Raw genomic sequence first — 56,890 nt, forward strand, 5'->3', positions numbered from 1 at the left:
TTGCTGTCAGCGATGATCGTTGCCAGCCAGATTCCCAGCAGCACCACAATGAGGATGGACCCCAGCAGGACCAGCATTCGTGTGGTCCGGCTCGCCCCCTTGCTCTGGGCAGCCTCCTCCGCCTCACGGGTACGGCGGGCGCGCCGCGAATCGGCGGGAACGGGGCTGGAACCGGACGGGTTCACCGTGTGAATCAGCCCGCTGTCTTCGGCGTCCTTTTTGGTCATGCTCAGGGAAGCAAAGGAGTCAGTAACAGGGCCTGCGACGTCGGTTTCGTCCTGCTTCAGTACGGAGGTCTGGATTTTGGGTCCAGCGGCCTGTCCGGCCTTGGCATCGGTTTTGCTGGCCGTTGGCTTTTCTTTGCCGGTACCTTCTGCGCCGACGGAACCTGGTGTGGCCTTGTCCTCAGCAGGGGCATCCGGCTTTTTGTCGATGGGCTTTCCGGAAACGGGTTCGCCGTCCTTTCCGGGGGCGGCTTCGCCGGTCTCTGTGTCGTCCGCAGCGGCATCGCCTGCAGCGGCTTCATCGCTCCCGTCACCGTCCGGTGCGCTGTCATCCGTTGGTTCATCGTGGGCTGCGTCATGCGTGGCTGCGCCGTCCGCGGCTGCTTCTGCCGCCGCCTCACCGCCGGCCAGCTCGGAATCTGCGTCTGAAACTTCAGCTGCCGCGTCATCCGTGGCTGCGCCGTCCTCCGCCGGATGCTCAACGGCTGTTCCATCGCCGTTGTTTCCGGTGTCCTCTTCGGCGTCGGCAGCCGGTTCCATGTCCGTGAGTTCGGAAGAGGGTTCCACAGCAACTTCGGTGCCTTCGGGGGCAGGCTCGGAGATGCCTGCCTGCTTGCCTGCTTCAGCGGCTTCCTCGGAAACGGCACGGACTTCAGCGGCGGTCTCAGGCAGGGAGGCTGCCTCAGCTGCCTCGGAGCTGATGGCTGGAGTCTCCAGGGACGGCTCAGCCAGATGCACGTCCTCGGCCGGAATTACTTCCGGTTCCACCACTGCTGCTTCCGAGGTGTCCTCTGCTTCGAAGGCTCCGTCCCAGATTTCCTCGTCACGGCTGCCTGTGGGGGAGAGCCAGGCGGGGGTCTCCGTGTGTGCGGCGAGATCGGGCAGCGGCGCAGGCTTTGCCGCCGCCGTGTCCTTGGAATCGGAGGGTTCAGCCTTTGAAGCGGGCTCCTGGGGCTGAGGCTTGGGCTCGTCTGCCGGTCCGGATGACTTTTTGGCGCCGGGTCCCAGACGGACGGCTGGGCGCTTGGACCCGCCCTTGGAGCCCAGAAGACCCTTGGCGACCAGTCCCTTCCCGCCGGTTGCGGGACGCTTCGCGCCGGCCACCTTGCGGGCGGCCTTGCCGGGCTTAGCCGGTTTGGCTGAACCAGGCGCTTCGGAGGACGCGCCGGCTCCGGGATGCCCGTTTGAGGCTGGCTGCTGTGGTTTGACGACGGGGATGCTCCTTGTGGCGGGATTACTGCGGACCGGGGGTGCAGCTTTGGGCAGGGGCGGCTTGGCGCCGGAACCCTTGCGGGCAGCGCTGCTTCCATTAGGGGCGGCAGGGCGCGGGGACTTGCCGGGCAGGGCTGGTCCCTGCCGGGGTGTCCTCTTTTTATCGCTCATGGTGAACGCCTGTCCTCCCTGTCCAAGGCCGCAAAAGTGTCCCGCGGCATCTGTTCCCCCCTGACTTTAGCGAATATGCAGGTGGCGGCGCAGTACGCACCGTTAGGGCGGAGCGGCTAAAATGGGAAGTTGAGTGCGCCTGCGGGTCCTGAGGGGCACAACCATGCGGGAAAACATGTAACCTGTAGTTACGACAAATTGACCAAATATTCCGGGGCCTCGCTCTCCTGCCCGAGCGACCACCTCCGGATCGACGCAAAAAGGGGGTCACGCCATGGGGCGCGGCCGTCAAAAGGCAAAAGCAACCAAGCAGGCACGCGAGATGAAGTACTTCACTCCTGCCACGGATTACTCAGCCCTGCAGCGCGAGCTGTCAGGACCCTCGAGCCGTCCGTCGAGTCGATATCCCGAGGAACCGGCCGAGCCGGATTACTCGGCGTACGAGGATAAGTACGCAGATCAATTTGGCGATGAAGACGACGACGATGAGGATTCCCGCCGCATCGGCTAGATGCGGGCAGACCCTCACTCTTCGGCAAGCTAATTGCCCTCCTTCAGCGGATCACCTTCCAGGTGGATCCGCTGAAAGGCGTTAAAGGGGAAAATCTTCCGGTTTCCGTCGTGGTGCCAGTCCGTAACCGTCAACGGCTGCGTATCGCATCCCCTGAAATGACAAGAACTGCCCGTATCAATGTTGATACAGGCAGTTCTTGGTATCGAGCTTAGGGAGGAGCCGCTAGGCGTAGCTTCCCACCAGGCGGACGGCACCGCCGTCGACTCCCTTGGCACCCTGGACGTAGTCGGGGTTTCCGGTCTCCGGATCGCCGGCTGCACCAACCGTTCCCATGGTCCAGGCGGGAACTCCGCGTTCGGCCAGGCGGGTCAGGGCAGCGTCTGCACCGGCGGCGTCAACGATTGCCACCATGCCTACGCCCAGGTTCAAGGTGCGCTCCAGATCCGGCAGCGGAACATTGCCCAGCTCGCTGATCAGCTTGAACACCGGCGGCAGTGCCCACGTGGAACGGTCCACGGTGGCTTCCATGCCCTTGGGGAGCACCCGTGCAAGGTTGGCGGCCAGGCCGCCGCCCGTCACGTGGCTAAACCCGTGGACGCCCGCAGGGGCGTAACGGGCCAGGTCCAGGCAGTCCGCCGCGTAGACGCGGGTAGGCTCGAGGAGCTCTTCGCCCAGCGTACGAGACAGCTCCGGGATCTGGCGCTCCAGCTGCCAGCCGGCGTGGTTGATCACGCGCCGCACCAGGGAGTACCCGTTGGAGTGGATGCCGGAGGAAGCCATGGCAATAACGACGTCGCCCTCGCGCACCCGCTCAGGGCCCAGCAGATCCGCGGCTTCCACTACGCCCGTCGCTGCGCCGGCGACGTCGTACTCATCGACGCCCAGCAGACCCGGATGTTCGGCGGTTTCTCCGCCGACGAGGGCAGTGCCGGCAACTTCGCAGGCAGCGGCAATGCCGCGGACAATGTCCGCGATGCGCTCCGGGACTACCTTGCCGCAGGCAATGTAGTCCGTCATGAACAGAGGCTCAGCGCCGACGACCACGATGTCGTCCACCACCATGCCCACCAGATCGAATCCGATGGTGTGGTGGATGTCCAGGGCCTGGGCGATGGCGACCTTCGTGCCAACGCCGTCGGTGGACGTGGCCAGCAGCGGCTTCTTGTAGGTCAGCAGGCGGGAGACATCGTAGAGCCCTGCGAATCCGCCGACGCCGCCAATCACGGAATTGTTGTGGGTGGCCTTGACGGCCGCCTTCATTAGTTCGACGGCCTTGTCACCGGCTTCGACGTCCACCCCTGCGGAGGCATAGGTGATGGCGTTTTCGCTCGCGCTCATACTGCTTCTTTCTTGTCTGTGGGGGTCAGGAGAGTCTCAAAGTCACTGTCCGGTCCCGGGTCGCAGCCGTTGGAGCCGTCGGTGGAGGACTCCAGCAGGTTCTTTCCGAGCCGGTCGGCTGCGGGCAGTTCGATGGGGTACTTGCCGGTGAAGCACGCTGTGCAGAGTTTCTCGCGGGGCTGCTGGGTGGCTCCGATCATCCCGTCCTCGGAGATGTATGCGAGGGAGTCAGCGCCGATTGAGGCGCAGATTTCTTCAACTTTGGCTCCGTTGGCAATCAGCTCGGCACGGGAGGCGAAGTCGATGCCGTAGAAGCAGGGCCACTGCACGGGCGGCGAGGAGATCTTGACGTGGACTTCCTTGGCTCCGACTTCCCGGAGCATCCGCACAATGGCGCGCTGGGTGTTGCCGCGGACAATCGAGTCATCCACAACCACCACGCGCTTGCCCCTGATCACCGACTCAAGGGCATTGAGCTTCAGCTTGATACCAAGCTGGCGCAGCGTCTGGCTGGGCTGGATGAAGGTGCGTCCCACGTAGGAGTTCTTGACGAAACCGTGGGCGAACGGAATTCCGGACTGCTCGGCGTAGCCCACTGCTGCAGGGGTGCCGGATTCCGGAACCGGAATGACGATGTCCGCTTCGACGCCGTTTTCGCGCGCAAGCTGGCGGCCCATCTCGACGCGGGATTCATAGACCGATCGGCCGTTGATGGAGGCATCCGGACGCGCCAGGTAGACGTACTCGAAAACGCAGCCGGCAGGCGTGGGCTCTCCGAACATCTGGGAACGGATGCCGTTTTCGTCGATGGCGATGAATTCACCGGGCTTGATTTCGCGGATGAAGCTTGCGCCGACGGTGGCCAGGGCGGAACCTTCGGACGCCACTACCCAGCCGCGGTTCAGCCGGCCGAGCACCAGGGGACGCACTCCGTAGGTGTCCCGTGCCGCGTACAGGGTGCCTTCATCCATAAATACGAAGGAGAAGGCGCCGCGGAGCTTGGGCAGCAGTTCAAGAGCGGTTTCTTCGAGCGAGCGGCCGTCCGTGCCATTGAGCAGGGCAGTGACCAAAGCGGTGTCCGAGGTGTTGCCCTGGGCGATTTCGCCTGCGCGGGGACGGCCCTGGCGGGCCAGGATCATTTCGTAAAGTTCAGCGGAGTTTGTCAGGTTGCCGTTGTGGGCCAGGGCCACCGTTCCGGCTGCCGTTGCGCCAAGGGTGGGCTGGGCGTTCGCCCAGTGCGAGGCGCCCGTGGTGGAGTACCGGCAGTGCCCGATCGCGATGTGGCCCAGAAGGGTGTTCAGAGTTGTCTCGTCAAAAACCTGGGAGACCAGTCCCATGTCCTTGTAGACACTGATCCGGTTGCCGTCGCTGGTTGCAATGCCTGCGGATTCCTGTCCGCGGTGCTGCAGCGCATACAGACCGTAATAGGTAAGCTTCGCTACCTCTTCGCCGGGGGCCCAAACGCCAAAGACTCCGCAGGCATCCTGCGGTCCTTTTTCGCCGGGCATGAGATCGTGGGAAAGCATTCCGTCACCGCGTGCCATGGAAGTCATTCTCTCACGCCCGCGGGTTTCAAACGGCTCCGGGACAGAGCGTTACGCGGTGGGGGAAGTGCCTGTGCTATTGGGCTCGTCGTCGGCTGCCTCAACCACTGCGTGCTCGGAACGGCGGATGCTGAGGCGGTCCAGGACCAGGGCGGCAATGGAGCCCAGTGCAACACCCGGAAGGGCGAACATAACGGTAAAGAACCCCAGCACCGCTTCGCGGGTGTACTGCGGGTTCTCCTCTCCGGTGTACGCCATGATCAGCGCAACGACGAAGGCAGCGACAACACCCAGCGCCATAAACGGGACGAAGCGGGGAGCACGGCGGATGGTGATCTCGCGGCGCTCAGGGCTGTGCTGCTCGGAAGTCATGTTCAAATTCTACCGTCAGTAGAGATTACGGCTTCCCACGGGCAGCAAACCGGGCGAACAGGGGCAGGCACCCGGACAGGTCGGCACGCAGCCCGGACGCGGAAACCTTCCCGGCAGACACAGCGTCTGCCCAGCTCAGGTCCCCGGTGACCAGAGCGAGCCAGGTGGCGGCGTCGGTCTCGACTACATTCGGGGGAGTGCCGCGGGTGTGCCGGGGGCCCGGGATGCACTGCGTGACGCCAAAGGGCGGCACGCGGACCTCCACGGAGTTCCCCGGGACACGTTCTGCCAGTTCCTCCAGGGTGTACCGAACTGCCGTTGCCGTCGTGTTCCGGTCTGCGCCGCCGGCGGCGGCCGCAGCAAGGGCAGACACACCGTCAGCAGAAGAAATCCTGCGCCGTGCCATGACTAGTCCAGCAGAGCCGTGACCGGTGCAGCGAGCCGCAGGCTGCCCACGGGCTCCCCGCCGCCAAGCACCGGGGGAACAACTTTGGCCAGGACCTTGAAGACGGCGTCGGGATCAACCGCGCCGCTGGCTGCCAGGAGGGTGAGTCCCACCAGGGTGGCTGCGCGGCCGTTGCCGTCGAGCATCTTCAGGGCAACGGACACCCCGGTATCAGTTCCCAGAACGAGGACGCCTTCGGCTCCGCTCTTGGCGAGAATGCCGAGGTCCTCCATCACCACGGTGTTCTCCTTGCCGGCACCGTGCACTGCCCACGGGTAGTCCAGCATGGCGGTGGCCACCGTGGCTGCGCGTGCATCCCCGTGCTTGTCCGACGGCGCTTTGGCCAGTTTGCCGATGCCGCGCGCCAAGCCCGTGAGCGAGACCGCGGCCAGGGGAGCCCCGCAGCCGTCTATGGCCCAGTGGGTGGGTTTCTCTTCGCAGAAATCCTCAAAGACTCCGGCAATGCGCTGCTGCAGCGGATGGGCCGGATCCAGGTAGGTGGCGGTGTCCCAGCCGTTTTCAGTGCATGCCCAGAGAAACGCGGCGTGCTTGCCCGAGCAGTTGAACGCGATGCGCTGCTTGCCCTTGCCGGAACGGATCAGCTCAGTCCGCGCTGCCTCGTCCTGGGGCCAGTCCGCCGGGCACTGCAGGTGGTCTTCAGTGACGCCGGCGGCCTCAAGCATTCCGCGTACGACCTCGGTATGTTCCTTTGCACCGATGTGGCTTGCAGCGGCGAGGGCAACCTGCGGCCCGCGCAGGGGGACACCCGACTGCATGGCGGCCACGGCCTGGAACGGTTTCAGGGAGGAACGGGGGAAGACCGGGGTGGTGATGTCCCCCAGCGCGGTCACCACAGATCCGTCCCCGGAGAGTACGACGGCGGATCCCACATGGCGGGATTCAACGAAGCCGTTGCGTTCCAGGACAGCGAGTTCGACGGCGTCGGCAGCAGTAAAAGTGGCAGGCATACTGCCAGTCTACGGAAGTCCGGCCGAGGGCCCGGCACGCGGGAAAACGCAGACGGAAGTGTCCGTTGCCCAGGCGGTATCCCAGGGGGTAGGTTTTGCGTTTGGACACACCGTCCAAGCGCCGAGCTGCGAGGGGAAGCTGTGACGGAGCAACGGTCTGCCCCTCCTGAACCGTGGGACGGAACATGGGACTCCCTTCCGCCCAAGCGCCGGCGTTTCTTCTTCTGGGCGCTCTTGTGGAACGTCATCGTGGATACGGTCTTCCGGGGTCTTCTGGAACTCGCTGGGGTCCCCGGCCCGGCAGCATCAGCCCTGACCATAGCGGCGGGCTTGGCTGTGCTCGTCCCCCTTGGCTACGCCGCATGGAAAGAAATGCTCCTGCGCCGCAGCAGGGGAGAGGAATTGCCGCCGAGACCCATGACAGCACGCAGACTCGCTGGATGGACGGTACTCGCAGCGGTGTCCTGGATAGCTTTCACCGCCCTGCTGTTCTGGCAAATGCGTCCCTTGTTCCCCACCCTGCCGCTCATACTCACCTGGGCCGCGGTGTTTGGATTCCGCAGGCGGCGCCATGAGCTGAGGTCTGCCGTGGCAGAACGGGAAGCGGACGGCACGGGCAGCGAAGCAGGGGAGCGATGACCGCCCCAGCACCGCCATCGAGGCAGCCTGCCTCACCGCCCGAACCGGCGGGCCGAAGCACCGCCGTCTTTCACTATCCGGCGGCCGAACCCTCAGGGCAACGGGCCCGGGGAAAATCCACGGGGGAAGGCCGCGTCACGGAGTGGCGGCAGCTTTCAGGGCGTGCATCACAGCCAGTAGTCTGAATCCTTGTGAAGGTTCTCGTTGTTGGCCCCGGCGGCCGCGAACATGCCATTGTCCGGGCCCTGCTGGCCGACCCCTACGTTACGGAAGTCCACGCGGCTCCCGGTAACGCAGGAATCGCGCAGGTAGTGCCAGTCCATTCCGTTAATGCCAATGATCCTGATGCCGTGACTGCGCTTGCACGTCAGCTGGGATCCGACCTCGTCGTCGTCGGCCCGGAGGCTCCGCTGGCCGCCGGCGTCTCGGACGCCCTGGCCGAAGCCGGTATTCCGGTCTTTGGGCCGTCCCGCGCGGCGGCGCAGCTGGAGGCCTCCAAAGCTTTCGCCAAGGAAGTAATGGCAGAAGCCAACGTGCCAACTGCCATGGCGCGCGTTGCCGCCACTGCCGGGGAAGCAGCCGACGCGCTGGACACCTTCGGCGCACCCTATGTGGTCAAGGACGACGGACTGGCCGCAGGCAAGGGCGTAGTGGTCACCTCCGATCGGGACGAGGCGCTCGCCCACGCGCAGGCCTGTTTCGACGCCGGTGGAACCGTGGTGATCGAGGAGTACCTGGACGGCCCCGAAGTTTCACTCTTTGTCCTCTCAGACGGCCGCCACGTTGTCCCGCTGGCGCCGGCCCAGGACTTCAAGCGCATCTTCGACAACGATGAGGGCCCCAACACCGGTGGCATGGGGGCCTACTCCCCGCTGGAGTGGGCACCTGCGAACCTGGTGGATGACGTCATTGCCCGGGTGGCCCAGCCCACCGTGGATGAAATGGCTTCCCGCGGCACCCCGTTTGTTGGCGTGCTCTACTGCGGGCTGGCGCTTACCTCCCGCGGCCTGCGGGTCATCGAGTTCAACGCGCGCTTCGGAGATCCGGAGACCCAGGCAGTGCTCGCCCGGCTGAAGACCCCGCTGGGCGGCCTGCTGCTGGCGGCCGCCAAGGGCGAACTTGATGTCATGGAACAGCTGAAGTGGGATCCGCGCACCGCCGTCGCCGTCGTCGTCGCCTCCGAAAACTATCCCGACACTCCGCGCACCGGCGACCCGATCCTGGGCCTGGTCGATGTCGAAGCGATCGAGGGCGTGCACGTCCTCCACGCCGGAACCGCCATCGAAGCCAGCGAAATCGTCAGCGCCGGCGGACGGGTCCTGGCTGTTGTAGCACTGGGCAGCGACCTGACCCAGGCACGGGACCTCGCCTACGCCGGGGTGCAGGTGATCGAACTCGAAGGCTCGCAGCACCGCACGGACATTGCCCTGAAGGCCTCGCGCGGGGAAATCGTCGTTCCGCCGGGAAGCGCCGGTATTGACAACGAACAGGACCTCGCATGAGCACCGCACCGCAGCTGCAGGGCTGGAAGCACATCTACTCCGGCAAGGTCCGCGACCTTTACGTCCCGGAAGGGCCGGACGCCGCACATGACCGGGTGCTGGTGGTCGCCAGCGACCGGATCAGTGCCTACGACCACGTGCTCTCCAGCACCATTCCGGACAAGGGCCGGATCCTCACCCAGCTCAGTTTGTGGTGGTTCGACCAGCTGGGTAACGTCCCGAACCATGTCATTTCCGCTGATGACGGCGTACCGGCTGAGGTTTCCGGGCGGGCGATGATCTGCAAAAAGCTGGACATGTACCCCGTTGAAGCCATTGCCCGCGGCTACCTCACCGGCTCTGGACTGGCGGAGTACAAGCAGTCCCGGACCGTGTGCGATGTCCCGCTGCCTGACGGGCTGGTGGACGGCTCCCGGATCGAACCGGCGATCTTCACGCCCTCTGCCAAGGCGGAGGTGGGGGAACATGACGAGAACATCAATTACGACGCCGTTGTGGCCGCCGTCGGTGCCGAGACCGCAGCGAAGATCCGGGACGTGACCCTGGAGATCTACACCACGGCCGAGGCTATCGCACGGGACCGCGGCATCATCCTGGCGGACACGAAAGTGGAGTTCGGCCTGGATCCGGCCACCGGCCTGGTGACGCTGGGTGATGAGGTTCTGACTCCGGATTCCTCGCGGTTCTGGGACGCATCCCTGTACGAGCCCGGAAAGGCACAGCCGTCCTTTGACAAGCAGTACGTCCGTGACTGGCTGACCTCGGCAGAGTCCGGATGGGACAGGGCCTCCGATACGCCGCCGCCCGCGCTTCCCGCCGACGTCGTCGAGCGCACCCGCGCCCGGTACGTGGAGGCCTACGAGCGCCTGACCGGCAAGAGCTTCGTCTAGCATCTGTCTACGCCGCTGGCCCCGGGAGTATTCCCGGGGCCAGCGGCGTCTCTGTCCGGCTTTTGGTTTCAGCGCGAAAAGGTCAGGTGCATAACGCCGTTTTCCGCGGCCTCGGCAGAAGCCCCGTAGCCCTCCTCCAAACCGCGCAGGCCCTCCCAGAGATTGGTTCCCCGGCCAAGCAGGATCGGAGTAACGCCAACGTGGATGCGGTCAACGAGGCCAGCCTCGAGGAACTCCCGGACTACGGTTGGCCCGCCGCCAATCCGCACGTCCTGGCCGCCGGCGGCGTCGGCCGCGCGTTCCAGCGCGTCCTGCGGTGACGCGGACAGGAATTCAAACCGCGTTCCATCCGGCATGTCGATGGACGGGCGCGGGGTATGCGTGAGGACGAAAACGGGGTAGTGGAACGGTGTTTCGTCACCCCACCAGCCTTTCCAATCCGGGTCGTCCGGGAAATTATGCAGCCCGAACATGCCCGCTCCCATGATTTCCGCCCCGATGCCCTCGAAGTAGGCCGCGGCATATTTGTCATCCACCCCCGTGGTGCCGGTGCCGCTCTGGTGCATAACCCGTTCCTGGAAGGTGCGGGTGGCGACGTAAGGTTCCACCAGTCTCGCCCAGTCTTCCCCGAACGGGTTTTCCGGAGTCTGGTCAGTAGTGGTGGCATAGCCGTCAAGGGAGATGTTTAGGTCAACGCGGACAGCCATCAGTGCCTCCTGCCCTAGCTGGCTTCGATGTCGGAGAACAGGGCGATAAAAGGCGTATCGGTGGCACCCAGCTGCTCGAAAAGTTCCCGGGCGACCGGGGCGGTGACGGCTTCTGACGCGTCCTCGTAAGAATCGAAGTACAGGTCCAGGGTCCGGTAGGCCGGTGTGGGGCTCCCGTTTTCCTTGGGCCAGACTTTCGCGGCTTCATAACGCACCAGATGCGGAAACCGCCGGGCGTTGCTGGCGATCGCCTCGTAAGAGCTTTCAAATGCGGAGGGATCAGCGGGGTTGTAGATGACAAAGGTGATCTTCGTTGGCATTACGTCTCCAGTCCGGTTGGCAGGCCTGAGCGGCGTTGCGCGTGCCTGGCGTTGTGCAGGGGATTTGCTGGTGGACGAGAGTGTAACCGCCGGGAACGGGATTGGTACCCGCAAAGCGACCAGGGCAAGCGCGGCGGCTTCCGGCAAACCGTGGACGGACAGCAAAAAGGACCCATCGAAAACCGATGGGTCCTTCTCTGCTTTGGTCGGGGTGACAGGATTTGAACCTGCGACCTCGTCGTCCCGAACGACGCGCGCTACCAAGCTGCGCCACACCCCGTAACCACTGCCTACCGGAAGGTTTCCCTCCCCGCGAAGCAACTTTACAAGTGTACTCGACAACCCGCGGGAGCGCGAAATTCAGCTTCCCGGACAGGCAGCAGCGTTACACCAGCGAGTCCTGCCACGCAGCGTTCAGCGCCGCGAAGCGCCCGGTCCCGCTGGTGAGTTCGGCAGGTGAACCGTCCTCCACCACCTCACCGTCTGCCATCACCAGCACGCGGTCTGCAATCTCTACGGTTGAAAGCCGGTGCGCAATGATCAGCGCGGTGCGGTTCCCCAGCAGTGTCTTCAGCCCCTGCTGCACCAGCCGCTCACTGGGAATGTCCAGTGACGAGGTCGCTTCGTCCAGGATCAGGACGGCCGGATCGGCCAGGAAGGCCCGGGCGAAGCTAATCAGCTGGCGCTGGCCGGCAGAAACGCGGCCGCCGCGTTTGTTGACGTCGGTCTCGTACCCTTCCGGGAGCGACTCAATGAATTCGTGCGCGCCCACTGCCCTGGCTGCCGCTTCGATCTCCTTCCGGGACGCTGACGGCCTGCCCAGCCCAATGTTCTCCGCTACCGATCCGCTGAACAGGAACGCCTCCTGCGTCACCATCACGACGGCGCGCCGCAGGTCCCGCTGGGTGAGGTCCCGGAGGTCCACACCGTCCAGCAGGACCGTTCCGGCAGAGGGATCGTAGAAGCGGGCGATCAGTTTGGCCAGTGTCGACTTTCCGGCGCCGGTCTGCCCAACAAGGGCCACGGTCTGTCCGGCGGGGATATGCAGGTCAAGGCGGGGCAGCACCAGCGGACCGTTCCCGTAGCGGAACTCAACGCCGTCGAACAATACGTCCCCGGACGCCTCGGGAAGGGGCACCGGGTTCTTGGGCGGACGAACGGTGGGAACTTCCTCGAGCAGTCCGGAGACCTTTTCCAATGCAGCCGATGCCGACTGGAAGGAGTTGTAGAACATGGCCATCTGGTCCACGGGCTGGAAGAAGCGCTTGGCGTAGAGCAGCAGCGCCAGCAGCGCACCCACCTCAAGGCCGCCGTCGAGCACACGGTATCCGCCCACCAGAAGCACCACTGCAACGGTGGTGTTGCCAATAAGGATGAGCCCGGGCTGGAAGACGCCGTTGAGGTTGATGGAACGAAGCGTGGCCCTCCGGTAGTCCTCTGCGAGCTCATCGTTCTTTTCCGCGTTGACGGTTTCGCTGCGGAAGGCCTTCACCGCGCGGATGCCGGTCATGGTCTCCACGAAGTGCACAATGAGCCGAGCTGAGGTGACGCGTGAAGCGCGGTAGGCAACCTGTGACCGTTTTTGATACCAGCGGGTCAGCAGGAACATTGGAATGAAGGCAATACACAGCAGCACACCGGTGCGCCAGTCCAGCGCGAAGATGCTGATGGCCACGAACACCATGTACATCGCCCCTGAAGCCAGCGAGCTGATGCCCGAATCCAGAAGCTCCCGCAGGGCTTCCAGATCCGAGGTTTGCCGGGAGATGATCCGGCCGGATGTGTACCGCTCGTGGAATTCCAGGCTGAGCCGCTGGGTGTGCCGGAAGACCCGCAGCCGCAGGTCAAGCAGCATGGCCTGGCTCAGCTGGGCGGTGGACCGCACATAGCCGGCGGTCAGTCCTGCGGCCAGGATGGCAGCAAGCAGGTAGGTTCCTCCAGCTGCCAGCAGCGGGAGGGAACTGCCGTCCTGCAGGGCGGGCAGGGCATGGTCAATTCCGAACGCGATGATTGCCGGCCCGGCTACCCGCGCGGCCTGGGAGAAGACCACCAGGGCGATGGTGAAGATGAACCGGCCCCGGTTGGGGCGGACCAGGGACGTGAGCAGGGACAGCGAACGACGCCGAACGGCCCGGTTCTGTTCCCGGTCCAGGTTCAGGTTGTCTTCACCTGCGGTGCCCACTCCCGCGGGCGGGTTCCCCGGCTCGTTTCCGGCACCCGGAACGGGCGCGCCTCCGCGGCTGACACTGAAGCGGCTCACCGGAGCACCTCGCCCTCGTTCTCATTTTCGCTGTCCAGGTCCCGCGGTTCTGCCGGGAGGCTGGCGATCACATAGCGGTAGTGCTCATTGCCGGCCAGGAGCTCGGCATGGGTTCCGACGGCGGAGATCCTTCCATCCTCCATCAGCGCCACGCGGTCAGCGAGGGAAACCGTTGAAGGCCGGTGTGCCACCACCAGTGTTGTGGTGTCGGCGAGGACCTCGCGCAGCCGGTGTTCAACCAGTTCCTCCGTGCGGACGTCAAGGGCCGAAAGCGGATCATCCATGACCAGCACCGACGGCCGTGCAGCGATCGCCCTGGCAAGGGCGATGCGCTGGCGCTGCCCGCCGGAGAGGCTCAGGCCCTCCTCGCCGATCAGGGTGTCCACGCCGTCCGGCAGCGAATACACGAACTGGGCCTGGGCCACGTCCAGGGCTTCACTGAGCACATGCTCCGCCTCGGCCCCGCCGGTTGTTCCTGCTCCGAGCAGGACGTTGTCCCGGACCGAACTGGAGAAGAGGGTGGTGTCCTCGAAGGCCACGGCGACGATGCTGCGCAGCTCGGCCAGGGAGTAGTCCCGCACGTCGATTCCGTCGATCCGGAGGCTGCCGGCCGTGACGTCGTAGAGCCGGGGAACCAGCTGCAGGAGCGTGGATTTGCCGCTGCCCGTGATGCCGACCAGCGCCATGGTTTCACCGGCACGCAGATCCAGGGTCACGCCGTCGAGCACGTCTTTCCGTTCCGGGGCGGCGTCAGGGTAGGAAAAGTGCACATCCCGGAAGGACAGCTGGCCGTGCACTTCAGCAGGCCGGTCGGGCCGTGCGGGATCGGTAATGGTGCGCTTGGCGTCCATGACCTCAAAGTGCCGGTCGATCGCGGTTGCCGCGGTCAACGTCATGGACAGCAGCGGGCCCATGGACTCCACCGGCCCGGCAACCACCGCGGCGGTGGCGAAGAACGCTACCAGCGCACCAATGCTCACCTGGCCGTCATTAACGAGCAGTACTCCCAGGACCAGGGACACGGCCAGTGCTGCTTCGGGCAGCAGGGTTACCACCAGGGAGAACTTGGCCAGCGAGTTGGCCTTGTAGACCTCCGTCTGGCGCAGCTCCTCGGCCTGCTCCTGGAACGCGTCCAGCGCCTCCGGGCTGCGGCCAAAAGCCTTCAGCACCCGGATGCCATGCACTGATTCCTCCACCGTGGTGGCCAGATCGCCGGCCTGGTCCTGGCTTTGCCGGGACACGCGGCCGTAGAAGCGGCGGAACCTGAAGCCGTAAATGATGATCGGCATGGCGGCGAGCAGGAACACAATCGCCAGCTGCCAGGCGGTGAAGAACATGATGGTGACGCCAATGAGAACCGTGAGTGCCGTGACGATCAGCATCAGGGCACCGAATGCCATCCAGCGCCGGATCAGGTTCAGGTCGCTCATTGCCCGGGAGAGCAGCTGCCCGGAGCCCCAGCGGTCGTGGAATGCCACGGACAGATCCTGCAGGTGCCGGTAGAAGGAAGTGCGCAGGCTGGTTTCAACGATTGTGGACGGCGCGACGGCGAACTGCCGCCGCAGGGCCATGAACACCGCTTCCAGAGTCCCCAGCACCAGAACGATTCCCGTGGCCCACCACAGCGCCGTTACTGCACCGCCGGGGGAGAGGTAGGAGTTCACCAGCACCCGAAGCACCTGGGGGATCGCCAGGGCTACAACACTGGCACCGATCGCGCAGAGAAAGCCAAGAAACAGGCGGGGGAGGATCGGCTTGACGTGCGGGTACAGGCGCCCCAGGGATTGCCACAATGATGTCTGCGGGGGCATGAATCCTCTTCGTACTCGAGAGGTCCGCGCCTAGGGGGTGCGGGCCGGATACCGCTCAATCCTAGGCCACCCCGGGCACCGTTACGACGCGGCGCCCACGAATCGGACTTCCGCACCGAGATAACAGAAACTGCACGAAAGAGGGCGTCTAACGTGCAGTTTCTGTTATATCGTTACGCCGCGGGAGTGAGCGTGAGCAGGACCGCCTCGGGACGGCAGGCGAAGCGCACCGGAGCAAACCTCGAGGTGCCGATGCCCGCGGAAACGTTCAGCGGAACGGTCCGGCCGTTGTGTTCCCAGTCCGTCAGGCCCTTGGCACGCCAGGTCGGCAGGTCGCAGTTGCTCACCAGTGCACCGTAGCCGGGGATGCATACCTGCCCGCCGTGGGTGTGGCCGGCAAGGATCAGCTGCGCGCCGCCGTCAGTGAAGTAATCCAGCACCCGCTGGTACGGCGCATGCGCGACTCCGATGCGCAGGTGACGGGCCGAGTCCGACGTCGAGCTCCCGGACGGGAAACCGGCGTACCGGTCGCGCTTGAGGTGGGGATCATCAACACCCGAGAAGTCCAGGCGCAGTCCGTTCAGAACCGTCGACTGGTTCCGGTTCGTCAGGTCAATCCAGCCGGCGTTGCCGAACGAAAAGAACATGTCAGCCCACGGCAGCTTGGCAGGGTTCTTGCGCAGTTTCGAGGGCGACGTGAAGTACGTGAACGGATTCTTCAGCACCGGCGCGTAGTAGTCATTGGACCCCGGCACAAAAACACCCGGAAAACGCATGAGCGGCTTGAGGGCTTCCAGCAGCGGAGGCACTGCCTCCTGGTGGCTCAGGTTGTCTCCGGTGTTCACCACCAAATCCGGTTCCAGGTCAGCCAGGGACTGCAGCCAGCGGGTTTTGCGCTCCTGGCCCGGAACATAGTGGATGTCCGAAAGGTGCAGGACACGGATCGGCCTGCTGCCCGGGGGCAGCACAGCCACGGTCTCGGTGCGGATACCGAAAAGGTTCCGTTCAATGAGTGAGCCGTAGGCAAAGGCCGCGGCGCCGGCAGCAGCGAAGCTGCCGGCAGTCCACGCGGCGGATCGAAGGACCGGGGCCACCGGATTGTTAGTCGCCAAGATCAGTCGTCGTTATTCCGGTTGTTGCCGCTGTTGCCGTTATCCCTGTTGTTGTCCCGGGCGGGTGCGCTGGGCGCCGGCCGCGGCGCAGGAGCCTGGCCCACGATGTTGGCAGGCGGGTTGGCGAAGGGATTGGCTTCGTATTGGCCGGGTACGCGCTGGATGAAGTTCTTCCAGGACGGGCCGGCAATCAGCGAGCCGTCGATTTCCGGGTAGTACCGGCCGCCGATCAGCTTGTCGGACATCGAGGTGTTGTTGGCCTTCCAGTTTCCGATCCAGGATGCGGTGGACATGCCGGTGCTGTAGCCCATGAACCACGTCTGGGACCGGTAGTCGTTGGTGCCGGTCTTGCCGGCGATGGGCACGCCTACCTGCAGGTTGATGCCGGAACCGTTGGTCATCACGCGCTGGGTGGCCATGTTCACGCCCTGGGCAACCTCCTTGCGCATGACCTGCTCGCAGTCCTGTTCGGGAACCGGGTACTCGGTACCGTCGCTGCCCTTTACGGACTCCAGCGCACGGGGCTCGCACATTAGGCCTTCAGCGGCGAAAGTCGCAAAGCCCGTCGCCATGGCCAGCGGCGAGGCGTCGCCGCCGCCGCCGAAGGTCGACGGCGGATTCACGGCCAGCATTTCGCGTTCACCTGATGCGCTCTTGCCGTTGTGCACGCCCGCAGCGAAGGCCATCTGCTGGAATTTGCACAGATCCAGCTCGTTGGCCGAAGCCAGCGTGATGGTGTTCAGGGACTGGGCCAGGCCTTCGAGCACGGTTGTGTTGCGGTAGTTCGTGTCCCCGTAGTTAATCGGGGTCCACGGATCCAGGATGGCGTACCGGCCGCCGGGCAGGCAGCTGGCGTTCCAGGTGTGGCCGGCAGGGTAGGTCCGCTTGTTGCCGTTCAGCTGGGCGTTCAGCGTCTTGCCGGAATCCAGCCAGGCTGCAACTGTGAACGGTTTGTAAGTAGAGCCGGGCTGGAATCCGCCCAGGCCGTTCAGGAGCTTGTTGGGATCACCGTCCTGGTATGCGTCCACGTTGAAGTTCTGCACGGAGTTTCCGGCTGCCAGCTCCGGGGTATACCGGGTGTTCTGGGCCATCACCAGGATCTTTCCGGTGCCCGGCTCCACGCTGACCATCGAGTGGCCGATCTCCGCATCCGTTGTGTCCGGGTTGGCGGTCTCGTTGATCGCTGCCTGGGCAGCGTTCTGCAGCGTGGGGTTCAGTGTGGTGGTGATGCTGAGTCCGCCGCGGTACAGCAGTTTGGTGCGGTCCTCGTAGGTGGCTCCGTAGCGCTCGTCGTTGAGCACCAGCTGCTTGACGTAGTCGCAGAAGTAGGGTGCCTGTTCGGCGCCGACACACCCGTTGAGGACCGGAGTCAGGTTCAGTTCCAGGTCGGTGGCAACCGCGGCGTCGTGCTCTTCCTGGGTGATCCTGCCCTTTTCCAGCATGGCGTCAAGCACCAGGTTGCGCCGTGCGATCGAGCGCTCCGGGTTCAGCTCGGGGCTGTAATAGGTGGGTCCATTGACGACGCCGGCAAGCAGCGCGGCCTGGGCGATGCTCAGGTCCTTGGCGTCAACGTCAAAGAAGTACCGGGATGCAGCCTGGACACCGAAGGTGGTGCCGCTGAAGGGCACAATGTTGAAGTACCCCTCCAGGATCTCGTCCTTGCTGAGTTCCTTCTCCACGGCAATGGCAAGCTTGACTTCGCGCAGCTTGTCGCCAATGGTCTTCTGCCCGCTGAAGACCACCTCCCCGCCTTCCTGGAGGTTGGTGTCGATGATTACGTTGTTGACGTACTGCTGCGTGATGGTGGAGGCGCCGCGGGTCCTGTCGGAGGTGACGTTGGAAACGATGGCACTGAAGATGCCCTGCAGATCGACGCCGCCGTGCTCGTAGTAGCGGTCATCTTCGATGGCCAGCATCGCGTCGACCATGTGCGGAGAGACCTGGTCCAGCGTGACCGGCTGGCGGTTCTCCTCATAAATGGTCGCAATGAGGGACCCGTCGTTCGCATAGATCCGGGAGGGCTCAGCCAGCGCTCCCCGCTGCAGTTCAGAGGGCAGCTCATCGAAGAACTGGATGGAACCGGAGGCTGCCGTGCCGGCGGCGGCGGCGGCCGGTACCAGCAGCCCGGCGGCCAGGACACCGCACAATGCGCTCACGCCAAAGAAGGCGACGATCTTGCCCAGAGTGGTAGCAGTGTCAAAAAAAGGGGATTTGCGAGCTGCCATGCCGATCAGTCTACAAGCACGCGCTAGTCTTTGGATCATGAGCAAATGGGAATACTTCATTACACCGCTGCCTTTGCATACCCCCGGAGCCGTGCTGAACATGCACGGTGAGGAAGGGTGGGAGCTGGTGCAGATCACCCCGGCCCCGAACGGTACCGGTTCGGTGGCCTACATGAAGCGGGAGAAGGCCTGATGAGTGCGGCTCCGGAGGCGGTTTCCGCCGTCGAGCAGCGCCTGGCCGAACTCGGGCTGGAACTGCCTCCGGTTGCCGCGCCGGTCGCGGCCTATGTTCCCGCTGTTGTGAGCGGGAACCACGTGTTCACTTCCGGACAGCTGCCCTTTATTGACGGTGAGCTGCCGGCCGCCGGCAAGGTCGGAGCGGCAGTCTCCGCCGAGGATGCGAAGGCCTATGCGGCACGCTGCGCGGTGAACGCCATGGCTGCCATCAAGGCACAGATCGGAGACCTCGACCGGGTCACACGGATCGTCAAGGTTGTCGGATTCGTGGCCTCGGACCCGTCCTTCACCGGCCAGCCCGGAGTCATCAACGGTGCCTCCGAACTGCTGGGCCAGGTCTTTGGCGAGGCCGGAAGCCATGCCCGTTCGGCCGTCGGCGTTGCGGTACTGCCGCTTGACGCGCCGGTTGAAGTGGAAGTGATTGCCGAATTTGCCTAGCGTCTCCACCCGGCATTTCCAGCTGCCGCCCTGGCAACAGGGCGCAGCACAAAGCTGGTTTGAACGCGGCGAGGGTACGCCGCGCAAACCCCGCGCGGCGTCGTCCGTCCTTTTGCTGCGTGACTCACGCCAGGGGGCTGAAACGTACCTGCGTTACCGCCGGGGCGAGAGCCCGCTGGGCAAGATCGCCTTTCCCGGCGGAAGCCTCGAAGCAGCCGACGACGATCCGGTGGCCTGGTATGGGCCGGCACCTGCGGAGTGGGCACGGATGCTGGGGATGGACGATCCGCAGCAGGCCCGCCGGCACGTAGTCGCCGCCGTACGGGAGCTGTTCGAGGAAACCGGGGTGCTCCTGGCGGGCCCGGATGAGGCCACGCTGCTTGAGAGCAACCGGGGGGCCGACTGGATGGCTGCCCGTGAGGGCATTGCCTCCGGGGAGCTGTCCCTTCCGCAGCTGCTTTCCAAGCGCGGCCTGGGCCTGCGCAGCGACCTGCTGCGCCCGCTGACCCACTGGCTGACCGCGGACTTTGCCCTGCGGCGCTTTGACACCCGTTACTTTGCCGCCGTCCAGCCGCTGGGACAGGACACCTCGCTGCTGGAAAGCAAGGGTGTGTGGGGCCAGTGGCGGGTTGCGAGCGACGAGATCGAACGTGCCGCCACAAGTGAACTAGGTGATGAGGTCGGCCAGCCGGACACCGTGGGGCTGACGCTGGAGCAGCTCACCGTACCCGGCGTGCTGCTGATGATCGAAAAGCTGGCTAAGGCCCGCGGCTGCATCGCATACCTGGCCCACCGCCGGGCGAACGATGTGTTCCAGCCGCAGCTGATCGACGCCGGCGGCGCCTACGTCCTGCAGGTCAGCACGGTCGACGCCGCGGAAGGCTGCGGGCAGCGCGGCCGCTGAGGACAAGCCAAAACGGCGCCGCCCCCGACAGGGAGCAGCGCCGTTTTTTGTGTCCTTGACTCTAGCGTGAACGCTGGCGCAGACGCTGCACGTCCAGAATGACGACGGCGCGGGCTTCCAGCCGCAGCCAGCCGCGCTGGACGAACTCAGCCAGGGCCTTGTTCACGGTCTCACGCGAAGCGCCGACGAGCTGGGCCAGTTCTTCCTGCGTCAGTTCGTGGGCTACGAGGATGCCGTCGGTCGCGGGCCGGCCGAAACGGTCGGCGAGGTCCAGCAGTGCCTTGGCCACGCGGCCCGGAACGTCCGAGAAGACCAGGTCCGCGAGGGACTCGTTGGTGCGGCGAAGGCGGCGGGCCAGGGCCTGCAGCAGCTGCACGGAAACTTCCGGACGCGTTTCGATGAGGGCACGCAGGTTCTCGTGGCGCAGGCCGGCAAGGCGCGTTTCGGAGACGGCGGTGGCCGTAGCGGTGCGGGGGCTCGGATCGAAAAGAGCCATCTCGCCGAACAATTCGCCCGGGCCAAGAATGGCCAGCAGGTTCTCGCGGCCGTCAGGGGCTGAACGCCCCAGCTTGATCTTTCCGGACACGATGAAATAGAGCTGGTCGCCCTGGTCGCCCTCGCGGAAGACAGAGGCTCCGCGGGACAGATCGACCTCGGTGAGTTCGTCGGTCAAAGCGGCGAAGACATCGTCTCCCAGTGAGGCGAACAAAGGCGCGCGGCGCAATACCTCGATATCCATGAAATCTCCTGTTATTAGTTGTCGCTTGTACTATCTTGCCGCACAGAACGGGCATGTGACAGCCGTAATAGCTTTGTTCGCCCTCGGATGATAAAACGCACCCCCTAATGTGCGCGGGATTACACGGCCCTCGAATCGTCAGTGCCGCCCGTTAGACTCGGGAGGCAAAAGGGCTCTGACCGGCAGCCGCACGTACACGTACACCCATATTGGAGCTCTTTGTGCTCGGATTCACTGTTCTGGACATCATTCTGGGGCTGTCCCTGCTCTTTTACCTGCTGGCAGGCCTGCGGAACGGCCTGGCGGTTACCCTCGGCGGCATCGTCGGGTTTGTTGCAGGTGCCGTTGCCGCGTTCTTCGCAATCCCCCTGGTCTCGAGCTGGGTGCCCGACGAGGGGTGGCGCCTCGCAGCTGTGATCGCGACCGCCGTCGTACTGGTCCTGGTGGGCCACGCGGCCGGGGCCGCCCTGGGCGGTGCGGTCCGTCGCTGGTTCAACTTCGCACCGCTGCGGGCGCTGGACCGCATTCTGGGCGGTGCGCTGAATGTGGTGGTGGCGGCGCTCGTGATGTCGATGCTGGCATTCAGCATTGGAACTTTGGGAATGCCCTTCCTTTCGCAGCAGATCGCCTCCTCGAAGGTCCTGATGGCAATCGACTCGGTGACCCCCAACGCGGTCAAGACGCTGGCGGCGCAGGTGCGTTCATTCACGCTGGATGAGGGCCTGCCGCGGATTTTTGACAGCGCTGCACCGGAGGCGGTGGAGCTTCCTGCCGAGGGGATCAGCTCCGAGGCGCTGACCGCGGCTTCCTCCTCCGTCCTCAAGATCACCGGCACTGCCTTCCAATGCGGACAGAACCAAACCGGTTCCGGGTTCGTCATTGCGGATGACCGGGTGATCACCAACGCCCACGTGGTTGCAGGGGTCAGCGAGCCCGTGGTCCAGGTGCCCGGAGGCGGTGTGCTGCCCGGACGGGTGGTGCACTTCGACCCGGCACGGGATTTGGCTGTCATCGCCGTCGAGAACCTGTCAGCCGAGCCGCTTGACCTTGGAGAAGAACTTCCCAACGGGACCACTGCTGCGTTTGCCGGCTACCCGGCAGGCGGTCCGTTCCGGCTTCAGACTGCAGTCGTGCAGAACCTCGGCGACGTGTCCGTGCGGAGCATCTACGGAACGTCCCCGGAGGTGCTTCAGGTGTACACCCTGGCGGCCAACGTGCAGCAGGGCAACTCCGGCGGCCCGCTGCTGGATATCGACGGCCAGGTGGCAGGCGTGGTGTTCGCCAAGACCACCGGCGACCAGCCGATCGGTTACGCCCTTTCGCTCGCTGAGCTGGCACCCATTGCGGAAGCCGCTCCGGACTACCGCAGTGCGGTCTCGCCGGGGGAATGCATCAGCGAGTAGCTGCCCCGGAGCCCGCCTTGGCGTCCAGGGTAGAGGCGAGGTAGTCCACCGCCATCCGGTAACCGGCCACGCCGGCACCGCAGATTACTACGTCTGCCACTGCCGAGACGTAGGAGTGGTGCCGGAATTCCTCGCGCTTGTGGATGTTGCTCAGGTGTACTTCCACCACCGGCAGGCCGACCCCGGACAGGGCGTCGCGGATGGCCACGGAGGTGTGGCTGTAGGCGGCGGGGTTGATGATGATCGCGTCAGCCAGCCCGGGTGCGCCGTGGATGGCATCGATCAGGTCACCCTCGTGGTTGGACTGGATACAGTCCGCCGTCCAGCCGTGCGATTCTGCTGCTGCGACAGCGGTTTCCTCGACGTCCTCCAGCGTGTCCGTGCCGTAGACCGCGGGTTCGCGGGTTCCGAGCAGGTTCAGGTTGGGGCCGTTCAGGATCAGGAGGTTGCGGGTGCGTTCGGTAGTCATGGGTTCCACTATGCCGCAACGGCTTCGGCGGACTCAGTCTGTGACTGTGCCCGGATCTTCCGGGAAGCGGCGAGGGCACCGGCGATGGTGATCAGGGACATCAGCGCCAGGACCGCGCCGGGATGCCACCAGGCCGCGGAGGTGGCGTCGGAGAAGAGCTGGGTGACTGCCGGAGTAAAGCCTGCGGCGATGCCGGCGAAGCTGTAGGCCAGGGACATGGCGGTGTAGCCGGTCCGGGCCGGGAACAGGTCCGCCATCAGTCCGCCCAGGGCTGCCCAGGCGGCGGTCGGGGCGATGCCGCCGATCAGGATGGTCAGGATGTACAGCGGCTGGTCGGCGATGCTGATCAGGTAGTACAGGGGGAACGAGATGATTGCGGTGGCGGCGGCACCTCCGGCAACAACGCGGGCCGAGCCAACCCGGGTGGCCAGCCACCCGAAGGCGGGAATGGTGGCCAGCTGAAGCACGGAACCCACCAATGCTGCGTTGAGGACCGTGGATTCGGACAGCCCCAGGACGGTGGTGCCGTAGGCCTGCGTATAGGTGGTCATGAGGAAGTACGATCCGATGCCCAGCAGTGCGGCGGCCATGGCAATGACGACGGCGGCGGGCTGGCTGCGCAGGACCTCAAGGACAGGAACACGGGCCACCTGGTGGTGCTCTGCGACGTCCTTGAAGACGGGAGTCTCGTCAATAGCGAGACGGAGGTAGAGGGCCACTGCCATGAACGGGAAGGCCAGGAGGAACGGGATCCGCCAGACACCGGCCTCCATGGCTTCGGGAGAAACCTGGGTCAGGATCAGGAAGGTGGCCGTGACCATGATGGTGCCAACGGGCGAACCGATCTGGGGGATGGCAGCGTACAGGGCGCGCTTCTTCGGTTCGGCATGTTCGCTGGCGATCAGGACTGCTCCGCCCCACTCCCCGCCAACGGCCAGGCCCTGCAGCAGCCGCAGGGCCACCAGCAGGATTGGAGCCCAGACGCCGATCGCCGCATAGTCCGGCAGCAGGCCGATGATGCCGGTGGCCAGGCCCATCAGGACGATGGTGTAAATCAGGGACTTCTTCCGGCCCACCCGGTCACCAATGTGGCCGAACAGCACTGCGCCCAGCGGCCGGGCAACGAATCCCATGCCCAGGGACAGGAATGCCAGCAGCGTCCCGGTCAGGGGATCCACGTCCGGGAAGAACACCCGGTTCAGGATGAGGGCTGCAGCCGTTCCGAAAACATAGAAATCGTAGGATTCAAGCGCTGTTCCAACGAAGGAAGCACCGGCGACCCTGCGGGCCATCCGGGAACGCTGGGCGGGGTTCACGGGTGTGGAGGAAGTAGACACAAGTGCTGATTGTGCTAGGTGCCGGGAGCTTTGGCCAGTCGCTGAGTTCAACGTCACTATTTGGGCTGCTGGTCGCCGGTCTCCCGCGCCGAACAGCGTCCCGTCCCGAAAGGACAAAGGCTGGCGTGTCCGGCTCCGCGCCGGCGCCCGCGGCGTTAGGCCGGGCGGATCGCGGGGATGTGCTGCTGCAGGACGGCGCCGCCGGCCTGGAGCAGCGAATCGCCTACCAGCGCCGGATCGGACACGTAGCCGTGGACCATGGCGCCGTCCCGCAGCATGATCAGCTGGTCAGCCACGAGTCCTGGGTTCTGCGCACCCAGCCTGCCCGCCAGCTCCGCGACCAGGGCGCGGAACCAGTCCCGGTGGCGCGCGACGGCAATACGGACCGGATGTTCGGCCTCCGGGTACTCCGCGGCGGCATTAATGAAGGGGCAGCCGCGGAAACCCGGCCTGCAGGTTTCATCGCCCATGGCCTGGGCCAGCGCCGCCAGGGCACGGCACGGATCATCCGGCAGGTTCCCGGCAGCTTCCCGGATCCGTTCCGACTGCTGGTCGAGATACGCCTCCACCAGGTTGTCCTTGGTGGGGAAGTAGCGGTAGAACGTGACCTTCGTGGTGCCGGCGGCAGCGATAATCTTGTCCGCGCTCACGGCACGGATTCCCTCGCGGTAAAAGGCCTCGCCGGCGGCGGCCAGGATGCGCTCGCGGACAGGCCGCACTGGCGTGGGTGCCAAGGGAAACCTCCTGAAGTAGTTCCGGGCCGGGGCTGGCCATTAGTAGACTTACTAGTTAGTCTACTGCTAGAACGGCGGAACGTCGCCCTTCCAAGCGTCCAGTGTTCCAACCGAAGGAGAACCGATGAGTGCCCTTTACACAGCAGTTGCCACCGCAACCGGTGACGGCAGGAACGGAGAAGCCCGGACCAGCGACGGCCTGCTGGAAGTCGATCTTGCGGTTCCGAAGGAAATGGGCGGAGCCGGCGGGGCCACGAACCCCGAGCAGCTCTTTGCAGTCGGCTACGCAGCCTGCTTCCACTCGGCACTGAAGATGGTCGCCCGCCAGGCCAAGGCAGAGATCAGCGACAGCGCAGTGACCTCCGAGGTCAGCATCAATCCGAAGGAGGAGGGCGGTTTCCAGCTTTCCGTGGCACTGCACGTGGAGATGTCCGGAGTCGACCAGGCCACGGCAGACAAGCTGGTCCACGAGGCGCACCAGGTCTGCCCGTACTCGAATGCAACCCGGGGCAACATCGAGGTGGAAGTGGACGCCGTCGTCGGCTAGTCGATCCCTTCAACGAGATAACAGAAACTGCCCGTATCGAGCTCGATACGGGCAGTTTCTGTTATCTCGTTTGGAGCTACTTGCGCAGGGACTCGGCGATCTGGGACATCACTGTGTTGTCCGCCAGGGTGCTCGAATCGCCCGGCTCGCGGCCCTCGGCAACGTCCTTGAGCAGCCGGCGCATGATCTTCCCCGAACGCGTCTTGGGCAGCTCGGGAACCACCAGGATGTGCCGGGGCTTGGCGATCGGGCCGATCTCCTTACCCACGTGGTTGCGCAGGGTGGTGACGATGTCATCGTCGTCCTTGGCGCTGCCGCGCAGGATCACGAAGGCGACAACGGCCTCGCCGGTGGTGTCATCCGTGGCGCCAACCACTGCGGCCTCCGCCACCGACGGGTGGCTGACCAGCGCGGATTCGATTTCAGTGGTGGAGAGGCGGTGGCCGGAGACGTTCATGACGTCATCCACGCGGCCCAGCAGCCAGATGTCTCCGTCTTCGTCCTTCTTGGCGCCGTCGCCTGCGAAGTACATGTTGTCGAAACGGGACCAGTACGTGTCCTTGAAACGCTGCGGGTCGCCCCAGATGCCGCGCAGCATGGCGGGCCACGGCTCCTTCACGACGAGGAAGCCGCCGGAGCCGTTCGGCACCGGTTCGCCCATTTCATCCACCACGTCCACGGAGATGCCCGGTACCGGAACCTGGGCGGACCCGGGTTTCGTGGCCGTGACACCGGGCATGGGGGCGATCATGTGGGCACCGGTTTCGGTCTGCCACCAGGTGTCCACGATCGGGGCCGGAACTTCCTTCTTGCCGCCGTTTCCGCCGATCACCGTGCGGTACCACATCCAGGCTTCGGGGTTGATGGGTTCGCCCACCGTGCCGAGGACCCGGATGGAGTCCAGGTTGAACTTGCCCGGGATATCCCTGCCCCACTTCATGCAGGTGCGGATCGCCGTCGGCGCTGTATAGAGGATGGAGACCTTGTACTTCTCCACCAGCTCCCACCAGCGGCCCTGATGCGGGGTATCCGGGGTTCCTTCGTACATCAGCTGCGTGGCGCCGTTGACCAGCGGTGCGTAGGTGACGTAGCTGTGGCCGGTAACCCAGCCGACGTCGGCCGTGCACCAGTACACGTCCGTCTCGGGCTTCAGGTCGAAGGTGGCGCGGTGCGTGAAGGCGGTCTGTGCCAGGTACCCGCCGGTGGTGTGCAGAATGCCCTTGGGCTTCCCGGTGGTGCCGGAGGTGTAGAGGATGAACAGCGGATGTTCGGAATCATGCGGCACAGCGGTGTGCTCGCCGCTCGCGGAACCGACGACGTCGTCCCACCACAGGTCCCGGCCTTCGGTCCACTCGACCGGCTCGCCGTTGCGCTTGACCACGACGACGTTGGAAACGGTGTGCCCTTCCTTGACCAGGGACTCATCGACTGCCGGCTTGAGCAGGCTGGGCTTGCCCCGGCGGTATGAACCGTCCGCGGTGACAACGAGCTTTGCCTCGGCGTCGTCAATCCGGCTGCGGAGTGCATCGGCGGAGAAGCCTCCGAACACTACCGAGTGGACTGCACCGATGCGGGCGCAGGCCAGCATGGTGATGACGGCCTCGGGGATCATGGGCAGGTACACGGCCACACGGTCGCCCTTGGAGACGCCGAGGGACTCGAAGGCATTGGCTGCCTTTTTTACCTCTTCAGTCAGCTCGGCGTAGGTGTACGTGCGGGTATCACCGGGCTCGCCCTCGAAGTAGATGGCAACCCGGTCTCCGCGTCCTTCCTCCACATGCCGGTCCAGCGCGTTGTACGAGGCATTGAGCTTGCCGCCCACGAACCACTTGGCGAACGGCGCGTCAGTCCAGTCCAGAGTCTGGGTGAAGTCTTCATCCCAGGTGAGCAGCTCCCGGGCCTGCCTGGCCCAGAACTCCGGCCCGGAAGCGGCGGCTTCCTCGTAGAGCCCGGGCTGAGCCACGGCGGAGGCTGCAAATTCCGCGCTTGGCGGAAAGCTGCGGCTCTCGTGGTAGAGGTTCTCCAGTGCGTCACCGTGCTGCTTGACCGGAGGCTGTTCAGACATCTCGGACCCTTTCCGTTGGCTTGAACCCGGCGCGGATGCCGGGCTGCGGCCCGGCCGGCGGGGCGGTTTAGCGATGTTGTCCTTACCCTAACGCGGCGAAGCCCAAGGTGTGGCACCGGTCACAACACCCTCCGTGAAACGGGGTAATTATGCGATAAACGGTAGCTCCGGCGCCCCGCCACGGGGGCTTACCGGTAGTCTGTCCTGCTGGCGTTGACTAGGCTGTCACTGAAAGCAAACCGCTTGTGGCGCCGCTGCGGCGGTGCCTCAGCACGGTCGGCGCACCCGCCTTCCGGTTGCTGCTGTCGGAACGGAGACCAGAATGAACCAGCCCCACGTTGAACACGAGGAACGCGCTGCCGCGGAGACCCCCGGCGCGCTGGCATCTGCACCCGGAGCAGGGGTCCGTGCGGTGGCAGGCCCGTTCGGGCTGCGGGACATCGTTGTGGGCGCAGCCGTCCTGGTAATGCTGGTCGGCAGCGTGCTGCCCTTTGCCGTTGCCGGCGGGCGCAACCTGTGGACGGTGTTCAGTCTGTTCTACGTCGGCATCGGGATCATCATGCCGCTGCTGGTCGCCGGACTTTTCGCTGCCCGCCGCCTGGCGCCGTCGGTCCGCCTTCGGGTTGGATCCCTCTCGCTGGACCAGTTCGCATCAGTCATAGCCGTGCTGGCCGCAATCTTCTTCTTCCTGCAGCTGGTCTATGTGTTCAGCATCGGGTCCCTGCTGGGATTCATCGGTGCTGTGGCGCTGCTGGCCGCGACGACGTTCGCCCCGCACATCCCTCCTTTCTCCGCCGAGTTCAGCAACCGGACAGAGATTCCGGCACACCCGGTAGCCCGCGATGCGAAGCCGCTCCTGCGCGCACCCAAGCCTGTCCCGGCGCCCAAGCCTGAGAACGCAGGCGGACCCTCGGGTGCAGGTCCTGCAGGCGCGTTCGGTCAGCCCGGCCCTTCTGCCGCCGGTCCTGCAGCAGCCGGCCCCGCAACCGGTGCCCAGCGGCCCGTGCAGGGTGCTCCCGCCGGGGCGCAGCAGCCGGGTACGCAAAGTGCTCCAGGCTCCGAACCCACTGCACACACCGGCACACAGTCCGCTGCCGGACGGCCTGCCGGGACCGGAGCGGGCGCGGCCGCCGCTGGTGTTGCCGCTGCAGGTGCCGCTGGTGCTGGTGCTGGCGCTGGTGCGTCATCCGCTGCTGCCGGAGCGGGCGATTCCGCCACAGGAACCCCCGCTCCGGAACCTTCCGGCAGCGTCCCCGAACCCGGTGCTCCCGAATCCGCGGCCGCCGAACCCGGTGCCCCCGGAGCCAGGGCCCAGGAACCCCGTACCTCCGCCGGAGAAGATCCGCTGCCGGCAACCACTGTGAACCCGGCCGTCCGGGGAGGGGCCCCGGGTTCGGAGCAGCCGGCCCCTGAATCGATTTCGGCTACCCGGGAAGAGAACGAGAACGTCGTTGAAGCCTTCTGGTTCGCCGTTGGCACACCCCGCCAGATTGTCGACGAACGGACCGGGCTACCCCTGTTTATGTTCTACCCGGGCGACTGGGAACTCGGCCTGGAAGACCGCGGCCACGAGTTCCTGGTGCAGGACAAGCGGACCGGCCGGATCGGCGTCCTGCGTGACCTGACCAATATTGAGCGCGTCAGCGACGACAGCTCCGGCCACTAGATCAACACCCGATGCCCCGGCGCCCTGACACTGTTCAGGCGCCGGGGCATCGTTGACTGCGAAGGACACGACCTGACATGCCTACCGGCAACGATGCCTCCCAGCTGGCCCTGAAGCGACGGGCCCGGAAGATCAACCGCCTGCTTGGGGAGCTTTACCCCTATGCAGTGGCCGAGCTCGACTTCACGAACGCCTTCGAACTGCTGATCGCCACGGTGCTCTCCGCCCAGACGACTGACGTACGCGTCAACGCCGTCACCCCAGTGCTCTTCGCCCGGTACCCGGATGCCCGGGCGCTTTCGGAGGCGAACGAGGAGGAGCTGCAGGAACTGATCCGTCCCACCGGTTTCTTCAGGGCCAAGTCGGCAGCGATTAAGAAGCTAGCCACCCAGATTGTGGATGATTACGACGGCGAAGTTCCGAACAGGCTCGAAGACCTGGTGAAGCTGGCAGGGGTCGGCCGGAAGACCGCCAACGTGGTGCTGGGCAACGCTTTTGGAGTTCCGGGCATCACGGTGGACACCCACTTCCTGCGGCTGTCCCGCAGGTTCGGCTGGACCGGGTCGAAAGACCCGGTAAAGGTTGAGCAGGACGTAGCCGAGCTCTTTGAACCCAAGGACTGGACGCCGCTGTCCAACCGCGTGGTGTTCCATGGCCGGCGGGTTTGCCATGCCAAGAAGCCCGCGTGCGGGGCGTGCGCCGTCGCGCAGCTCTGCCCCTCCTACGGCGAAGGCGAAACGGACCCGGACAAGGCCCGGAAGCTGCTCAAGTATGAGCTGGCTCCCGGCCGCGAAGATCTCCTGGCCCGCATGATGGCCTCCGAAACCCGAGCCCAGCTGCGGGCTGCCGGCTACGGACTCGAAGCATGAGCGCACAGGCGCAGCTGGAAGCATTCGGGAATCTGGTCAGCGCCGGGGGCGGGGACTACGGACGCTACCTGCGTTTCCTGACCCGCGCCGTCGATCCGGCTGTTGCCCGCGAAGCCGCGGTCCTCATCCTCTTCGGCGTCCTGGACGAACACCCTTCCCGATTCCACTCCGAGGCGATCCCCGATGACCTCGATGTCCTGTTCGTGGAGCGCGCCTCGACCCTGAATGACCACCCCGGTCAGGTGGCCTTCCCCGGCGGGGGCGTGGACGCCTCCGACGCTGATGTGGTTGCCGCGGCGCTGCGCGAGGCGAACGAGGAAACCGGACTGGATCCGAGCGGCGTGCGGGTGCTTGGCACGCTGCCGAAGGTGGGCCTGCCGGTGAGCAATTTCCTGGTAACCCCGGTTCTGGGCTGGTGGGACAAACCAACGCCGGTGGACGTTGTGGACGAGGCCGAGTCTGCCTCCGTGTTCCGGGTCCCGGTGGCTGATCTGCTCAACCCCGCCAACCGCCGCACCACCGTGCTGCGCCGCGGCGGACAGGAGCACCGAGGTCCTGCGTTCCTGGTGAACGGAGTGGTGGTGTGGGGCTTCACCGCCCTGCTCCTGGACGAGGTGTTCAACCAGCTTGGGTGGACCCTGCCCTGGGACGAGGCGCAGGAGATGGTGCCGGAGGTTTAGCTACTTCGCCTCTGCATAGGAGTCGACGGCGGCGCAGTTCGGGCGATCCACAAAATGCGACTATTGTTGATGGGTCACGGCCATGCTCGTGACCATCACGTTGCCGTTTCAGCCGCCATGCCCCGTGCTGCCGTGCTGGCATCGGAATCAGCCGCGCTTCGAAGAGGAAGACTGTATTGCGCGTTTAGCGCGAGGGGAACCATGACTTTGAATCCACAGGGGACAATTGTCGTGCCACGAGGCGCGCGTACTCTGTCCACAAAACCGCCTCGCAAGTTCCGCACCGACATTCAGGCTCTAAGAGCAATTGCGGTCGGACTCGTGGTCCTCAACCACCTTTGGCCACTGCGTCTCCCCGGGGGATACGTGGGGGTGGATGTTTTCTTCGTCATCTCGGGGTTCCTCATTTCCTCGCATCTTTTACGAGAACTCGAAACGTATGGGCGAGTAAGGGTCTCTGCATTCTACTCGCGACGAGCGAGGCGACTATTCCCTGCGGCCTTTCTGGTGCTTGGATCATCGATGCTGCTGGCCGTTTTATTCCTGCCTTATCCTCGGTGGATAACAACCGCCCAGGAGGTGGTTGCCAGTATATTCTATTTTGAAAACTGGATGCTAGCAGCGAAGAGTGTGGATTATTCTGCTGCGACTGCGTCTGCGTCTGCGGTACAACACTTCTGGTCCCTGTCGGTCGAAGAGCAATTCTACCTTTTTTGGCCACTCTTTTTGATTCTGGGGGCCTACGTCGCCCGTAGGTTTAGGTATTCGCTCCGCACTGTATTGTCAATTGCAATTTTTGGAATAGCAACGCTCTCATTGGCATTTAGTATTTACGTTACTGCTGTGTGGCCGCAGCAGGCCTATTTTGCCACTCCCGTGCGTGTCTGGGAGTTCGCGGCTGGAGCGCTCATAGCGGTCTCCGGAGCGAGACTGGTGCGCCCCATCCTGCGAAATGCGATCGCTATCGTAGGATTTCTTGCGATTATCATTAGCTCTTTGACGTTTGGTGTAGATACAGCGTTCCCAGGCTGGATGGCGCTTATCCCGGTTCTCGGAACCGTTATGGTTATATGGGCGGGTTCGGGTGATGGGTCGCTTGTTCATGACCGTTTAACGGGTGTGCCCGTAATTCAATTCATCGGCAGAATATCCTACTCGCTGTACTTGTGGCATTGGCCCCTGATTGTGGTAGCTCCCTTCGTCTTCGGTGTGGTTCCAACAGCCCCTTATAAGCTGGTTATACTCGCTGTTTCCTTGCTTCTTGCATGGGGTACCAATGTGTGGATAGAAGATGTCTGGAAACAACGCCAGGGGCGACGTACGCGGACTAAATGGAAAGGTTTCCGTGCTCCTGTAGCGGGAATGGTGGCATTATCCCTCGTGGCTCTTTTGTTTGCCGCCGCCGGTAGCTATAAGGAATCAAAATCCATGGAACTGGCCGCTGCTGGCGCCGCTGGCCCCTGCTATGGTCCCGCTGCGGTCGGTAACCGTGACTGCGGTGATCCATTTTCCATAGAGGTTCCCGTGCCGGATATGGGAAAAGAAAATGAGTATTGGCACACTCCGGAGGAATGCGACACTGAAGACGAATTGTTGGAAGCTGGTGGCCCGGCTATCTGCGATTTTTCTAAGGGCGGTTCGGATGCGGAGGTCGTGTGGCTCGTCGGAGACTCGCACGCACAACAGTGGCAGGAAGCTGTCATGCAGACGGCACAGGAACGTGGATGGATTCTGAAATACAGCTATCGTGGCGGGTGCCCCTTGGTGGATGTTCCTCTGGTTTCGTTCAATGGTTCTATGTTGGATTCTGGATCGATCGAGGGATGCGGTCGCTGGTCTCAAGTAGTTCGGGACGCCGTGGAAGCGGACCTTCCTGACCGGGTATTTACTAGTACGTTCGCCGTGCGCGAGGTTATTGATGACGGTTCAGGCGCCCCCCAAACGGAGCAGTACTCGAGCGCGTTCGCACGTATCTGGCAACGGTGGACGGATACGGGAATCGTCGTCTACCCGATCGTCGATGCCCCGCTGAATGGAGTCGGGCGAAGTGTGGATTGTCTTTCCATGAACGGAGCTACGCCCCGAGCCTGTGAAGTGCCTCGGACGCAGGCGGTGGAATTCGAACCTGTAGGCGACGTAGTGCGGCGCTTGGGCAATGAAAGGATCGTCCCGATAGACCTTACGGACTACTTCTGCGATGATGTCAGCTGCTTCAGTGCAGTTGGGGGGGTCGCCGTTTATTACGACGCAAACCACCTGAACCGGTTATATGTTCGAGAACTGACCAGCCATATACAGGACATGGTGGACTGAATTTGGTGGAGGGTTGACCCAGGGCAGCTACTTCGCCTCTGCATAGGAGTCGACGGCGGCGCATACCACCGGGAACTCCAGCGGAATATTGCCGAACAGGAGTCCGGTGGCTTCCGCAGCCGCCTCGGTGACGATCGCCTCGGCTTCAGCCACCCGTCCGGCCGGAACATGGAGCATCACTTCGTCGTGGAGGAAGAACACCAGTTGCCCGGCCGGTGACGTGCCCGACGCCGCCCGCAGCCGCCGTCGTATGCCCGCCAGCCAGCAGGTGGCCCACTCTGCCGCGGTGCCCTGCACCACGAAGTTTCGCGTGAAACGGCCGCGGGAGCGGGCCAGGTTGTCCGCGCGCCGCTGTTCTTCGGCAGAGGATGTCCGCTGCGAGGCCAGCCAGGCCTCGGAAGCCGGGGGAGTGCTGCGCCCCAGGCGGGTGGATACCGTTCCGCCCGTCTCTCCGGCGCGTGCGGCGCGCTCAACAACAGCGATGGCCCGGGGGTAGTTCCGGGTCAGGACGGGCATCAGGCGGCCGGCTTCGCCGCTGGTCGCCCCGTACATGGCGCCAAGCATGGCCACTTTGGCCAGTGACCGGTCGCCGTTGAATCCCTGGTCCGCGATGCCCTGGTAGAGGTCCTTGCCGCGCGCGGCTGTCGCCAGCGCTGAATCCTGGCCGAGGGCGGCCAGTACCCGGGGTTCAAGCTGGGCCGCGTCGGCCACCAGGAGCTTGTGGCCGGGGTCTGCGCGGACGGCGTCGCGGACGTTCTTCGGGATCTGCAGGGCCCCGCCGCCGCGTGAGGACCACCGGCCGGAGACCACGCCGCCCACCACGTACTCTGTGCGGAACCTGCCGTTCTCCACCCAGTCATCGAGCCAGTTCCAACCGCTGGCCGAGAGCAGCCGTGCCAGTTTCTTGTAGCGCAGCAGCGGCTCAATCGCGGGATGGTCCTGCTGTTCCAGTTCCCAGGTGCGGGTGGTGCGGACTTCGATGCCGGCGCGGTGCAGGGCCCGGAGCAGTTCCTGCGGCGAGTCGGGGTTGAAAGACGGGTTGTTCAGCTTGGCCCGCAGTTCCGCGACTGCGGCTTCGAGTTTGGCCGGCCGCTGGCCTTCCGGAGGGCGCGGGCCCAGCTGTTCCTCCAGCATGGCTTCGTGCAGGTCCCGTCGCCAGGGCATGCCTGCGTGCTCCATCTCGGCGGCAACCAGTCCTCCGGCGGACTCGGCGGCCAGCAGGAGGGTGAGCCTGCGCCGTTCCGGACTGCCGGCAACGGCGGCGAGCTGGTCCTGGAGTTCTTCGGTGAGTTCCTCGACCGTGCGGCTCTGCTGCCGGGCTCGGGGATCCAGTGAATCCGCGCCGTCGAGTCCTTCGAAAAGGGAGCCCTGATCCTGGGCAGGCGGCAGGGGAAGCAGCTGCCGCGGGGCGAGGTCCGGTTCATCCTCGGGCCGACGAGACCGCAGTTCCTTGATGTAGGGCGTCTCTGCGGCGAATTCCGAGTTGCGCAGGATCTCACGGCACAAACTCAGGTCGTGGCTGCGTTCAACAGTGATCCCTGCCGCCAGGAGCCTGCCATAGGTCTCCCGGGTCCGGTCCCAGACCCAGCGGACACTGCCCGTGGCCGCTATACGCCGCGCCAGCTCGGGGCCGGTTACGACGGCGGGGGGTGCGGTGGGTACGCCGGAACCGTCCGTCTCCTGCAGTATCCAGTTGCTGGCTTCTGCCGGCCCGCCGCTATTGCGGTCAGCCGTTTTTGCCGGAGTCAGGACGATGTACACCCTCTTATTCTGTCCTGCGTGGGTGACGTTTCCTGACGCACCGCCGCTGCACTCCTCCTCCACACCCTGCCCCTGCACTGTTTCCGAGGGCGCGGGCTCTAACAACGCCCCGGTTATGCAGCCGCTGCAGGGGCCGCAGGGAGGAGTCTGTGGCCATGACCGACACCTTGTTCTGGCGTCCCGGCCCTCAGCCGCGAGAGGCAGAAGTTTCATCAGCAGCCCTACAGCCGGACGACAGTGTTGTGCTGGTACGTCCGGCCGCGCAGCAACTGCAGGATGAGGTGGCACGCATTGCAGTTGCTGCCGGGGTGGACCTGGTGCTCGCGGAGACTCTGGCAGAAGCCGAGCAGGGCCGGCCCGGCATCGTGCTGGTGGACCGGCTTGGCCTGCGCGGAACTGGGGGAGCCGGGCTCTTCTCCCGCCGTGGCCCCGAGACGGTCTGCGTTGGGTACGCATCCGACCAGCCATGGGCCCAGGCAGCTCAGGCAGGAGCCGACCGTGTGGTGGTGCTCCCGGAAGGCGGCGCGTGGCTGGCGGAATACCTTGCACGCAGCCGTGGGCCGGCAGGGCGTGTCATCGGAGTCGCCGGGACCTTTGGCGGCTCCGGAGGATCCACCCTTGCATGCCTCTTGGCCCAGGAAGCTGCGTCTGCCGGTAACACAGTCCTGCTTGCCGACGGTGATCCCGCAGGCGCTGGCCTGGAGCACCGTCTGGGGGCCGAATTCACTTCGGGACTCCGGTGGCGGGACCTTGCAGATGTGCGGGGGACAGTGAACCCGCAGCAGCTTGCCTCAGCCCTGCCCGGTATCGGGTCTTTTTCGCTGCTCGCGCATCCCGCCGGAGAGGCGCCACCCGGGCGCCTGGGGCTGGATGTGCTGCCCACGGTGCTGCAGGCGGCGCGGGGAAGCTACGGGTTGACCATTCTGGATCTGGGAACCAGTCCGGCCCCTGGCTCACCCGCACTGGAGCAATGTGACGGCGTACTGGCCGTAGTTGCAGGACAGCCCAGGCGGCTGCTCTCTGCGCGGTCCTGGTGTGCGTCGCTGGGGGAGCGCATCCCACCGGTATGGGCGGTGGTCAGGGGACCGCTGGCTGAAGGGCTTGACGAAGTCCGCGTGGCTGAGCTCCTGGACCTGCCACTGGCCGGCTATCTGCCCTGGACCCGTTCGCTGAACTCCGCGCAGGACGACGGGCAGCTGCTGCGGGTACGGCGCAGGAGACTGCAGCGTGCACTGGCCGGCATCCTGGCGGCACTTGATCCGCTGTCAGCGCCATGACCGGCCGAAGGGTTCATAGGGGCACGGCTCCAGCTGCCGCGCCCCCCGGATACGGTGCCGGCCTGGTGACCCAGGTCCGCGCCGATGTCCTGTCGAGGGATACAGCCGTCACCGGTGCTGCACTGGCGCAGGCGGTGCGGGCCAGCGGACGGCTGCTGGGCGCTGAAGGAGCACTCCGCGCCGTGGACCGGGTCCGCGCGGATCTGCAGGGACTGGGTCCCCTTCAGCCGCTTCTCGCGCTTCCAGGTTTGACAGACATCCTGGTCAATGGACCTGAAGAAGTTTGGACAGACACCGGCCAGGGACTGCAGCCTGCCGGGATTCGATTCGGTTCGGACACCGAAGTCCAGGCCCTGGCCTCCCGGCTGATCGCGGCCGGCGGACGGAGGCTCGATGACAGCTGCCCCTGCACGGACGTGCAGCTCGGCAGTTACCGGGTGCATGCAGTGCTGCCGCCGGTGTCCACGGGCTCCACTCTGCTCTCCATCCGGCTGCGTTCTCCGCGCAGTTTCCCGCTTGAAGCGCTGGAAGCCGGGGGCATGCTGGACGGTGTATGCGCCCGGGTGCTTCGTGACATCGTTGCCGGTCGGCTGAACTTCCTTATCAGCGGTGCTACCGGAACGGGCAAGACCACCCTCCTCTCCAGCCTGCTGTCCCTCAGTGACCCCGGAGAGCGAATCGTCCTCATCGAAGACGCCGCCGAACTGGACCCGGCACACCCGCATGTGGTGGGACTTCAAAGCCGTCACACGAACGTCGAGGGGGCGGGGAAGGTCGATCTGCCGGACCTGGTGAGACAGGCGATGCGCATGCGGCCGGACCGCCTGATCGTCGGCGAATGCAGGGGCCCAGAAGTGAGGGAGCTGCTGGCGGCCATGAACACCGGGCACGACGGCGCAGGCGGCACCATACATGCCAACTCGGCGGCTACCGTGCCGGCGCGTCTGGCTGCGCTGGGTGCCCTGGCCGGCATGAGCCCCCGGGCACTGGCGATGCAGGCGGCAGGGGCGCTGGACGCGGTCGTTCATTTGGAACGTTCAGCGGAGGGCCGCCGTGTCGCCGGGATCTCCGTGCTGACGACTTCCGCGGAGGGCGAGCTGCTGGCTCTTCCGGCTTTGTCTTTGAGCTCCGGCGGAATGCAGCGGCGGGAAGGGTGGGAACGGCTCCTGATGAGGCTGGAAGCGAAAGGGAGACGGTGATCTGCTCGGGGACAGGGCTCCGGCAGCCCGTGGCATGAGCGGGGCACTGACAGGGCTGCTGCTGGCAGCGGCCTGGGCGCTCCTGCTGGCACGTCCCGGGCAGATCCTGGTGGAGCGAGCACCCGGGAGCAATGGGCCCACGTCTCCGGCCGACGGGCCGGGGTCACGCAGGAGGAGCCGGTCAACGGGGTCCGGGTTTCGGCCTGGAAGCCGAGCAGCGCAGCAGGAGGAGGCGCTGCACCGACTGCCGCTGCTGGTTCACCAGCTGGCGGGTCTGCTGGCTGCCGGACGTACCCCGGCCGATCTCTGGTCGGATGCAGCAGCCCTAAGCCGGGACGGGGGTGACACCGACACAGCGGGCGTCCTGGAGTCAGCTGCGCGCGCAGCGGAACTGGGACTAAGCCCGGTGTCTGCCCTCCGTGATGCAGCGTTGTCGGCACACGGACTGGAGGCTGCAGTGTGGAACGATCTCGCGGCGTGTGTGCACACCGCTGAGCACAGCGGTGCCCCGCTGGCTAAGATACTTGCCCGGTACGCCCAGGGGCTGGAAGGCATGCTGGATTCTCGGGCGGCGAGGGCGACGGCACTGGCTGGGCCGAAGGCGACAGCCCGTCTGCTCACCTGGCTTCCGGTTGGTGGACTGGGACTCGGCTATGCGCTGGGTGCGGACCCGCTGTCCGTGCTTACGCAGAGCCCTGCGGGCTGGGCTGCTGCGGGCACCGGAACAGTGCTGGCTCTCGCGGCGCGAATCTGGTCGAGGGTTCTGGTGCGGCGGGCAACTGGTTCGGAAATCCAGTGATGAGCGCGGAACTGCCATGAGCGGACTGGCGGTCAGCGTGCTTCTGGCGGGCGCTGCAGCGGTGCTCTGGGGGATCAACGGTACCTCGGTCCCCCGAGCCATCCGGCACGGTTTCGCGGGCCGTCATCCATCGGACGGCGGCACCTCCGGGGATGCTGGACGTGGCGTCTCAGATCCGGCGCTCATGCTTGACCTCATGGCCGCGATGCTGACGGCAGGCCGTCCCCTGCCTGCCGGGATGCGTGCACTCAGTGAGGTGGCCGAACCAGGACTCGGACGGATTCTGGCCCGTGTAGTGACGGCGCTGGAGCTCGGAGCGGGCTGGCATGAATCCTGGGAACTGGTGCTTCGGGCAGAGAAAAGCTCCGGACGCGGTGCCGCCGTCAGTATTCCGGCAGCTGCAGAACTACAGAGCTCCCTGGCGTTCGCGGCTACCAGCGGGGCACCGTCCGCCGCCGTGCTTCATGCCCAGGCCGCTCAGCTGCGTCGGCGGAAGGCCCGCGAAGCGGAACGCCGTGCAGCGGCCCTGGGCGTCCACCTGGTGCTCCCGCTCGGACTCTGCGCGCTGCCGTCATTTATCTGTCTGACGGTTGTCCCTCTGCTCCTGACGCTTCTGCCCTCGTTCTAGACCCGTTGCTCCTCCACAGCAGCTGCGGCTTCCAGGACTTATCCAGAACGCGGGGCCAACCGTGGGGCCTGCCGCGACGAGCCGCCAGAATCGATGCAGCGTCCAGGAATGAGAGGCCCCCGGGACGCAAATTATCCAACTACTCAGCACCACAAGGAGCACCCTATGTCTGTCATGCCGTATGACCCCTCACCGCTCTTCGCGGGAGACCAGGAAGGCCCGCGGTCAGAGGCCGTTCAACACCCCGCTGGCCGGACCGCGGATCAGGGCTCTGCCGTCCAGTGGAGGACGGCAGAGCCGGCAGCGGGGTTGCAGCACACCGCCGGAACCCGCGGCTTCGCGCCGGCCGGTCCGCCACGCACCGTACCACCCGGCCCGGAGTCGGAGGGAGGGGTTCCGCTGGCCCGGGTGATACCGCTGCGCCCCAGGCAGCAGGCCAATGATCTGCAGGACCGCGAAGCGGGCATGGCAACTGCTGAATACGCCATCGCCACCCTTGCCGCCGTGCACCGAGTAAGGCGTACTTTAGGCTAGGCTGTGGCGCATGTCTCCTACAATCGCCCCAAGCCCGCGCGTCGCGATTTACGCTCGCCAGTCGGAGGACGTCGATCAGGGCATCGTCCAACAGTTGGATGATTGCCGTAAGGAGGCCGTCCGGCGGAACTGGCGGGTAGTGGCCGAGTTCCGGGACAACGATACCGGCGCCAGCAAAGCACGGGGACCGAAGACTGACTGGTCCAAGATGCTTCGGGAATTTGATGCCGGCACCTTTGACGTATTGCTGGTGACAGAAACATCGCGGCTTACGCGCAGCCTCACCGATGTCCTCGACGTATGTCCTCCCCGCCGCGACATGAGAGTGGTCGTAATTCGTGAGGGCATCGACACTGACATCGATGACTTCATGCTTAAGCAGCTCGTGCTCCTCGCAGAACGTGAGGTCAAGATTAAGGCGGCGCGTGCAGCCCGTTACGCCGCAGAGCGCCGGAAGGAAGGCCATCCAGGCGCAGGGAAGACACCGCACGGATACCGATGGGTGCCGGCATCCGACCGCGGGCTGACAAACACCCGCTACACCATAAATGAAGCCGAAGCTTCCGACGTTCGCAGGATCTTCGCCGAGTTCCTGGCAGGGGCCCCGCTCGGACAAATTGCCCGCGATCTCAACGATGCCGGTCGGTCAACGAGGAGAGGAGCACGGTGGCGCTCCGACCTCGTACGTCGAATTCTCATGAACCCCTTCTATGCCGCCCAGCTGCCTCCAGCACAGCCCACGGGGAAACACTCCCTGGCAAACATCGACGTTGAGGCATGTACACCCGGTGCGTGGGAGGCCATCGTGGGGCTAGAACAGTTGATCGCAGCTCGTGGGCGACTGGTCGGTGTCAAACCTAACCACAACGGCACCGCCCGCAGGTGGCTGCTCTCCGGGCTGGCTGTCTGCTCCGTCTGCAGCGAACCCGTTCGATCAGCGCGTGGCAGGACGCATCCAACAGCCCGAAAAGACGGAACCGGTACGTCTCCCAGCAAGCTGTACCACACCTACCGATGCGTGAACGGCCACTTCATGCGGAATGGGGACGTCATCGACGACTACGTCGCCGTCATGTGCGTCGCCCGATTGTCAGAGCCCGATGCTGTGGCCCTGCTAGTTGCCCAACCTGATGGGGAGGACATCTCCGCGCTGCACAACCGTCGCGATGCGCTTCGAGCAAGCCGAAAAAACGTCTTCAGACTTATTGACGACGATCCCGCCCGGCTTGCGGACGCGGAGGATCGGCTCAATGATCTGGAACACCAGCTGAGAACTCTCGACGAGGAAATCACTAAGGTCACCAGCCGGAGCCCTTTTGCCGATTTGGTCGGTGTCGAAGACGTCCGGGCTTGGTGGGAGTCCGCTACTCTCGCTCGTCGCCGGTCCGTCGTTGACTTCCTGATGAGCGTCTCGATTCGTCCTGTCGGCAAAGGGCGCCGTGTTGCCACCTGGGAAGCTGTCGCGGATAGTGTCCGTCTCATCCCGAAGGTTTAACCCTCGATGGGTCCATCCAGAGTCGTCCCTACTTTTGTCCGGTATTAGTGTCGACTCCACGGACCTCGTGGTAGTCGCGGCCTACAGGTAGCCGAGGTACTCGCTCAGCGGGTACAGCTGGTTTGAGCACTTGGCACCCACGGTGAGGAAAGCGAACGTCTCAGCGTCGTCGCCAATTGACTCGTAGAGCGCGTTCATCGCCTTTGACGGCGTCGTGGTGCCATTCAAAATGGCGCAGAAGTCGTCTGCCATACCCAGGATCTCCTTGTCTGAGTAATCGGCCAGCGGGGGGAGCTTAGCGATAAGTTCCTTGACGTACTCGGCATCAGCCCCTGTCGCTGTCCGGTTGTTGGGGGCTGGTTCAGAGGTTCCGCATGCAGTGAGGGTCAGTGCGAGGAGCGTTGCTGCTGCGAAGGTAGTGCGCTTCATACGAGGTCATTCATCCGATCTGGGTGGTGCTTTTTTGACTGGGTAAGCCTAGTTGGAAAGGTGCGCGCATACCGTTCCGGCGCGCGCAAATCTGGCACCGTCAGTTTGAGGACGCGGACACACGTTGAAGCCTCGGAGCTCCATTCGCTGAGAAGTACTCGGAAAACGAATTCGGTAATCATTTTCCTAAACAGTGCCGTGATCCGGGCGATGTGCGTGGTTTGCAGGGTCGTACCACTCGGGTGAGCGCCACCCCCCCCCCCGCACGACCTTGTAGCTTTTACCCGCGGTGGTCACCCGTACGATCCGGCCGATTAGTAGTGGTCCGCAGCGACGTAGTCGGTCTCATCTTTCCCAGGACCTAGAGTCGGTGGGCGGACACGACGGCGGACCTGGGCACAGGAGTCTCTGCCCAGGTCCGCCCCGGAGGTGGGACATACCGCTCAAACCTCAGCCTCACGGCTTCTCTGTGCAGCTCCTGTCGAAGGGCCGCTGGGGCTTCATCTCTGCTTCTCTCAAGACGCCGCGACAACGTCGCAGGGGTCTCTGTCCACGACGGGCGACAGCCCGAGTGGGAACTGGTGCCACTCGCGTCAGCGATGGCTCCAGGGGCACCCCAACGACGCGCAGCGTTGGTGGGGCCAGAGAGCGCAGCGAACGCAGTTGGGACCCGGAGCGCAGCGATGGGTGAGGGAGCGCCAGCGACCGAAAAACCGTCGGCTCTGCCGACCACCGAAGCGAAGCGAGGTGCCAGTTTTCCTTATGCCCTTTCTCTTCTTTCCTCACGTCTGGAGCTTTAGCGGAAGACTGAGGAGATTTCTGTTGGTGTTTCAGAGGAAAGTAGCGCCTACCACCTGCTTCCTACCCGACCATTTATGGTTCCTACTCGTAGGAGGGAGGGTAGAGGTGGCGCTAGTTTCCGCGGGTTTTGGGCCTTTTGCTTCCTACCGGGTTCTTAGGTGCATGGCACCCGGTAGGAAGCACTGCTGCAACGCAGCGTCACGGGGTCCGACGAAGGAGTGGCGCCGTGTTCATGCCCAAAAAGGGGACGCAGTCCCCGTCTTCATTTCTCGCACCAACAGGGCGCTGTGACACAGGAGCAGCGATCCCGTACGAGGTGGCACCGCGGCGACGGCTGAGGAACGAAGACGGCTCCGAGGGGCTGCCGAAGGCGCTGCGCAGCAGCGGTTGGAAGCTTGTCCTGGAATGGGTTCACCCGCCCCGCCAGGGGTTGATCTGACGACCTCTCCGGCGACCGCCGGCGTGCTCGAAACGCAGCCGCTCCAGCGGCTGTCACAGCTCCTGTTTCAGCGCCCGTGGCCACTGCGTCACCGTGGCCGCAGCGAACCGTTCAGACGGCTGCAGCCGGCTGTTCCGAAGGCACTGCAGAACGATGCTCCAGCATCGCCGGCAGACTCTGCGGATCCTTCCCGGAGGGAGGCAGCCGGACTCTGCGAACACTGGGCACAACGACGGGGTTCATCGCCACCCGCCCCCGCCCCTCCATGCTCCTGACAGTGTGCATTCGGGCCTGACATGGCGCTTCCCGAGCGCCAATCGGTACAGCTTGAAGGCTGCAATTTTCTGGTCTGTGTCGGCCAGATTCTGGCCAGATGTGTCCCGAGACGGGCGCAGATTGGGTGCCCTGGGGCGTCTGTCAGAGGCCTTCGAGGCTCCGGAACCCCTCCGCAGCTGGACCCCCCCCGCCTGAGCCTGATAAGGCCCACAAATGGCCAGCGAGGACCCGAAAACGGCTACTGCCTGACGAAGGTTACTCCGCTGCCCGCTTCTGGCCCACGGCCGGCCGGGTATCGACCAGCATCGGGCATGTCGCCCAAAGTCTGGCCCAAATCTGGGCCTGTTGTGGTCACAAAGAGGCCTGTGCCTGCCGAGCACATGGCCCACTCCCCGAGCGGATCGAGGCCGAGCTGGAGCTGCTGCGCAGCATGCGCCGTGCCGAGGTGCGCAGCTTCGCTGCCCGCGCCCTGGGACAGGTTGATCCCGAGGCTCTGCGTAAGATAGCCCAGATATTAGACGAGAGCGCCTGAGCCTTGAGCCGGGCGGCGTCGAACATGGGGGGATGACGCGTGGATGAAGCGCAGATCCAGGAATGGGTCGATCAGCTGACGGAGGCCCTTCAGGGTCTGCGGCCACTGCCGCAGCAACAGCAGCCACAGCCACCGGAACCCGGGACGTGGGACTTCTTTGTCAGCACATTCAGCTTCGCACCGGTGGCCACGCTGGTGATAGGCGCGGTTGCTGCGGGCATTGCGGTGGGGACTTTGATTCAGAGGAGACGGTCAGACGCCCGCTCTGAATGGTGGCGGAGGGCCGAGTGGGCGCTCGACGCCAGAATCCATGCCAACTCGGAGATGAATCGAAACGGCAAATCCATGCTGACTGCGCTGCTTTCCAGCAAGCTGGCCGGCAAGGAGGAACGCAAGTTCATCCGAGAGGTAACAACCCCGCCTCCCGTCGCTGACGATCCCTTATCACCGGAGGCACAGGCATTCGCGGATGCGATCAAGGCGGAAAACCCGGAGATGTCTGACGAGGACGCTCTACTTCTTGGTCGCCGCGCGGCAGCGTACTATGCTGAGTCGGCCAATTCCGGGGTGGACGATCGAGACAATGACAGCGACAATGGGGATACAGAGACGGAGGAGGCTCGGAATTGAAGAAGCCACACACGCTGGATTCCGCCCGCAAGGCGCAAGCGCTCAGAAGGCTGCGTCGGGACATTCTCTCGTCCCAGGTTCAGGTGATCCTTGACGAGAAGGAACGCAAGAAGACGCCGCATGAGATCGAACTGCTAGCCAAGCTGAATCTGCCGCTCAGCGCGGAAGTCAAAGAGATCAAGCGTTCTGACGCACCCCGTGCGATGCACGCAGGCGGGTAGCGCGTCCCGCGATTCTAAAAAGAAAGCCCCATCCGGGTAACCCGGATGGGGCTTCTTGCTGTCTGGATCAGGCGGCTTCGCTGAGGCGGAAGGCTGCTGCCTGGAAGTCGGCGACTGAGATGGTCATGTCACTCTTGGCGGTAAGGTAGCCGCTGCCACAACAGCAGATTTCACCACTGTGGAAGACTTGCGTGCCACGGGTGTCCTTCAGGCAAGCCCACACGCGGATTCGTTGCGAGTTCCCGGTAATGCGGAGGTAACAGCACGCTAACCTCGTCGGTTCGTGTGCCAAGAAGTTCCCAACGGTCTTCGTATGCCAGGAACGTCTCGACTCCAACGCGGGATTGCTCCACGCCCGCATTGCGCTTCCCCGGGGCTGCATCCGGGTCGTGAAGCCAATTCATGTGTCCGATCCACGCCGCGGCTGCTACGTGGTCCCTCGGGACGACAAAGGACCGGGGCGCGAGTGTGGGGGCCGCAGGGTCCAACATGACTAGTACGAACCACTCGTGCTGGGACAAGGATGGCTGTTGCGACTTAACCCCCAGTGGCCATCTACCGTCCCGCCCTGCCCATCGTATGGACTTGACTTGAACTTCGATCATGCTCCGTACGGGACCATCCGTATATACCGCAAGGATGTCCGTTCGTTCGAGACCGTCCCGCGTCAGGGCAGCACCCCATCCATACCGTGACAATACTGAGCACACCCAGTGTTCGCCTGCGCTCTTCGTCATCTTTTTGTCAACCATCTTGGGAGCCTAACAACCTATTAACCACCGAGCGGATCCTGGCACTGGAACTCCCTTAGGTGGCTCGCCGGGCGGCCTGGCACACCCATCTGTGCAACTCGCTATGTCTACCGAGTTACATTTCTGTTCATTTATCAGGACATTTGGAAGCTTAAACATATAATGATGGTTCACTATCCATTATCGCTTTCTAGAAGTGGTTCTTGATGTTCGCACTGGTCCTGAAATTCATTTATAATTTCAGGACCCGGGGGCCTGTTTTGGATGCTGTGACAGAAGGGGTATCCGGGGGGGGCAATACCAGGTGCTGCACTGCAGAGAGCGAGGCTGATGCATGGAAAACCGGACAACAATGGGCCGTTTGAAGCGGAGGAATTTCTATTCCAACAAGGAATGGTGGACCCGTACCATGTGGGCACTCGAAGCGACCGCTTCCCCCAGCGACCGCATGTTTGGATATGGTGCAGCAACGCTCATTGAACTTGCCGGGAGTGATGCCGCAAGCAAAGAGGAGAAAGTCCTTCTAGACGCGGTCTGGAGGGTGTCCGGAACCCAGATGCGAGACACCTCGATCCGTCAGCTCCTTGCAGAACACAGCACAGTCTCTGAGCCATCTGAGGAGGCCGAGACACAACGGTCGGAGTGTGGACTGGGGAAGGCCTCCTCCCTCTATCGGGAAGTCCTTGCCGCGCGACTGAAAGTCATACTCGATGAGGAATTCCGCCGTGAGACCTCACCTCTAGTTTCGGAGCTCGCCAAGATCCAGGTCAGCCCTGCCCTCTGAATCACTCGCACCAGCGCACGTGCAGGCTGATGGGCCCCTGAAACGCGCTCCGGCAGGTTCGTCCCATCCGGGTAGGAGAAGTTATGAATCGCAGAAGAGCTAACCAACCCTGCGGCGAAGAATCCGGCAGCGGATGGTGAAAAGAGTACCTGCACGATTCAGATTTAGATCTGAGAAGGACCTCGAGGACTACTTGGAAACTCGGCTATGGCACACCGGTGAAGACCTGTTAGTCATCGGAAGACAGCTGAAGATTGCCAGGAACGAGATTGATTTGCTCGCGATCGACTCGACTGGCCTGATCTACGTGGTCGAGCTGAAGCTCCATGCGTCCCCCTCCGTCATTGCCCAGGTGCTCTGCTATCGGCGTGCTTTCAAGGGGATCAGCAGGGAGAATCTCATACGTGTAGTCGCCAACGGCAAGCTTCAGATCGACTTGGAAGAGGCTTTCCAACAACGTTTTGGCCACCCACTGCCTGAGAATGTTCAAGAACTGCCGGCACTCATAATCATCGCGGAGGATATCCACCGCTACCCCGCATACAGCATCCTGGGGATGCTGGACAGTGGAGAACCGGTCAAAGCATTCCGGTACGAGGTCGAAGAGCTCACCGGGGCCGTCCGACTCGTCCCATGCTGTCGCTCAGCCCGCGATGTGAAGGAGGGCACGCACATAAAGAAGCGTCCTTCTGCGCGACCCGGTGACATGATTTCGGGACCTCGTCGGCCTGTTCGTCGCGTACCAATTGACGAGAACGTCCGACGCTTTTGGCTGACCCACGCCCAGGACTTCAAGCCCTTTGTGACCTTCAAATCCGTGTACGAGCGCTACAGCGACTGGGTCGACGCGCAGGCGGACGACGACATCCACCTCTACCAGAGCGGACACTTCGGCAGCCAACTGTCGGCACTCACCGCCGAATCCGGCGAATGGACGCGCGTTTATATTGCCCCTCAAGACACTATGGCTGTCCCGTCCTCCCCTCGGACGTACCGCGCCATGGGCTACACCCGTGCGGCCTACCAGCTGAACCCGGTCGGTGCGGATACAGAACTCTGATCGGGCTAGCACCCTCGATTCTTGGCCCTTAGCTTTCCTGCAAGAGAGCATTGGTCTGTGCGGAAGTTCCTATCACCGCTGCAGCGCCATCCCCTTTTCCACATTAGCGAAAACGGATTTTGCCTCATACAAGAACGCCGATTCGGGGAAACACCCTTCACGCCACATATCGTGCCCGGGTCGCACGACGGGTACGCTTGTGACGCGCGTCTTTTACAAGACCTCGCAAGCGACAGAACTGTGTTGATCGGGATTGCTTTCAGCTGCCAAAGCTGGTCTTCGGCCTCATGAGCTGGAACGTCGCGGTTACTATGGCTTCGATCTTGGGAATAAAGTGAAACAATCATTCGCGACCGACCCTCGTACCATGTGGGCATGGGCTGATTACTCAGATAGCCCGATGGACCTGCCTGTTAGTGATGTTGCGGCCCGCCAGATTCTGGAGGCGATCCCTGCCGGTGAGCACGTAGAGATATTCGGTGCTGTGATGATATCTCCGGACTGGAACTCTTTCGATGTACGCGGAAATAACCTCCCCGCAAAAGCTGTCTTTTCAGCACGGACTTTCAGTGTCTGGATCATCCCATCAGCCGGAGACCGAGCTACAGTGATCCCAGCTACGGAAACCAGATGGTCAAGCGGTGTCGGGCCAAGTAGTGCGTACTGGCTTGGTGTGAGCGAATTCCGCTTATCGGATGGCCCTAGTTTGTATGCTTTCGCCGACGAGAGACGAATCGAGAGGTTTCACGAAGGTGCGGGACGAGAGGTTCTCCGGATACCTGATATCCCACTTGCGCCAATGCCGAATTTTGATGGCAGCCAGAACTCGTCCGACGCGCTTTCGTCTCCTAGTCGTCGAATTCTTGGGGACTGGCGCAGCGCTGAGGATATCGCCGCAGAGCACATGCGTACGACACTGGCCCTATTCGATGCGCGGCTCACTGGAGGTGTCTCGGATCGTGGAGTAGATGTTGAGCATCCGGAGGCTGTCGCCCAGGTTAAGATGCAGGCGACTCCTGTGGGATCGCCGCAGGTTCGTCAACTCCGGGGTGCCAGGCCACATCTGGACTTTCACCTTTTTTACTCCACCTCCGGTTACACGCGGGCAGCCCTCCAAGAAGCGGCAGATTCCGGTGTTGCCCTTTTCACCATCGGTGAGGACGGGAACGTCCAAGGCCTTGGTGAGTGGGCGGAATCGCTGGTTATGGATGGCCACAGGCGTAGAGGGGGAAATGAAGCCATGGTTGCTCGGTACGTCACGGAAGTGACTGACCGCATCACTCAGGCCAGGGAGAACTACGGTGGCTGGAGGACGGGAATAGGTTTCGTCAATCATGAGGCACTAAAAAACTTGGGGCCTCATGACGTGATCGACCGCGCTCAGCTCTACCTTGAGGGAGCCATAGAGGCTGCAGAGGAGGGGCCGAGAATTGGGACAGTGTCGAACCGTGTGGTTGTCAGCCATTATCGTAATGCTGATCTCCGCGCGGCGTTCTGCTGTTCAATGCTCGGCGTCCCCTACCCGGGAGAAACCCCTATTGGGGAAAAGTTCAAGAGAAAGAAACTCTCTGCGGCCGACTTCTACTGACCTGCCGGAAGCGACGCGCTGGACTAGGATCATTCTTCCGGCCGGAGCCAGACGGGCATTACCGTGGGACATGAAGACCTCTTGGGTTCGGCTGTGTGTGGTAACCACCAAACCTAAGAGGTCTTCACCCTTTTCACGTGTAACTAACGTGGTGTCTCAGTACACCTAGCTACGGGGCTCGGGAAGGATCGTTCCGGCGGGTAGCTGTCTCCCGGACGGACTGCAGGGCCGACATGAGGCGGCGGGCGTTCGCGGGAGAGCTCAGGAGGTAGCTAGTCTCCACCAAGGCGTCATACTCAGCTTTGGACATCAGGACCGCTGACGCACTGCCGGATACAATCTCGATCTCTGTGTGGTCGCGATTCACACGTTCGATAAGTTCTCCGAGCCGACGCTGAGCGTCCCCCAGTTCTACAGCCATGGATTTCTCCTATGCGTCATAACGGACATCGGCTACAGATTCGCTAGGAAAACTGGGGCACTTTCTGAGGGTTCAGAGGGTGCTTGACGCTTGCTGCGGGGATGCCGGCGCTCACCAGCTCCTGATGCAGAGTCCGAACACCATCAATACTCCAGTCGTTCACCGTGATCAGCGTCCCATCCCCGAAGCGTTCAGTCTTTGCGGCCTTCAGTACTGGAGCTGGACCGAGCTCGGCCTCTGAAAGCCAGATCAGGTAGTCGGCGTACGTTTCCAGCGATTCTTGGACTTCCCTGCTCGTCCGAAGCGTATCCAGGAGAGCCCAGTCCGGCTGCCAGATACTGACAATCCGGCGGAACAACGCGGCCAGGTCGTCTTTGTCCCCAGTCGGAAAAGTGGGTTCGAAACGGATGGTTACAGTATTTTCCAAGTAGGCCTTGCTCGAACCTACGTTGCCCTCGTAGGAAGCAATGCTGGTGCCGTTGGATCGGGCGCACGTCAGATCGGCGCCGATGGGCAGTCCCTCCGCCAGCATCCCATCCGGCCGAACCTTGGCCCGGTCCCGGACCTCGCGTTGGAGCTCTTCCAAGGTGCGGGGAGCGGGAAGTTCGTAGAGCTCGGGATTATCTTCAGCCGTCCGGTCCCATGGAGGCGCAACCCATGCAAGGTCCTGGTAGCGGGGATCGTCCCTGGGCACAGAGTCCTCGAGTGCGCACACGGTAGCCCATCCGCGGCCAGCGACTTCGTCTGGGGTCTCGGCCCGGCTTGCCCACGCCAGCATGATGTAGGCGTACTGGTCATTCTCGGAGAACAACTCGGCCATGGTTTGCTTCATCGGTTCAACCTATCAAGGGCTCTACAGTGCTTAGGGCATCGGTTCAAATCTCAACACCATGTGTTTTCGGAGTGGATGCGTGCGTGGGAGGTACGCGTCGAACTGATCCATGACGCTCTTTTGGGTGAAAACGATCTCGTGAACGTAACCAGTAGTGCCGGCGTGCTCAAGCGCCTTAGCCTGCCTGGCAAACTCATTGGTAACCCAGTGCCTGAACTCTCTCCGTAGCCATTCAGGTTTCATCCATTCGTAGTTTCCCTTCACCTCGGTGAAGTACTCCCGTGGAGGATCACCCCGCCAGTGGTGGTTGTCGAAGGCCACCATGTTTCCGTCCGAGTCAGGAAGAAGGTACTCACGTGCCTGGGTATCGTGCACGCGATCGACGCCGGTGATGTACTGCTGTTCGGGCGCACCATTGATACTTCGGGGAGAGACATCCTGCCAGGACCCGTTACCGCCATCGGCGTCGCCTACCCGTGGCTGGTCAGCCGGACCCCTGCCCAGAGGGCTGTACGTATCTGCGAAGGGCTTGCCACCGGCTGATCCCTTCCCCTCACGCAACATGGTGCTGTTGTCGGGTATCTCGAACGTCCGCGGGCTGACAGGAACCTGGCCACCGGGAAGGGCAGGAGTCAGTCCCCCGAAACCTCCGGGGCCATCTCCGGGAGATTTGGCGCCGGCACCGAGTCTTTCAGCAAATGTTGCGGCCTTGGCCCCGGTCTTAGCCGCACCTCCTGCCGCGCCTGCCCCACCCAGGAAGAGCGTGCCAACATCAAAGATGTTCCCACCGAGGGCCAGCCCCGGGCGGTCGGACTGCCATTGGTCGTATCGGATGAGCACAGGGCCCAGGGCCACGAGTTCCATGGCCGCCTGAGAATCCCTTGCCGACGGAACGCCCGGCCCCATCAGGACATAGACGTTTTCCGCGGTACGGTACATGCTCTTCCACGCTGCTCCAGCCTTGTTCCAGCCCTGGAAACCGATGAGGACACCAATCCCTTCGACCATCTCCCAGCCGGCTGCCGGCACCCCTGCAGCCGTGTCACCGATGAAGTTGACCATGTCCACGTACCAAGGCAGATCCTTGGATAAGTAACCGCCGGAAAAGGCCGCAGCGTAGTCCTCATACCCATAGCCGTAGCCGGTTGTGCCTGCATTCAGGTTTTCGGAGTCCTTGGCATAGGTGCGGTCGGAGTCCGTGAGGTGGCTGATCCAGGTAGCGGCGTCCCGCTGGGCTTCATCCAGATCGGCGTGGAGGCGTCCGACGTCGGAGGCCAGCGTGTTGCGCGCTGTGATGGCCTCGCTGTTGTTATCCCACTCGTCCTGCTCGGATTGCGGGTAGTTGCGATTGAATGCGGCCACGCGGGCCCTGAGGCTCTCAAGGCGCACTTTAAGTTCGTCCACGGTGTCGGCATAGGACCGCATCACGGTGCTGAGGAGGACGCTCCGATTGGAGAGGGTCTCCGCAGACGTACGGGAGGCGTCCAGGGCAGTGAACACTTTTTCGTTTCCAGGAGCCGTGTACACATCATGGCCAGTGAGCCGGAGCCATACAGCCCTGATGGAGTCCGTAAGTTCGTATGTGCGTTCCCCAACGTTCTTGATGGCTTCCACGCGGGCACGGAGTGCGTCGGTGTCCGGCAGCCGTTCTTCGAACTCCCTGATCCCAAAGTCCATCAGAATGCGTTGGGGTGGCCGTTGCGGAGGCTCTGCCGATCCGCCGAACCCGGCGCGTCGTCTACCCGTTCCTGTGCGGCTAAGGCTGAAGCTTCCCGGGCGTTGGCGCTCATTTGTCCGTCACCCTGCACCAGCGCCGAGACGGCGTCCGCGACAGCATCTACGGCTATCATCGTGCGCCCTCCGGCCGTCCTGATGATCCGGGCGAGTACGTCTGTATGAAATGTGCTCAGTTCCGTCGAGATGGGCGGCGCCTTGGATGCCTCCGCCAGACCGGCGATATTGGTTTCGGCGGAGCCAAGAAGATCATTGAATTCGATAGCCATGGACTGAACCTCGCTGAGGATAGCAATCACTACCTCAGGCATCACGACAAAGCTGCCGTCAGCAGCTGCACCTGATTGGCTGCCGGTGTCGGATGGCACATTATGCTGTGCGGTCAACTCGAATTTCACGCTTTGCCGTCCCCCTCGGTTCCTTTGCGGCTCACCACATAGAACCCCAAACTCCCGCTCGTTACAAGAGCCTCTATTGGAGTGTGGATTACTGCTCGCGGCTAGTAAATTCCCAATCCTTTGCCGACGTGTGTGAATACCAAGGTATTCATTCCGTTGCCGGGAGAGAATCTAGGGCGTTGCCAAAGTCATTGGGAACAGTTCCGCAAGACTGCTGTGCCCTCACTACCGCACGACGCTGGGCACTCTTCCCTCCGGTACGCAAACGCCTGCGTCCATGGCTTTGAAGAACTGGGCGCAGGACGCGCCTGGCCGGTAGCGCAGCACGTGAGCATAGGCCGGATAACGTTGGGTTTGAAGGCGCGGCTCACTACAGAATGGACCTTCACCCATGGATCAGCAGGCAATCTTCATCGACGCTGGATTCCTGCTGGCAGTTGGCGGCATGCAGACGGCCGGGACCTCTCTCCGATCCGCGACCACCGTAAACTTTGAACCCTTGATCGAGGGCATCCGTAAGTGCACCCAAGAGTTCAGCGGCCTCCCCACGCTCCGTACCTACTGGTATGACGCCTCCAAGGACGCGCTCTTCACCGAGCAGCACAAACGCATAGGCATGATTTCGGGTGTGAAGGTTCGGTTGGGACGCATGTCTGTTGACGGTACCCAAAAAGGCGTGGACCTGAAGCTCGGACTCGACCTCGTTGGGATCGCACGGAACAGGGGTGTGAACACCGTATTCCTGCTCTCGGGAGACGATGATTTGGCGGCGGCCGTAGAGGCCGCCCAGGACTTCGGCGTCAAAGTCGTCCTCGTCGGCTTTGAAGACTCAAGCCATCGGCTTGGCGTGACCTCCGTTGCGGAACACCTTGCCCTGCGTGTGGACAGCATCATCACCCTGCCTGCGGAACTGGTGCGGGAGTGCTTCACCAAGCAGGAGAAAGCTCCACCGCTAAGCCCGGCAACTGCAGCGGTGCCAGCACTTCCCATGCCGTCGCCGGGAACAATCGTTGGTGCGGCGGTCTTGAACGGTACGGTGCCGAAGCCCAAGCCCGGTGCAGCTGTGCGCTCGGGTACTTCCACTCTCTCTTTTCGGCCGTCCCAGCCGGACAACTCGGAACTCGTATACAGCTCCGAACGAAGCGTCACAGGCGCAGGGTACGAGGACTCAGCGATGGGCGCGGCCTACGATGTAGGTTTCGCAGTGGCAGAGTCCTGGTACAACAACACCACCCAAGGCGCTTTGCGGGAGTTGGTGGCCGAGCGCCCCATACTCCCCCCGGAAATTGACCGGGTGCTTCTGAAGGACTGCGCTTCTATGATTGGCGAACAGAAGACGGATTATCAGGGCATACGCAAGGAACTGCGCCGTGCGTTCTGGGAGCGCCTGGACCAACTCGCTTAACACGTATCCTGCCCACCGCACACGGCTCAGGCCGTTGCTTCACCTCCGCCCCCCGCCGAGCTCTCTGGACGCATTAGCAAGAGTTTACGATCAGCCAGGGTCAACTAGGGGACTTCGCTCGTACTTACTCTGCATCCACGCTGTGCCAAGAACATCCACAGTTGTTTGGCTGGCGCTGGGGGCGATGTAGCTACCACTCAACTTAGACACCTCCACATCCGCGCCTTGCCGTCCTTGAACCAGGTTCCCTCGGGAGTGGCGGGATTTTGGATGTGCACAGGAAGCCGACCGTTGGGTATTGTCGGGACGAGTCCGTGGTTTCCCGGGTTTCCGATGTTCAGGTTGTCCAGCCCGCTGCGCGCCTTCTCGATAGCCTTCCTGGCACCGTTCGCAGCACTCCTGGTCGCGGTTTTGGTGGAGACCTTCCCAAGGGCCGTCAGAAGGCCTCCGCCCACCAGGAGTGACCCGACGTCGAAGATGTTCCCACCCAGCGCCAGACCGGGCCCGTCAGGTTCCACTGATCCATCCTGATGAGATCGATCGACAGCAGGGGCAGTCCAATCAGTGCGCGCCGGCGAAAACCAGCACGTTCTCGGACAACCGGTATAAGCCCTTCCACGCGACGCCGCGCTTATCGGCTCCCTGGAAGGCCATGAATACTCCGAGGTCCTTTACGAATTCCCAGCCCGCTTCCGGGATGCCGATCAGGGTGTCGCGGGTGAAGTTGAAGGTGTCCTGGTACCAGGGCAGGTCCCGGTCCATGCGCCCGCCGTTCTGGCCAAGGTACTCCGAGTCGTCGAAGCCGTACGGCAGGGGACCGTCCCGCATGTTGAGGTCATGTTCGGCGTAGGAACGCCCGCTGCCGGTGATACTGGCAATCCGGTTCGCTGCCTCGCGCTGCGCTTCGTCCAGGTCCGAAAGCAGTTTGGCGACGTCGCGGGCAATACTGTTCCTGCCGCCTCCTCTTCTTTGTCCCACCCGTCGGCCTCGGAATCCGGGAATTCGGCGGAGAATTCCTCGACCCGGATCCGCATGGCTTCGTACCTGATGCTCAGGTACTCGATGATGTGCGGAACGTAGGTCCCAAGGACCATTTCGAAGACGAGAGAATGAAACCCTAGACAAGCTATACGACCACCGCCATGTAACAGTCACTCGAATGAAACGCGGGCTTGAGGCTCTAAGCTGCGGGTTTAGGTCGGAGCGCACCGTTACGATCTACCAATGACCGAGACCAAAGAAATCGAGAACGCTGGATCGAATTTCACTCAGGTGCTGGACGCTGCGGCGAAGCTGCCGGGCGTAAGGATCAATAGGACCGCCTACCTGCGGACAGCACTCAAGCGTCATTGCACCGAGGAACAGATAGAGACGGCAATCGCCGACGGCCCAGCGGCAGCAGGTATCCCGCTTAAGGTCATCACTGAGATCGCAAACACCTCTATCGCTTATGAGACGAGCAAGGTTACCGGCCTCTCAACCCTCTCCGGTATCCCCGGCGGACTGGCAATGATTGGCACTGTCCCGGCAGACCTCGTGCAGTACCTGGGCCACATGCTTCGGATCGCCCAGAAACTGGCCTACATCTACAGTTGGCCTGATCTCTTCGCCGATGCCGGCGAAGAGATAGATGAGGCAACCCAGAGCATGCTGATCCTGTTCGTGGGTGTGATGTTCGGCGTACAGATGGCCCAGGGTGGAGTGATGAAGGTTGCGAACCTGGTCGCCGCGAATGTTGCTAAGAAACTACCGCAGCGGGCACTCACCAAGGGGGTTGTCTATCCCATCGTGAAAAAAGTAGCCGGCCATCTGAGCATGAAGATGACCAAAAACATCTTCGCCAGCGGAGTCGCGAAAGCCATTCCCATCGTCGGCGCAGTTCTCTCCGGAGGCCTGACCCTGAGCACCTTCCTTCCTATGTCCAAGCGGCTGCAAAAGCACCTGGCCAGCCTGGAGCTAACCAAGCCGGGACATCGAACGGAGGAGGCGGAAGTTATCGATGCCGAAGTCATTCATCAAGAGGCTGTCCGGAACTAGGGAAGGCCGAACCATCGGAGCATGCCCTTTGTGGTGAGCTCGTCCTCGGCAATGCCTTGGGCATCAGGGACGGTCGTGCTGGGTAAGGTGCCGGGTCTTTGCGTGGCGGTGAGCTGCACCGAAGACGTGCCAAAGTATGGTCATCATCGTGATCAATGAAGATGCAGTCCACTCCAAAGCTGCTGATTGGTTGTATGAAGCTATCGACCGTGTCGATGGCGACGTACTGCTGGCTAGTCCCTATCTGTCATACGACGTCTGCCGACGGTTGGCTCAGGCAGCCTGCCGATCGGACCATAAGTGGCAGCTTTATACATGCCTTGATCCCAGTGCTGTAGCAAACGGGTTTTTGCGGACAGATGGCTTGAGGGAGCTTATGGACAGTGGCGTCGATATTCGTCACGTCGACAGACTGCATGCCAAGGCATTCGTTGTTGGCGGCCGGGGCTTCCTTGGATCGGCAAATCTGACTGGTGCCGGCCTGGGCAGTTCTGCGGCGCCAAATGCCGAGCTAGGTGTTGAGTTGGGGCCCGCCCAGGTTGAATCCACAAGATTGGCCATGAAGACCTGGGCGAGTCACGCAGTCACTGCGGACGACCTCTATGAAATCCACAAACTTGCGGAGAATCTAACCCGGGCTGCAAGACCTTCCTCAGGTGAAATGGACAGTGCTTCCGGGTTGGCGCTCGTGGAACGACTCTTGCTGGATGCCCGGGACGGTGACCGTGCCCTATGGATGAAATCCGAGTACGGTTCCCCAGCGCTGACAAAGTGGCGCAGCGAGTGGTATTTCGGCAGCCCCCAAAAAGGAATAGGGAAGGGGCGGCCGAGCATTAAACCTGGGGACCTAGTCTTGATCTGCGCCCAAACCAAGGATTGCTATGCCGTCGTGGAAATAACCTCACAACCTGAATACCTCCCTCAGGATTATGCCGATGAGCGAGGACATGAAGCGGATCGCTGGCCATGGGTAAGCCGGACTAAACCGCGCTTCGTTCCGGATGAATTGCTTGAGCTCAAAGCAGACGAGCTCGTCCGCAGCACGGGGGGACTGCAAAATGGTCATATTCGGTTGCGCCTCGAGCAGTTCACACACGCCGTTCGGTCACTTGCTCGACTCGTAGCATGACGACCGGGGCTCGGCCTGTCTCTGCCCCAGCTGTCCTTCTTATGTCCTTCAGCGGCGGTTCTTCTTCATGTTGCCTGGGATTTCGAGACGGTGCCCGTAGGAGTGAAAGCGAACTTCTTAATCCAAGTAACTGTGTCTGCTCCGAGGGCCGCACCCCCTGAAAGCGATGAGTTGAGCCAAGCGATGACTTGCCTATTTGCGGACGTTCATGGACATACCTGGGACCAGACGGCTAACAAGCTAATCGAGAAAAGTGCATGAGCACGGCGGTGGCGATCACGGTTTTGTCGGCACCGGTAGGGGCGGTCAGGCCCACAGCGGTGCGTCAGCCGTCGCGACAGCATTGGAGACCTCGTGCTGGTAATCAGCCAGCACGAATGAACACAGTCCTTGAGGTCTAGAAAATGGTCGATGCTTTGGAACCTTCACCGCCGTTAATCCACAACATAATGTCGGTTATGTTGTGGATAAGATGGTCACCGCAACAGCGGCTGGACTTGCCCAGTGATATGGAAAGTGCACCGGACCAGGAAACAGAGGCGTTCCACCTGGTCAAACTTGGCAACGACATGCTCACCGAAGTCCGGCAAAGACTCACCCAGCAGGTCCACGGCCGGCGGGGACGATCCATCGACCCGGTCTGGGCCAACCGGCGCCTGCTGTTGCGTGCTGGCGACACGCTCTCGGACAGGGCCCGGGACAGGCTCAGCACCGTGTTCGCCACGGACGATGCCACCGGGAAGCTGCAGGCGGCTTGGCTGGTCAAAGAACAGCTCCGGGCCCTGCTTGCCACCGGATCCCTTGCCGACGCGGCAGCCGCGAAAGACCGACTGCAGGCCCTGGTCGAACAATCCGCGCAGCCCGAAACGAACCGGCTCTGGCGCACCGTCTGCCGATGGTGGAAAGAAATCGAAGTCCTTATCGTCACCGGAGCGACAACAGCAAAAGTGGAGGCAAACAACACCGCGATCAAGCACATCAAAAGGACGGGCCGGGGGTTCACCAACGCACGCAACTACAAAACGCGTATCCTGTTGCGCAGTGCCGCCAGAACAGTGGCATGAACACCCATCA

General features: G+C 63.3%; 53 protein-coding genes and 1 tRNA gene (1 of these 54 running past the window's edge). 28 read left to right on the forward strand and 26 right to left on the reverse strand.

Annotated elements, in window-relative coordinates; all coding sequences use genetic code 11:
* A protein-coding gene (locus tag AO716_RS00930) for a septum formation family protein (RefSeq protein ID WP_082413221.1) crosses the window boundary here: on the reverse strand, positions 1 to 1,607 show its 5' portion. 373 nt of this gene lie to the left of the window's left edge; only the first 1,607 of its 1,980 coding nucleotides appear in the window; its start codon is at positions 1,605 to 1,607; its stop codon lies off the left edge, out of view.
* Positions 1,608 to 1,881: 274 nt separating this feature from the next.
* Between AO716_RS00930 and AO716_RS00935 the strand changes: the two genes are divergently transcribed.
* Positions 1,882 to 2,118 carry a DUF3073 domain-containing protein gene (locus tag AO716_RS00935; protein WP_055239090.1) on the forward strand — a complete coding sequence of 79 codons (237 nt, stop codon included), beginning with the start codon at positions 1,882 to 1,884 and terminating at the stop codon, positions 2,116 to 2,118.
* Positions 2,119 to 2,343: 225 nt separating this feature from the next.
* On the opposite strand, the gene purM is transcribed toward AO716_RS00935, so the two are convergent.
* Genes purM through AO716_RS00960 form a run of 5 tightly spaced genes read right to left on the reverse strand, consistent with a single transcriptional unit; the run spans position 2,344 to position 6,788 of the window.
* Positions 2,344 to 3,459, reverse strand: coding sequence for a phosphoribosylformylglycinamidine cyclo-ligase (gene purM / locus AO716_RS00940; RefSeq protein ID WP_055239091.1), 1,116 nt, complete (start codon positions 3,457 to 3,459; stop codon positions 2,344 to 2,346).
* Positions 3,456 to 5,003 (reverse strand): amidophosphoribosyltransferase, encoded by a 1,548-nt coding sequence (gene purF / locus AO716_RS00945; protein WP_055239710.1) that lies wholly within the window; start codon positions 5,001 to 5,003, stop codon positions 3,456 to 3,458. The genes purM and purF overlap by 4 nt, the downstream gene beginning before the upstream one ends.
* Positions 5,004 to 5,054: 51 nt before the next feature.
* Positions 5,055 to 5,375, reverse strand: coding sequence for an NrfD/PsrC family molybdoenzyme membrane anchor subunit (gene nrfD, locus AO716_RS00950; protein WP_055239092.1), 321 nt, complete (start codon positions 5,373 to 5,375; stop codon positions 5,055 to 5,057).
* A 25-nt stretch (positions 5,376 to 5,400) separates the two neighbouring features.
* A complete protein-coding gene (locus AO716_RS00955) occupies positions 5,401 to 5,781 on the reverse strand; it encodes a sterol carrier family protein (protein ID WP_055239093.1) in 381 nt (126 codons plus the stop codon).
* Between the two features lie 2 nt (positions 5,782 to 5,783).
* The gene (locus AO716_RS00960; RefSeq protein ID WP_055239094.1) at positions 5,784 to 6,788 is read right to left on the reverse strand and encodes an asparaginase; all 1,005 of its coding nucleotides are present in this window, start codon (positions 6,786 to 6,788) and stop codon (positions 5,784 to 5,786) included.
* Positions 6,789 to 6,929: 141 nt separating this feature from the next.
* Between AO716_RS00960 and AO716_RS00965 the strand changes: the two genes are divergently transcribed.
* The 3 genes from AO716_RS00965 (at position 6,930) to AO716_RS00975 (ending at position 9,819) form a co-directional block, all read left to right on the forward strand.
* Positions 6,930 to 7,427 (forward strand): hypothetical protein, encoded by a 498-nt coding sequence (locus AO716_RS00965; protein WP_152969813.1) that lies wholly within the window; start codon positions 6,930 to 6,932, stop codon positions 7,425 to 7,427.
* Between the two features lie 191 nt (positions 7,428 to 7,618).
* Entirely contained in the window at positions 7,619 to 8,929 is a 1,311-nt protein-coding gene (purD, locus tag AO716_RS00970; protein WP_055239096.1) for a phosphoribosylamine--glycine ligase, read from the forward strand.
* Positions 8,926 to 9,819: a phosphoribosylaminoimidazolesuccinocarboxamide synthase gene (locus tag AO716_RS00975; protein WP_055239097.1), complete on the forward strand. Its 894-nt coding sequence runs from the start codon at positions 8,926 to 8,928 to the stop codon at positions 9,817 to 9,819. Before purD ends, AO716_RS00975 begins: the two co-directional genes overlap by 4 nt.
* A gap of 68 nt (positions 9,820 to 9,887) precedes the next feature.
* On the opposite strand, the gene AO716_RS00980 is transcribed toward AO716_RS00975, so the two are convergent.
* From AO716_RS00980 to AO716_RS01010, 7 genes are all read right to left on the reverse strand, one after another.
* Positions 9,888 to 10,529, reverse strand: coding sequence for a dihydrofolate reductase family protein (locus AO716_RS00980; RefSeq protein ID WP_200907581.1), 642 nt, complete (start codon positions 10,527 to 10,529; stop codon positions 9,888 to 9,890).
* 11 nt (positions 10,530 to 10,540) lie between these two features.
* Positions 10,541 to 10,846 (reverse strand): EthD family reductase, encoded by a 306-nt coding sequence (locus AO716_RS00985; protein ID WP_055239099.1) that lies wholly within the window; start codon positions 10,844 to 10,846, stop codon positions 10,541 to 10,543.
* A gap of 203 nt (positions 10,847 to 11,049) precedes the next feature.
* Positions 11,050 to 11,126, reverse strand: a tRNA-Pro gene (locus AO716_RS00990).
* Positions 11,127 to 11,231: 105 nt separating this feature from the next.
* Positions 11,232 to 13,028 (reverse strand): ABC transporter ATP-binding protein, encoded by a 1,797-nt coding sequence (locus tag AO716_RS00995; RefSeq protein WP_055239711.1) that lies wholly within the window; start codon positions 13,026 to 13,028, stop codon positions 11,232 to 11,234.
* A 74-nt stretch (positions 13,029 to 13,102) separates the two neighbouring features.
* Positions 13,103 to 14,917 carry an ABC transporter ATP-binding protein gene (locus AO716_RS01000; protein WP_055239100.1) on the reverse strand — a complete coding sequence of 605 codons (1,815 nt, stop codon included), beginning with the start codon at positions 14,915 to 14,917 and terminating at the stop codon, positions 13,103 to 13,105.
* Positions 14,918 to 15,090: 173 nt separating this feature from the next.
* The gene (locus tag AO716_RS01005; protein ID WP_082413222.1) at positions 15,091 to 16,029 is read right to left on the reverse strand and encodes a metallophosphoesterase; all 939 of its coding nucleotides are present in this window, start codon (positions 16,027 to 16,029) and stop codon (positions 15,091 to 15,093) included.
* Positions 16,030 to 16,031: 2 nt separating this feature from the next.
* Positions 16,032 to 18,254, reverse strand: a complete 2,223-nt coding sequence (locus AO716_RS01010) for a transglycosylase domain-containing protein (RefSeq protein ID WP_055239101.1) — start codon at positions 18,252 to 18,254, stop codon at positions 16,032 to 16,034.
* A gap of 37 nt (positions 18,255 to 18,291) precedes the next feature.
* Between AO716_RS01010 and AO716_RS17140 the strand changes: the two genes are divergently transcribed.
* Genes AO716_RS17140 through AO716_RS01020 form a run of 3 tightly spaced genes read left to right on the forward strand, consistent with a single transcriptional unit; the run spans position 18,292 to position 19,833 of the window.
* Entirely contained in the window at positions 18,292 to 18,447 is a 156-nt protein-coding gene (locus AO716_RS17140) for a DUF4177 domain-containing protein (protein ID WP_141653630.1), read from the forward strand.
* Entirely contained in the window at positions 18,447 to 18,929 is a 483-nt protein-coding gene (locus AO716_RS01015; RefSeq protein WP_055239102.1) for a RidA family protein, read from the forward strand. The genes AO716_RS17140 and AO716_RS01015 overlap by 1 nt, the downstream gene beginning before the upstream one ends.
* The gene (locus AO716_RS01020; protein ID WP_055239103.1) at positions 18,922 to 19,833 is read left to right on the forward strand and encodes an NUDIX hydrolase; all 912 of its coding nucleotides are present in this window, start codon (positions 18,922 to 18,924) and stop codon (positions 19,831 to 19,833) included. The genes AO716_RS01015 and AO716_RS01020 overlap by 8 nt, the downstream gene beginning before the upstream one ends.
* Positions 19,834 to 19,894: 61 nt before the next feature.
* Here the strand turns inward: AO716_RS01020 and AO716_RS01025 are convergent, their stop codons facing one another.
* A complete protein-coding gene (locus AO716_RS01025; protein ID WP_055239104.1) occupies positions 19,895 to 20,572 on the reverse strand; it encodes a Crp/Fnr family transcriptional regulator in 678 nt (225 codons plus the stop codon).
* Between the two features lie 221 nt (positions 20,573 to 20,793).
* Here AO716_RS01025 and AO716_RS01030 point away from each other — a divergent pair, with 221 nt between their 5' ends.
* A complete protein-coding gene (locus AO716_RS01030; RefSeq protein ID WP_055239105.1) occupies positions 20,794 to 21,975 on the forward strand; it encodes a MarP family serine protease in 1,182 nt (393 codons plus the stop codon).
* On the opposite strand, the gene aroQ is transcribed toward AO716_RS01030, so the two are convergent.
* The 3 genes from aroQ to AO716_RS01045 all read right to left on the reverse strand — a co-directional run bounded on the left by aroQ (position 21,965) and on the right by AO716_RS01045 (position 24,515).
* Complete coding sequence (aroQ, locus tag AO716_RS01035; protein ID WP_055239106.1) at positions 21,965 to 22,444, reverse strand: type II 3-dehydroquinate dehydratase; 480 nt, start codon at positions 22,442 to 22,444, stop codon at positions 21,965 to 21,967. The two genes, AO716_RS01030 and aroQ, sit on opposite strands and share 11 nt — an antisense overlap.
* An 8-nt stretch (positions 22,445 to 22,452) precedes the next feature.
* Positions 22,453 to 23,781, reverse strand: coding sequence for an MFS transporter (locus AO716_RS01040; protein ID WP_055239107.1), 1,329 nt, complete (start codon positions 23,779 to 23,781; stop codon positions 22,453 to 22,455).
* Positions 23,782 to 23,936: 155 nt separating this feature from the next.
* The gene (locus tag AO716_RS01045; protein ID WP_055239108.1) at positions 23,937 to 24,515 is read right to left on the reverse strand and encodes a TetR/AcrR family transcriptional regulator; all 579 of its coding nucleotides are present in this window, start codon (positions 24,513 to 24,515) and stop codon (positions 23,937 to 23,939) included.
* Positions 24,516 to 24,639: 124 nt separating this feature from the next.
* On the opposite strand from AO716_RS01045, the gene AO716_RS01050 reads away from it, so the two are divergent.
* Positions 24,640 to 25,062, forward strand: coding sequence for an organic hydroperoxide resistance protein (locus tag AO716_RS01050; RefSeq protein ID WP_055239109.1), 423 nt, complete (start codon positions 24,640 to 24,642; stop codon positions 25,060 to 25,062).
* Positions 25,063 to 25,138: 76 nt separating this feature from the next.
* Here the strand turns inward: AO716_RS01050 and acs are convergent, their stop codons facing one another.
* Positions 25,139 to 27,127: an acetate--CoA ligase gene (gene acs / locus AO716_RS01055; protein ID WP_055239110.1), complete on the reverse strand. Its 1,989-nt coding sequence runs from the start codon at positions 27,125 to 27,127 to the stop codon at positions 25,139 to 25,141.
* Between the two features lie 322 nt (positions 27,128 to 27,449).
* Between acs and AO716_RS17400 the strand changes: the two genes are divergently transcribed.
* The 4 genes from AO716_RS17400 to AO716_RS16850 all read left to right on the forward strand — a co-directional run bounded on the left by AO716_RS17400 (position 27,450) and on the right by AO716_RS16850 (position 32,655).
* Entirely contained in the window at positions 27,450 to 28,793 is a 1,344-nt protein-coding gene (locus tag AO716_RS17400; RefSeq protein WP_055239111.1) for a hypothetical protein, read from the forward strand.
* 77 nt (positions 28,794 to 28,870) lie between these two features.
* Complete coding sequence (gene nth, locus AO716_RS01065; protein ID WP_055239112.1) at positions 28,871 to 29,662, forward strand: endonuclease III; 792 nt, start codon at positions 28,871 to 28,873, stop codon at positions 29,660 to 29,662.
* Positions 29,659 to 30,342, forward strand: a complete 684-nt coding sequence (locus tag AO716_RS01070; RefSeq protein ID WP_055239113.1) for an NUDIX hydrolase — start codon at positions 29,659 to 29,661, stop codon at positions 30,340 to 30,342. Before nth ends, AO716_RS01070 begins: the two co-directional genes overlap by 4 nt.
* A gap of 201 nt (positions 30,343 to 30,543) precedes the next feature.
* On the forward strand, positions 30,544 to 32,655 hold the full coding sequence (locus AO716_RS16850; RefSeq protein WP_160317897.1) for an acyltransferase family protein: 2,112 nt from the start codon (positions 30,544 to 30,546) through the stop codon (positions 32,653 to 32,655).
* Between the two features lie 27 nt (positions 32,656 to 32,682).
* Here AO716_RS16850 and AO716_RS01080 read toward each other — a convergent pair whose 3' ends face one another.
* Positions 32,683 to 34,416, reverse strand: coding sequence for a bifunctional 3'-5' exonuclease/DNA polymerase (locus tag AO716_RS01080; protein ID WP_055239115.1), 1,734 nt, complete (start codon positions 34,414 to 34,416; stop codon positions 32,683 to 32,685).
* 155 nt (positions 34,417 to 34,571) lie between these two features.
* Between AO716_RS01080 and ssd the strand changes: the two genes are divergently transcribed.
* The 6 genes from ssd (at position 34,572) to AO716_RS01110 (ending at position 40,348) form a co-directional block, all read left to right on the forward strand.
* A complete protein-coding gene (ssd, locus tag AO716_RS01085) occupies positions 34,572 to 35,693 on the forward strand; it encodes a septum site-determining protein Ssd (protein ID WP_055239116.1) in 1,122 nt (373 codons plus the stop codon).
* A gap of 65 nt (positions 35,694 to 35,758) precedes the next feature.
* A complete protein-coding gene (locus AO716_RS01090) occupies positions 35,759 to 36,892 on the forward strand; it encodes a TadA family conjugal transfer-associated ATPase (protein WP_235471972.1) in 1,134 nt (377 codons plus the stop codon).
* 34 nt (positions 36,893 to 36,926) lie between these two features.
* On the forward strand, positions 36,927 to 37,691 hold the full coding sequence (locus AO716_RS01095) for a type II secretion system F family protein (protein WP_055239117.1): 765 nt from the start codon (positions 36,927 to 36,929) through the stop codon (positions 37,689 to 37,691).
* A 16-nt stretch (positions 37,692 to 37,707) separates the two neighbouring features.
* A complete protein-coding gene (locus AO716_RS01100) occupies positions 37,708 to 38,319 on the forward strand; it encodes a type II secretion system F family protein (protein WP_055239118.1) in 612 nt (203 codons plus the stop codon).
* Positions 38,320 to 38,493: 174 nt separating this feature from the next.
* A complete protein-coding gene (locus tag AO716_RS17795) occupies positions 38,494 to 38,853 on the forward strand; it encodes a DUF4244 domain-containing protein (RefSeq protein WP_152969847.1) in 360 nt (119 codons plus the stop codon).
* A gap of 10 nt (positions 38,854 to 38,863) precedes the next feature.
* Positions 38,864 to 40,348 carry a recombinase family protein gene (locus AO716_RS01110; protein WP_055239120.1) on the forward strand — a complete coding sequence of 495 codons (1,485 nt, stop codon included), beginning with the start codon at positions 38,864 to 38,866 and terminating at the stop codon, positions 40,346 to 40,348.
* Between the two features lie 81 nt (positions 40,349 to 40,429).
* Here the strand turns inward: AO716_RS01110 and AO716_RS01115 are convergent, their stop codons facing one another.
* Positions 40,430 to 40,777: a hypothetical protein gene (locus AO716_RS01115; RefSeq protein ID WP_055239121.1), complete on the reverse strand. Its 348-nt coding sequence runs from the start codon at positions 40,775 to 40,777 to the stop codon at positions 40,430 to 40,432.
* Between the two features lie 2,087 nt (positions 40,778 to 42,864).
* Here AO716_RS01115 and AO716_RS01120 point away from each other — a divergent pair.
* The 5 genes from AO716_RS01120 (at position 42,865) to AO716_RS17405 (ending at position 47,860) form a co-directional block, all read left to right on the forward strand.
* Positions 42,865 to 43,455: a hypothetical protein gene (locus AO716_RS01120; protein ID WP_055239122.1), complete on the forward strand. Its 591-nt coding sequence runs from the start codon at positions 42,865 to 42,867 to the stop codon at positions 43,453 to 43,455.
* A complete protein-coding gene (locus AO716_RS01125) occupies positions 43,452 to 43,676 on the forward strand; it encodes a hypothetical protein (protein WP_055239123.1) in 225 nt (74 codons plus the stop codon). The genes AO716_RS01120 and AO716_RS01125 overlap by 4 nt, the downstream gene beginning before the upstream one ends.
* Positions 43,677 to 44,837: 1,161 nt before the next feature.
* Positions 44,838 to 45,212 (forward strand): hypothetical protein, encoded by a 375-nt coding sequence (locus tag AO716_RS01130; protein WP_152969815.1) that lies wholly within the window; start codon positions 44,838 to 44,840, stop codon positions 45,210 to 45,212.
* Between the two features lie 193 nt (positions 45,213 to 45,405).
* Positions 45,406 to 46,272: a hypothetical protein gene (locus tag AO716_RS01135; protein WP_152969816.1), complete on the forward strand. Its 867-nt coding sequence runs from the start codon at positions 45,406 to 45,408 to the stop codon at positions 46,270 to 46,272.
* A 799-nt stretch (positions 46,273 to 47,071) separates the two neighbouring features.
* Positions 47,072 to 47,860 (forward strand): restriction endonuclease, encoded by a 789-nt coding sequence (locus tag AO716_RS17405; protein WP_055239126.1) that lies wholly within the window; start codon positions 47,072 to 47,074, stop codon positions 47,858 to 47,860.
* A gap of 169 nt (positions 47,861 to 48,029) precedes the next feature.
* Here the strand turns inward: AO716_RS17405 and AO716_RS01145 are convergent, their stop codons facing one another.
* Genes AO716_RS01145 through AO716_RS01160 form a run of 4 tightly spaced genes read right to left on the reverse strand, consistent with a single transcriptional unit; the run spans position 48,030 to position 51,245 of the window.
* The gene (locus AO716_RS01145) at positions 48,030 to 48,281 is read right to left on the reverse strand and encodes a type II toxin-antitoxin system Phd/YefM family antitoxin (protein ID WP_055239127.1); all 252 of its coding nucleotides are present in this window, start codon (positions 48,279 to 48,281) and stop codon (positions 48,030 to 48,032) included.
* 43 nt (positions 48,282 to 48,324) lie between these two features.
* Complete coding sequence (locus AO716_RS01150) at positions 48,325 to 49,113, reverse strand: hypothetical protein (protein ID WP_152969818.1); 789 nt, start codon at positions 49,111 to 49,113, stop codon at positions 48,325 to 48,327.
* Positions 49,114 to 49,143: 30 nt separating this feature from the next.
* The gene (locus AO716_RS01155) at positions 49,144 to 50,790 is read right to left on the reverse strand and encodes a hypothetical protein (protein ID WP_055239129.1); all 1,647 of its coding nucleotides are present in this window, start codon (positions 50,788 to 50,790) and stop codon (positions 49,144 to 49,146) included.
* Positions 50,790 to 51,245, reverse strand: coding sequence for a DUF6507 family protein (locus AO716_RS01160; protein ID WP_152969819.1), 456 nt, complete (start codon positions 51,243 to 51,245; stop codon positions 50,790 to 50,792). Before AO716_RS01160 ends, AO716_RS01155 begins: the two co-directional genes overlap by 1 nt.
* A 391-nt stretch (positions 51,246 to 51,636) precedes the next feature.
* Between AO716_RS01160 and AO716_RS01165 the strand changes: the two genes are divergently transcribed.
* On the forward strand, positions 51,637 to 52,650 hold the full coding sequence (locus tag AO716_RS01165) for an NYN domain-containing protein (RefSeq protein WP_055239131.1): 1,014 nt from the start codon (positions 51,637 to 51,639) through the stop codon (positions 52,648 to 52,650).
* Positions 52,651 to 52,847: 197 nt separating this feature from the next.
* Here the strand turns inward: AO716_RS01165 and AO716_RS01170 are convergent, their stop codons facing one another.
* Complete coding sequence (locus AO716_RS01170; RefSeq protein ID WP_055239132.1) at positions 52,848 to 53,168, reverse strand: hypothetical protein; 321 nt, start codon at positions 53,166 to 53,168, stop codon at positions 52,848 to 52,850.
* 43 nt (positions 53,169 to 53,211) lie between these two features.
* Entirely contained in the window at positions 53,212 to 53,628 is a 417-nt protein-coding gene (locus tag AO716_RS01175; RefSeq protein ID WP_055239133.1) for a hypothetical protein, read from the reverse strand.
* 246 nt (positions 53,629 to 53,874) lie between these two features.
* On the opposite strand from AO716_RS01175, the gene AO716_RS01180 reads away from it, so the two are divergent.
* From AO716_RS01180 to AO716_RS01185, 3 genes are all read left to right on the forward strand, one after another.
* Positions 53,875 to 54,687: a hypothetical protein gene (locus tag AO716_RS01180; RefSeq protein WP_055239134.1), complete on the forward strand. Its 813-nt coding sequence runs from the start codon at positions 53,875 to 53,877 to the stop codon at positions 54,685 to 54,687.
* Positions 54,688 to 54,823: 136 nt separating this feature from the next.
* Positions 54,824 to 55,816, forward strand: a complete 993-nt coding sequence (locus AO716_RS17150; protein WP_152969820.1) for a hypothetical protein — start codon at positions 54,824 to 54,826, stop codon at positions 55,814 to 55,816.
* 404 nt (positions 55,817 to 56,220) lie between these two features.
* On the forward strand, positions 56,221 to 56,880 hold the full coding sequence (locus AO716_RS01185; protein WP_229780432.1) for a transposase: 660 nt from the start codon (positions 56,221 to 56,223) through the stop codon (positions 56,878 to 56,880).
* The last annotated feature ends 10 nt before the right edge of the window (positions 56,881 to 56,890 follow it).

Source organism: Arthrobacter sp. Edens01 (assembly GCF_001307035.1).
Lineage (GTDB): Bacteria > Actinomycetota > Actinomycetes > Actinomycetales > Micrococcaceae > Arthrobacter_B.

Coding starts and splice junctions, on each gene's coding strand:
- AO716_RS00935 (WP_055239090.1), top strand. CDS start 1,882: ATGGGGCGCGGCCGTCAAAAGGCAAAAGCAACCAAGCAGGCACGCGAG.
- purM (WP_055239091.1), bottom strand. CDS start 3,459: ATGAGCGCGAGCGAAAACGCCATCACCTATGCCTCCGCAGGGGTGGAC.
- purF (WP_055239710.1), bottom strand. CDS start 5,003: ATGGCACGCGGTGACGGAATGCTTTCCCACGATCTCATGCCCGGCGAA.
- nrfD (WP_055239092.1), bottom strand. CDS start 5,375: ATGACTTCCGAGCAGCACAGCCCTGAGCGCCGCGAGATCACCATCCGC.
- AO716_RS00955 (WP_055239093.1), bottom strand. CDS start 5,781: ATGGCACGGCGCAGGATTTCTTCTGCTGACGGTGTGTCTGCCCTTGCT.
- AO716_RS00960 (WP_055239094.1), bottom strand. CDS start 6,788: ATGCCTGCCACTTTTACTGCTGCCGACGCCGTCGAACTCGCTGTCCTG.
- AO716_RS00975 (WP_055239097.1), top strand. CDS start 8,926: ATGAGCACCGCACCGCAGCTGCAGGGCTGGAAGCACATCTACTCCGGC.
- AO716_RS00985 (WP_055239099.1), bottom strand. CDS start 10,846: ATGCCAACGAAGATCACCTTTGTCATCTACAACCCCGCTGATCCCTCC.
- AO716_RS01000 (WP_055239100.1), bottom strand. CDS start 14,917: ATGCCCCCGCAGACATCATTGTGGCAATCCCTGGGGCGCCTGTACCCG.
- AO716_RS01010 (WP_055239101.1), bottom strand. CDS start 18,254: ATGGCAGCTCGCAAATCCCCTTTTTTTGACACTGCTACCACTCTGGGC.
- AO716_RS17140 (WP_141653630.1), top strand. CDS start 18,292: ATGAGCAAATGGGAATACTTCATTACACCGCTGCCTTTGCATACCCCC.
- AO716_RS01015 (WP_055239102.1), top strand. CDS start 18,447: ATGAGTGCGGCTCCGGAGGCGGTTTCCGCCGTCGAGCAGCGCCTGGCC.
- AO716_RS01025 (WP_055239104.1), bottom strand. CDS start 20,572: ATGGATATCGAGGTATTGCGCCGCGCGCCTTTGTTCGCCTCACTGGGA.
- aroQ (WP_055239106.1), bottom strand. CDS start 22,444: ATGACTACCGAACGCACCCGCAACCTCCTGATCCTGAACGGCCCCAAC.
- AO716_RS01050 (WP_055239109.1), top strand. CDS start 24,640: ATGAGTGCCCTTTACACAGCAGTTGCCACCGCAACCGGTGACGGCAGG.
- acs (WP_055239110.1), bottom strand. CDS start 27,127: ATGTCTGAACAGCCTCCGGTCAAGCAGCACGGTGACGCACTGGAGAAC.
- AO716_RS17400 (WP_055239111.1), top strand. CDS start 27,450: ATGAACCAGCCCCACGTTGAACACGAGGAACGCGCTGCCGCGGAGACC.
- nth (WP_055239112.1), top strand. CDS start 28,871: ATGCCTACCGGCAACGATGCCTCCCAGCTGGCCCTGAAGCGACGGGCC.
- AO716_RS01070 (WP_055239113.1), top strand. CDS start 29,659: ATGAGCGCACAGGCGCAGCTGGAAGCATTCGGGAATCTGGTCAGCGCC.
- AO716_RS16850 (WP_160317897.1), top strand. CDS start 30,544: ATGACTTTGAATCCACAGGGGACAATTGTCGTGCCACGAGGCGCGCGT.
- ssd (WP_055239116.1), top strand. CDS start 34,572: ATGACCGACACCTTGTTCTGGCGTCCCGGCCCTCAGCCGCGAGAGGCA.
- AO716_RS01095 (WP_055239117.1), top strand. CDS start 36,927: ATGAGCGGGGCACTGACAGGGCTGCTGCTGGCAGCGGCCTGGGCGCTC.
- AO716_RS01100 (WP_055239118.1), top strand. CDS start 37,708: ATGAGCGGACTGGCGGTCAGCGTGCTTCTGGCGGGCGCTGCAGCGGTG.
- AO716_RS17795 (WP_152969847.1), top strand. CDS start 38,494: ATGCCGTATGACCCCTCACCGCTCTTCGCGGGAGACCAGGAAGGCCCG.
- AO716_RS01110 (WP_055239120.1), top strand. CDS start 38,864: ATGTCTCCTACAATCGCCCCAAGCCCGCGCGTCGCGATTTACGCTCGC.
- AO716_RS01115 (WP_055239121.1), bottom strand. CDS start 40,777: ATGAAGCGCACTACCTTCGCAGCAGCAACGCTCCTCGCACTGACCCTC.
- AO716_RS01130 (WP_152969815.1), top strand. CDS start 44,838: ATGTGGGCACTCGAAGCGACCGCTTCCCCCAGCGACCGCATGTTTGGA.
- AO716_RS17405 (WP_055239126.1), top strand. CDS start 47,072: ATGCCGAATTTTGATGGCAGCCAGAACTCGTCCGACGCGCTTTCGTCT.
- AO716_RS01145 (WP_055239127.1), bottom strand. CDS start 48,281: ATGGCTGTAGAACTGGGGGACGCTCAGCGTCGGCTCGGAGAACTTATC.
- AO716_RS01150 (WP_152969818.1), bottom strand. CDS start 49,113: ATGAAGCAAACCATGGCCGAGTTGTTCTCCGAGAATGACCAGTACGCC.
- AO716_RS01155 (WP_055239129.1), bottom strand. CDS start 50,790: ATGGACTTTGGGATCAGGGAGTTCGAAGAACGGCTGCCGGACACCGAC.
- AO716_RS01165 (WP_055239131.1), top strand. CDS start 51,637: ATGGATCAGCAGGCAATCTTCATCGACGCTGGATTCCTGCTGGCAGTT.
- AO716_RS01180 (WP_055239134.1), top strand. CDS start 53,875: ATGACCGAGACCAAAGAAATCGAGAACGCTGGATCGAATTTCACTCAG.
- AO716_RS17150 (WP_152969820.1), top strand. CDS start 54,824: ATGGTCATCATCGTGATCAATGAAGATGCAGTCCACTCCAAAGCTGCT.
- AO716_RS01185 (WP_229780432.1), top strand. CDS start 56,221: ATGGTCGATGCTTTGGAACCTTCACCGCCGTTAATCCACAACATAATG.